The organism is Streptomyces sp. NPDC030991, from assembly GCF_055571235.1.
The window spans coordinates 240,189-296,782 of sequence record NZ_JBVIFR010000003.1 but is presented as its reverse complement, the minus strand read 5'-3'; the positions used below and the strand labels follow the sequence as shown (position 1 = coordinate 296,782).

The following is a 56,594-nucleotide window of genomic DNA, read 5'->3' as shown; positions in this document are numbered from 1 at the left end:
CTGCGGCGGGCTGTGCCGACGATCGGGTTCGGGCGTTCGGCGTAGTCGCGCGCCGGGAAGGGAGGGTGGCCGTCCTGTGTGCGTTGGCGGCTCTCCCGTTCGTTCCGATCGGTGTGTGGGTGGGTACGGTGCCGCCCGGGGTATGTGCGTGCTCGCCATCTTGATGGCCTCGCTGCTTGCTTCGGCTGCCGCTACCGCGTGTTGCTGTGCTGCGCGCGCACATACCCCGGCCGGCCCCTCCCGTCTCGTATCCGTCTGATCGCCGGATCATCCTGCCGGTCTCCGCCCGACACCTGTCGCCCGCCGGTTACGGGCCGCCGCCCGCCGTCATTTGCCGTCTGCCGTCCGGCGGCTGATCGCCGGTGACGATTGCGGTTCGTCGCTTGGCCGCTCCGATCGGTCCCTCCCGTCTCGTCCCGTCTGGTCGCCGGATCACCTTTGCGGCCTGCCGTTCGATCCGATCGGCCCCTGCTCCGTCTCGTACGCGGGTGAGCGCCGGTCTCTTTCAGCCCCTCCGGCGTTTGAGGAGCGGGGTCTGGGGCGGCGCCCCAGGGCTGGGATTCAGGGCCGGGGGAGGTGTGGTCGGATCCAGCCCCTCCGGCGATTGAGGAGCGGGGGTCGGGGCGGCGCCCCAGGGGGTGAGGGCCGTGCTGGGTGCCGGGGCGGCGGGCGTGCGGGAGGTACCCGCTGCACCCGCGGCGCGAAAAGGCTTCGGCGTTGTCAGTGGGGCGTCGTACGCTGGAAACCGTCAGACACCGGCTGTCACAAGGAGAATGCGGCCCTCAGAGCCCGCCCATGACGCAGACACCATCCAGCGCCCGCAGCGCAGGGCAGGAACAGGCACGTGCGCGGTTCACCGTCCCGGCCAAGCACCCCATGGTCGAGGTGCTGGGCTCCGGCGACGCCCTGTTGCGTGTGATCGAGGAGGCCTTCCCGGAGGCCGATATCCATGTCCGGGGCAATGAGATCAGCGCGACCGGGGAGCCCAGGGAAGTCGCCCTGGTCCAGCGCCTGTTCGACGAGATGATGCTGGTTGTGAGGACAGGGGCACCGATGACAGAGGACGCCGTCGAGCGCTCCATCGCCATGCTCAAGGCGACCCAGAACGGCGAGGGTGACGGGACGGAGACCCCCGCCCAGGTGCTCACGCAGAACATTCTGTCGTCGCGTGGGCGCACCATCCGGCCCAAGACGCTCAACCAGAAGCGGTACGTCGACGCGATCGACAAGCACACCATCGTCTTCGGGATCGGCCCCGCCGGTACCGGCAAGACCTACCTGGCCATGGCCAAGGCCGTGCAGGCCCTCCAGTCCAAGCAGGTCAACCGGATCATCCTGACCCGCCCCGCGGTCGAGGCGGGCGAGCGCCTCGGGTTCCTGCCGGGCACCCTGTACGAGAAGATCGACCCGTATCTGCGCCCGCTCTACGACGCCCTGCACGACATGCTCGACCCGGACTCGATCCCGCGGCTGATGGCGGCCGGGACCATCGAGGTGGCGCCGCTGGCGTACATGCGTGGCCGCGCGCAGCCCGTCTTCACGAACGTGCTGACCCCGGACGGCTGGCGTCCCATCGGCGACCTGCAGGTCGGTGACCTGGTCATGGGGTCGAACGGTGAGCCGACCCCGGTCCTCGGCGTCTACCCGCAGGGGGAGAAGGACATCTACCGCGTCAGCGCCCAGGACGGCTCCTGGACCCTGGCCTGCGGCGAGCACCTGTGGACGGTCAGGACCCGTGACGACGCGCGTCGCGACGGGCCGTGGCGGGTCCTCGAGACCCAGGACATGATCGGCGACCTGCGGGCGGCGCCCGCACACCGCTACGAACTGCCGCTGCTCACCGCCCCCGTCGAGTTCCCCGAGCGTGAGGTCCCGATGGACCCGTACGCCTTGGGGCTGCTGCTGGGAGACGGCTGCCTGAGTTCGGTGAAAGCAGCCGTCGCACGCGGGAACGACGTCAAGGACGGTGCGGAGCGCGTACTGAACCGTGTGCGATCGGCCGGTGACGTGGTCACGTTGGAGAACCCGCTGACCGGGATACTGCCCGACGACTACCTGTACAACTCCTCCGAGGTCCGCCTCGCGGTCCTCCAGGGACTCCTCGACTCCGCTGGTGGCCCGGTCGCCCAGCAGGACCGCACCTGCCGGATCGAGTTCTCGACGCCATCGATCCTCCTGCGTGACGACATCATCGCTCTGGTCCAGTCGCTGGGCGGCGTCGCCGAGGACCGGAAGCAGGGCACGGCTCTCGCGGCCCACCGCGACGACAGCCACGTCGTCGACATCCGCCTCCCGGAAGGCGTCGAGCCCTTCCGTCTCGCCCATAAGGCGAAGAAGTACCGCGAGGCCGGAGGCGGCGGACGCCCCGTGCGGTTCATCGACTCGATCGAACCCGCGGGCCGCGAGGAGACCGTCTGCATCCAGGTGGCGGCCGAGGACTCCCTCTACGTCACGCAGGACTACCTGCTCACGCACAACACCCTGAACGACGCGTTCATCATTCTCGACGAGGCGCAGAACACCAGCCCCGAGCAGATGAAGATGTTCCTCACCCGGCTCGGGTTCGAGTCGAAGATCGTGATCACCGGTGACGTGACGCAGGTCGACCTGCCGAACGGCACGAAGAGCGGATTGCGTCAGGTGCAGGACATCCTGGAGGGCCTCGACGACGTCCACTTCTCGCGGCTGTCGTCCCAGGATGTCGTCAGGCACAAGCTGGTCGGCCGTATCGTCGACGCGTACGAGAAGTACGACACCGAGAACGGTACGGAGAACGGCTCCCACAAGGGCCGTCCCAGAGGGACCCAAGGAAAGTAGTCCGAGAGCGCCATGTCGATCGACGTCAACAACGAGTCCGGAACCGAGGTCGACGAGCAGGCGATCCTCGACATCGCCCGCTACGCGCTCGCGCGGATGCGTATCCACCCGCTCTCCGAGCTGTCGGTGATCGTCGTGGACGCCGACGCCATGGAGCAGCTGCACGTCCAGTGGATGGACCTGCCGGGGCCGACGGACGTCATGTCCTTCCCGATGGACGAGCTGCGGCCGCCGATGAAGGACGACGACGAGCCGCCGCAGGGGCTCCTCGGGGACATCGTGCTCTGCCCCGAGGTCGCCAAGCAGCAGGGCGAGGACGCTCCCACGCAGCACTCCATGGACGAGGAGCTTCAGTTGCTCACCGTGCACGGGGTGCTGCATCTGCTCGGGTACGACCATGAGGAGCCCGACGAGAAGGCCGAGATGTTCGGCCTCCAGGCGGCCATCGTGGACGGGTGGCGTACGGAGAAGGGGCTGAGCGGGCCGTCCCCGGCGCCGACCGTGTCATGAGTCCTTCGCTGATCGCGGGCGCCGTCGCACTGGTCGTCGTCGCCTGGCTCGCCGCCTGTGCCGAGGCCGGTATCGCCCGGACGTCCAGCTTCCGCGCCGAGGAGGCCGTCAGGTCCGGGCGGCGCGGCAGCGCCAAGCTCGCCCAGGTCGCCGCGGACCCGACCCGGTATCTGAACGTGGCACTGCTGGTGCGCGTCGCCTGTGAGATGGCCGCCGCCGCTCTCGTCACGTACGCGTGCCTGGAGGAGTTCACGGCGACCTGGCAGGCGCTGCTCGTCGCCATCGGTGTCATGGTGCTCGTCTCGTATGTGGCCGTGGGTGTCTCGCCGCGGACCATCGGGCGCCAGCATCCGCTGAACACCGCCACGGCCGCCTCGTACGTGCTGCTGCCGCTGGCCCGGATCATGGGGCCGATCCCGCCGCTGCTCATCCTCATTGGCAACGCGCTGACCCCGGGCAAGGGGTTCAGGCGCGGGCCGTTCGCCTCCGAGGCCGAGCTGCGCGCCATGGTCGACCTCGCCGAGAAGGAGTCCCTCATCGAGGACGAGGAGCGCCGCATGGTGCACTCCGTCTTCGAGCTCGGCGACACCCTCGTGCGCGAGGTCATGGTGCCGCGTACCGATCTGGTCGTCATCGAGCGGTACAAGACCATCCGGCAGGCCCTCACCCTCGCGCTGCGGTCCGGGTTCTCGCGCATCCCGGTGGTGGGAGAGAGCGAGGACGACGTCGTCGGCATCGTCTATCTGAAGGACCTCGTCCGTAAGACCCACATCAACCGGGACTCCGAGGCCGAGCTGGTCTCGTCGGCCATGCGGCCCGCCACGTTCGTGCCGGACACCAAGAACGCCGGTGACCTGCTGCGCGAGATGCAGCAGCTGCGCAACCATGTGGCCGTCGTCATCGACGAGTACGGCGGCACGGCGGGCATCGTCACCATCGAGGACATCCTCGAGGAGATCGTCGGCGAGATCACCGACGAGTACGACCGTGAACTGCCGCCCGTGGAGGAGCTCGGCGACGACCGCTTCCGGATCACCGCGCGGCTCGACATCGGCGACCTCGGTGAGCTGTACGGCATCGAGGAGTACGACGACGAGGACGTGGAGACCGTCGGCGGGCTGCTCGCCAAGGCGCTCGGGCGGGTGCCGATCGCCGGCGCCTCGTCGGCGGTGACCCTGCCGGACGGCCGGGAGCTGCGGCTCACCGCCGAGGCCGCCGCCGGCCGCCGGAACAAGATCGTGACGGTGCTCGTGGAGCCGGTCGAACCGGTGCGGGAGGTGAAGGCCGGGTGACGCCGGGGGAGTTGCGCGCACTGTGCCTGTCGTTCAACGCGGCGGTGGAGGACTTCCCGTTCAGCCCGGAGATCTCCGTCTTCAAGGTGCTGGGCAAGATGTTCGCGCTCAGCACGCTCGACGGGCCGCCGCCGCTCTCCGTCAACCTCAAGTGCGACCCCGAGGACGCGATACGGCTGCGCGCCGAGCACGAGGGCGTCATCCTGCCCGGCTGGCACATGAACAAGCGGCACTGGAACACCGTGCGGGTGGGCGGGCTCCCCGACCGGATCGTCCGGGAGCTCGTCGAGGACTCGTACGACCTGGTGGTGGCGGGGCTGCCGCGCGCCGAGCGGCTCCGCCTCGACCGGCCCTGAGGCGCCGGGGGTCCGACGCCCGGCCGCCCGCGGGGGCGCGGGGCGGGGCTCTTATGCTCGCCCCATGACTGAGAGCACCGACCTCGGCCCCGAGGACCGCAAGATCGTCACCCTGGCCCGCTCCGCGCGGGCTCGCAACGGTGTGCCCGAGGGCGCGGCCGTCCGCGACGAGACCGGGCGTACGTACGTCGCGGGCACCGTCGCCCTGGACTCCCTGAAGCTGAGCGCGTTGCGGACGGCCGTCGCCATGGCCGTGGCCTCCGGAGCGCAGTCCCTGGAGGCGGCGGCCGTCGTCTCCGCGGCGGACGAGCTGCCCGACGAGGACGTGGCCGCCGTGCGCGATCTGGGCGGCGCGGGCACGCCGGTCTTCCTGGCGGGCGCCGACGGGACGGTGCGGGCCACCGTGGAGACGGGCGCGCACTGACCCGGCGGAGCGACGGCATGCGCCCGAGCGGATGTGACGACCCTCACTTCCGCGTCCGGCCGGGGCCTTGGCCTCGGCCGGCCGGGTGCCCGCCGATGGCGTGAAGACGGTGTCGGGCGGCGACCGCGGGACCTTCGGCCCGGGGCCTGGGACCCGGGGGACCGGCCGGCGCAGGAGGGGGCGGACGTCCCGTCCGAGTGGCCTATGCCCCATGGGCCGGGCCGGGTCCGGTGGGCGATGGTGGAGCAGTTGCCCGGCGCCGAACGCGCTCGTCAGCGTCCCGTTCACGGGAGGTGCCGCGGCGGCCGACCTTGCCCCCGAACGAAGGTTCCCTACGTGTTCTCCTCCGCCAGCAAGACCGCCGACCGCATGACCGCCGACCGCATGAACGACGACCACACCACCGCCGATCACCTCGCCGCCGACCGTGCGTCCGCTTCCCGCGCGACCGGGCGCCGGACCTCCCGGGTCCGCCGGTTCGCCGCCCTCGGCGCGCTCACCGGCGCCGCGGGCGTCATGGTGATCGCCGGCACCGGTTCCGCCTCCGCGGCGAGCTCCGCCGCCGCGTCGGGCGGCTGGGACGCCGTCGCCCAGTGCGAGGCCGGCGGCAACTGGTCGGCCAACACCGGCAACGGGTTCTACGGCGGCCTTCAGTTCACGTCGTCCACCTGGGCCGCGTACGGCGGCAAGCAGTACGCCCCCAACGCCCACCTCGCGTCCAAGAGCGAGCAGATCGCCGTGGCGAACAAGGTCCTGGCCGCGCAGGGCGCGAACGCCTGGCCGCACTGTGGCGTCAAGCTGTGAGGGCCCGCCCTTGAGCGACGGCTCAGATCGCGTCCGGGCCGCGCTCGCCCGTCCGGACCCGCACCACGTCCTCCACCGGCACCGCCCACACCTTGCCGTCGCCGATCTTCCCGGTGCGGGCGGCGCGGACGATCGCCTCCATCGCCGGTTCGGCGTCCGCGTCGCCCACGACGACCTCGATCCGCACCTTGGGCACGAGGTCGACCTGGTACTCGGCGCCCCGGTACACCTCGGTGTGGCCGCGCTGACGCCCGTACCCGCTGGCCTCCGTCACCGTCAGGCCGTGCACGCCCAGTTCCTGGAGCGCCGTCTTGACCTCGTCGAGGCGGTACGGCTTGACGACCGCGGTGATCAGCTTCATGGCGCGACCTTTCGGACGACGGGGGCGGGCGCCGGGTGGACCGTGGCGCCCAGGACGCCGTGATCGTACGCACTCTCCGCGTGCACCGTCTGGTCAAGGCCCGTCAGTTCGTCCTCGGCCGAGGCCCGGAAGCCCAGCAGCCTGTCGAGGGCCTTCCCGATCCCGTACGTCACGAGGAACGTGTACGCGGCCACGACGACGACAGCCAGCAGCTGCTTCCCCAGCTGCTCGAACCCGCCCCCGTAGAACAGGCCCCGCTTCGCGGCTGAACCGGTCATCGCCGACGTGGCGAACAGACCGATCAGGACCGTGCCGACGACACCGCCGACGAAGTGGACGCCCACGACGTCCAGCGAGTCGTCGTAGTCGAACCTGAACTTCCAGGCGACGGCGTACGAGCAGACGACACCGGCCGCGAGCCCGACCACGGCCGCGCCCACCACCCCCACGACCCCGCATGCCGGGGTGATCGCGACGAGCCCCGCCACGGCGCCCGAAGCGGCGCCGAACGTCGTCGGGTGCCCGTCCCGCCGCTGCTCCACGAAGAGCCAGCCGAGCAACCCCGTGCAACCCGCGATCAGCGTGTTGAACAGGGAGGCCGCGGCGAGCCCGTTCGCGCCGAGCGCCGAGCCGCCGTTGAAACCGAGCCAGCCGAACCAGAGCAGGCCCGCGCCCATGACCACCATCGGCAGGTTGTGCGGGCGCATCGCGTCCTTCTTGAAACCGGCGCGCGGGCCGAGGACCAGGCACAGGGCCAGCCCCGACGCGCCGGAGGCGATCTCGACGACCAGCCCGCCCGCGAAGTCCAGGGCGCCCAGCCGCTGACTGATCCAGCCGCCGGGCCCCCACACCCAGTGCGCCACGGGAACGTATACGAGCAGCGCCCAGACGGGCACGAAGACCAGCCACGCCGCGAACTTCGTGCGGTCCGCGACGGCTCCGCTGATCAGCGCCGCGGTGATGATCGCGAAGGTCAGCTGGAACGTCGTGAAGAGGAAGGTGGGGACCGTGCCGGTGAGCGAGTCCGGGCCGACACCCGCCATCCCGGCGTGCTCCAGGCCGCCGACCAGCCCGGCGAAGGTGTCGTCGCCGAAGGCGAGCGAGTACCCCGCGACCAGCCACACCACCGTCACGAGCGCGATCGAGACGAAGCTCATCATCAGCATGTTCAGGACACTCTTGGAGCGGACCATGCCGCCGTAGAACAGGGCGAGGCCGGGCGTCATCAGCAGGACGAGGGCGGTCGCGGCGAGCAGCCAGGCGGTGTCTCCGGTGTCCAGGGCGGGGGCCGGGCCTGCGGCGAGGGTGGCGGTCACGGGTCTCCTCCGGTGGGGGCTGCCGTAGAGCGTCACCGGTCCGGGTTTCCGAATTCGTACCCAGGCGTTTCCGCCGTGTTTCGTGTTGCCGAGGGGTTACCGGAACCTCACGGTGCTCGGGGACTTCCCGGATCAGGGACAATAGGCGCCATGAGCGTTCACACCCCCGCTGCCGGATCCGCCCACCGCGCCGGCTTCGCCTGCTTCGTCGGCCGCCCCAACGCGGGCAAGTCCACCCTGACGAACGCTCTGGTCGGCAAGAAGGTGGCGATCACCGCCGACCAGCCGCAGACCACGCGGCACACCGTGCGCGGCATCGTGCACCGCGACGACGCGCAGCTGATCCTCGTGGACACCCCCGGCCTGCACAAGCCGCGCACCTTGCTGGGGGAGCGCCTGAACGACGTCGTGCGCACCACCTGGGCCGAGGTCGACGTCATCGGCTTCTGCCTGCCGGCCAACGAGAAGCTCGGCCCCGGCGACCGGTTCATCGCCAAGGAACTGGCGTCCATCAAGAAGACGCCGAAGATCGCGATCGTCACCAAGACCGACCTCGTCGACAGCAAGACCCTCGCCGAGCAGCTCATCGCGATCGACCAGCTCGGCAAGGAGCTCGGCTTCGAGTGGGCCGAGATCATCCCGGTCTCGGCCGTCGGTGACCAGCAGATCGGCCTCCTCGCCGACCTCATCGTGCCGCTGCTCCCCGAGGGGCCCGCGCTCTACCCCGAGGGCGACCTCACCGACGAGCCCGAGCAGGTCATGGTCGCCGAGCTGATCCGCGAGGCCGCGCTCGAAGGCGTCCGGGACGAGCTGCCGCACTCCATCGCCGTCGTCGTGGAGGAGATGCTGCCGCGCGAGGACCGCCCCGCCGACAAGCCGCTCCTCGACATCCACGCCTTCGTCTACATCGAGCGGCCCAGCCAGAAGGGCATCATCATCGGCCCGAAGGGCAAGCGCCTCAAGGACGTCGGCATCAAGTCCCGCAAGCAGATCGAGGCGCTCCTCGGCACGCCGGTCTACCTCGACCTGCACGTGAAGGTCGCCAAGGACTGGCAGCGCGACCCGCGCCAGCTCCGCAAGCTCGGCTTCTAGCCGCCGCCGCTCCCGCTGGGGGTCAGGTCCTGGAGGCCGATGACCCGCAGCAGGGCGAGCCGCTCGTACGTGTCCGTGCCCGGCCGCGCCGAGTGCACGACGAGTTGCTGGTCGTGGCCGTCGCTGAGCAGCACCTCGCAGTCCAGGTCCAGCGGCCCGACCAGCGGATGCAGGAACCGTTTCGTCGTGGCCCGCCGCACGGCCACCCGGTGCGACACCCACAGCTCCTCGAACTCCGCGCTCGCGCCCCGCAGCTCGGCCACGAGCGCCGCGGGCCCCGGATCGTCGGGGCGCGCCGCGACGACCGCCCGCAGGTGCGCCACGTGCGCGCGGGAGTGCGTCGCGAAGTCCTCCGGCGGGATCATGGCGCGCACCGCCGGGTCCGTGAAGCACCGGCGGACCATGTTCTCGCCGGTGTGCTCGCCCGACAGGGCCACCGCCATCGCGTTCTGCGCGAGCACCTCGCCCCAGTCGCTCAGCACCTGCGCCGGCATGTCGTGCAGCCGGTCCAGGATCAGCAGCAGCCCCGGCCGCACATGGCCCGAGGAGCCGCCCGCGCGCGGCGGCTCCTCGCCCGCCAGATGGAACAGGTGGTCGCGCTCGTCGGCCGTCAGTCGCAGCGCCCGGGCCAGCGCCGTGAGCATCTGCCGCGAGGGGTGCGAGCCGCGGCGCTGCTCCAGGCGCGCGTAGTAGTCCACGGACATCCCGGCGAGCTGTGCCACCTCCTCGCGGCGCAGCCCCGGCGTGCGGCGCCTGGCACCCGCGGTCAGACCCACGTCGCAGGGGGCCAGGCGGGCGCGGGCGCGGCGCAGGAAGTCGGCGAGTTCGGTCCGGTTCACCGTTCCAGGGTCGCTCCGTACGCCCGTCTTATCCAGGGCGTGCCGCTCCCTGGATAAGCACGTCTCTCCCGGTGCGGGGCTCTGTCGCCGACGGTGGTGGGCATGGCTACGACGACGAGGAGGCGGCCATGCTGACTTTGGTGACAGGTGCGACGGGGCAGGTAGGGCGGCGGTTCGTGCCGAGGCTGCTGCGGAGCGCGCCGCCCGGCGACGAGGTGCGGGTCCTGGTGCGGGACGCCGCCCGCGCCGAGCGGTTCACCGGGCTGGGCGCGCAGGTGGTCATCGGCGATCTCCGGGACACCGGGGTGCTGGGCAAGGCGACGGCCGGGGCGGACGCGGTGGTGAATGCCGCCGCGGCGTTCCGCGGGGTGCCGGACGAGGAGGCGCGCGCGGTCAACCGGGACGCGGCGGTCGAGCTGGGCCGCGCCGCGGTGGCCGCGGGCGTGCGACGGTTCGTGCAGGTCAGCACCGGGCTCGTGTACGGCACCGGGCGCGGCAGGCCGCTGGTGGAGGAGGACGAGACGGTGCCGGGCGGCACCATGTGGGGCGCCTACCCCGAGTCGAAGGGGGAGGCGGAGCGCGCGCTGCGGGCGCTGGACGGCCTCGACGACCTGCGTATCGGACGGCTGCCCTTCGTGTACGGCGACGGGGACCCGCATCTGGCGGACGCGATGCGCTGGGCGCCGTCCTGGCCCGCCACGCAGCGGCTGCACATGGGCCACCACGCGGACGTGGCCCAGGGGCTCCGGCGGCTGCTGTACGCGCCGGGCGCGAGCGGTGTCTACAACATCGCCGACGACGCCCCGGTCACCACGGTCGACCTCTACCAGCTCAACGGGGTGCCGGTACCGCCCGAGCTGTACGAGAAGACGGACCCGGACCCGTGGGCCGCGGTCATGTCGACGGCCCGCATCCGTCACGAACTGGGCTACCGCCCGTTCTACCCGTCCGTCTGGACCGCCCGCGACACGGGCGCCCTCTAGGGACGCGCTCAGCCGGCGGACGACTGGGCGATCAGCGCCGTTCCCACGGGCCGGAAACCCAGCCGCGCGTAGACCCGGGCCACATCGTCGTCCCCGGCCGACAGGAACACCGTGGAGACGCCGGAGGCGACCGCGTCGCGGACCAGCGCCGCCGTCACCGCCAGGCCGAGCCCCCGCCGCCGCGCGACAGGCAGCGTGCCGACCCCGGCGACCTCCGTCACGTCACCGACCGGCAGGTGCATCCCGGAGCAGAGGACCACCCCGTCCTCGACGGCCGCCGCGAGGACCGTGCGGCCCGCCACGATGCGTTCCTGGTACTCCCGCACGCTGCCGTCCGCGGCCCGTGCCGTGATCTCCGCGGTGAGTTCGGCGGCGCCCGCCGGGCCCGTCGCGGTCCCGGGGTGCGCGAACGCCACGTGCGGCAGCGCCAGCGCCCCCGCGAGGAACGGGTCCCGGGCGTCCAGGACCCGCACCAGCGGGTGCGGCCCGGGCACGGGGGCGGACGCGTCCCGCGCCATCAGCGGATGCTCGCCGACCTGGAGCCCGGCCGCCTCGACGGCCGCCCGCATCCCCGGCGTCGTCTCCGCCACCCACTCGAACGCCTCGGGCGCCCCCAGCTCCCGCTGCCGCGCGCACACGTCGCGTACGTCGGAGACGCTCGGCGGCGGGGCGTCGGGGCGCAGCGCGGGCCGCGCGTAGTACGGCCAGCCCGGCCCCTCGCGGACGAAGAGGGTGAGCGAGCCGTACTCCTCGACGCGGGCGGCGGAGCGCGGCACCGTGTCGTAGTACCGCTCGATGCGGCCGAGGAGGGGGGTGGGGGCGTCAACAGCGGTCATAGGGGCGGAGGTTACGTCATATCCGTCATTCCACCGACGCGATTTTCCGGACGAGGAGCGCCCCGAGGAGGCCCACGGCCGCCGCGACGAAGTTACGCCCCTTCCTTGAGGACCCGCGTGATGAGCCTGCGCTGTTCCTCGGTGAGCCGGGGGTCCGCGCAGTACACGCTCTTCCCGTCCACGGTGAGGGTGTAGCTGAAGCCGTCGGGCACCCCGACGGGTGGCGTGCCCCGGCCCGCGGCCATCGCCTTCTCGGCCAGGGCATGCCACTCATGGGCGTCGGCACGGCCCGCCGTGTCGACCTCCGCGTGCCGGTCGATGCCGGCGAACCCGCCCGTGCGTGTGATGTGAATACGCATGGGTCCCTGTCTACTCCATTCCGTGCCGCCGGTCAGCGGGTGCGGCCGGCCGGCGGCCGCCCGGTCACTGGGTGGGTACGCCGACCTGCTCCCACGCCTTCAGTACGGCCTGGTGCTCCTCGCCGCCGCCGAACCGGGCCTGCGCGGCCTTCACCGTCAGCTTCGCGAAGTCGGCGAAGAGGGCGTCCTGCTGGAGCTCGCCGCCGGTGAGGGTGTCGTACCAGATCTGCCCGGCCCGCTCCCACGCCTGCCCGCCGAGGGTCTCGGCGAGGATGTAGAAGGCGTGGTTGGGGATGCCGGAGTTGATGTGCACGCCGCCGTTGTCCCGGCCGGTCTTCACGAAGTGCGCCATGTCGGCGGGTTGCGGGTCCTTGCCGAGCACGTCGTCGTCGTAGGCCGTGCCCGGGGCCTTCATGGAGCGCAGGGCGACGCCCGTGACGCGGGGCGCGAGCAGGCCCGCGCCGATCAGCCAGTCGGCCTCGGCAGTGGTCTGGCCGAGCGTGTACTGCTTGATGAGCGAGCCGAAGACGTCCGACATCGACTCGTTCAGGGCGCCGGGCTGCCCGAAGTACGTCAGGTTCGCGGTGTACTGCGTCACGCCGTGGGTCAGCTCGTGGCCGATGACGTCGACGGGGATGGTGAAGTCGAGGAAGATCTCGCCGTCACCGTCGCCGAACACCATCTGCTCGCCGTTCCAGAAGGCGTTGTTGTAGTCCTCGGCGTAGTGCACCGTCGCGTTCAGCGGCAGGCCCTCGCCGTCGATGGACCAGCGGGTGAACTTCTCCAGGTAGAGCTCGAAGGTCGCGCCGAGGCCCGCGAACGCGCGGTTGACGGTCGCGTCCTTGCCGGGCTTGTCGCTCTCGCCGCGGACCTTGCGGCCCGGCAGCTCCGTGCGGTGGCGGGCGTCGTAGATGGTGCGGTGCGGCTTCTGGTCCGCGGCGCCGGCCGGGGGAGCCACGGAGGGCGCCCCGATGACCGTCGTCATCCGGCGGTGGGTGCGCTCGAAGGCGTCCCGCTCCAGGCTCTTGCGGGCCCGGGCGGCGATCGCGGAGTCCTCGGACCGGGCGACCTTGTCCTGGAGGTGGGGCGGCACGATCGTGCAGAAGACGGGCTCGAACCCGTTCGGGTTCCCCGCTCGGTTGGTGGTCATGCCTGGCAATGTGGCACTGCGTCATGCCGCTGTCACTACCTGCCACCATGATTAGTGAAATAGAGGTATTGATCACCCCTTACCCGTTACCTGGCCGCGATCCCGCATACTGATACGGCCCTCCGCGGCCGGAGTGACTCGGCTACAGTGCGATGCATCATGCGATTCGGGCTGCTTCTCCTTAGCTGCCGCGGCGAGGGTCTGTAGTCGAGGCCGACCCCCTCCCCGCGGAGTTTGGCGTTGCGCCGTCGGCCGCCTTACCGGCCACCTCCGAGGAGCCCCACGCATCATGCCGAACTTCCAGCGCCCCACGTCGATGCCGATCCACAAGTACGGCCGCTACGACCAGGTGGACATCGCCGACCGCACGTGGCCGAACAACCGGATCACGGCCGCGCCCCGCTGGCTCTCCACCGACCTGCGCGACGGCAACCAGGCGCTGATCGACCCGATGTCCCCGGCCCGCAAGCGCGAGATGTTCGACCTGCTGGTCCGCATGGGCTACAAGGAGATCGAGGTCGGTTTCCCCTCGTCGGGGCAGACGGACTTCGACTTCGTACGGTCGATCATCGAGGACCCGGACGCGATCCCGGACGATGTGACGATCTCCGTACTGACCCAGGCCCGCGAGGAGCTGATCGCGCGGACCGTGGAGTCCCTGGTCGGCGCCAAGCGCGCCACGGTCCACCTGTACAACGCCACGGCGCCGGTCTGGCGCGAGGTCGTCTTCCGCGGCTCCAAGGACGCGGTCAAGCAGATCGCCGTGGACGGCACGCGCCTGGTCATGGAGTACGCGGAGAAGCTGCTGGGCCCCGAGACGGTCTTCGGCTACCAGTACAGCCCGGAGATCTTCACCGACACCGAGCTGGACTTCGCCCTGGAGGTCTGCGAGGCCGTCTGTGACGAGTGGCAGCCGGGTCCGGACCGCGAGATCATCCTCAACCTGCCCGCCACGGTGGAGCGTTCGACGCCCTCCACGCACGCGGACCGCTTCGAGTGGATGTCCCGGAACCTGACGCGCCGCGAGTACGTGTGCCTGTCGGTCCACCCGCACAACGACCGGGGCACGGCCGTCGCCGCCGCCGAGCTGGCCATCATGGCCGGCGCCGACCGCATCGAGGGCTGCCTGTTCGGCCAGGGCGAGCGCACCGGCAACGTCGACCTGGTGACGCTGGGCATGAACCTGTTCTCGCAGGGCGTCGACCCGCAGATCGACTTCTCGGACATCGACGAGATCCGCCGCACCGCCGAGTACTGCACCCAGATGGAGGTCCACCCGCGCCACCCCTACGCGGGCGACCTGGTCTACACCGCCTTCTCCGGCTCCCACCAGGACGCCATCAAGAAGGGCTTCGAGGCGATGGAGAACCGCGCCGCGAAGGCCGGGAAGACCATCGACGACATCGAGTGGGCCGTCCCGTACCTGCCGATCGACCCGAAGGACGTCGGCCGCTCCTACGAGGCGGTCATCCGCGTCAACTCGCAGTCCGGCAAGGGCGGCATCGCCTACGTCCTGAAGAACGACCACAGCCTGGACCTGCCGCGCCGGATGCAGGTCGAGTTCTCCAAGGTCATCCAGGTGAAGACGGACGCCGAGGGCGGCGAGGTCACGCCCAAGGACATCTGGAACGTCTTCCAGGACGAGTACCTGCCGAACCCGGAGAACCCGTGGGGCCGCATCCAGGTCAGGGCGGGCCAGACCACCACCGACACCGACGGCGTCGACACCCTGACCGTCGACGCCGAGGTCGACGGCGTCGAGCAGGTCCTGGTCGGCACGGGCAACGGACCGATCTCCGCCTTCTTCCACGCGCTGCAGGGCATCGGCATCGACGCCCGCCTGCTGGACTACCAGGAGCACACGATGAGCGAGGGAGCCTCCGCCGTGGCCGCCTCGTACATCGAGGTCGCGATCGGCGACAAGGTTCTGTGGGGAATCGGCATCGACGCGAATACGACACGTGCGTCGCTGAAGGCGGTCGTCTCCGCGGTCAACCGCGCCGCCCGCTGACCCGGCTGAGCTGCACCTTCGCGGCCCCGTACACCTTTTGTCGGTGTGCGGGGCCGCGTCATGTCTCAGCCACCGGGGAGGGTCTTCGTGACCTCGGCGTGACCAGGGTGCTGACGCCGCGTCGTCAATGTGGCTAACATCACGCCAACGCCGCGATGTTGCGGTGCCGTTACGGAGGTGTGCGACGTGCTGCCGATCTGGGGACGTATGCGACAGGCCGGGATCTCGCGGGTTCTGGGCGTGCACACCACGTGGAGCGCCGTGGGCGACGGGGAGTTCTTCTGCCCCGACTGCGGTGGCGACCGCAACTACCAGCGGTGCACGGGCCGGCGCCGCTTCACCGTGCTCGGCGTGCCGGTGGTGCCGCGCGGTGAGACCGGGCCCGTCGTCCGGTGCGCCGCCTGCGAGGGCCGGTTCGGCACGGACGCGCTCGACCACCCGACCACGCGCCGCTTCTCCGGGATGCTGCGGGACGCCGTGCACACCGTGGTGCTCGCGGTGCTCTCGGCGGGCGGCTCCTCCTCCCGTACGTCGCTGGAGTGCGCCGTCGGCACCCTGCGGGCGGCCGGCTTCGAGGACTGCTCCGAAGTGCAACTGGCCGCGCTGGTCGAAGCGTTGATGGTGGACGCGGGCCGGCTGCCCGAGCACTGCGGGGCCACCACCGGGCTCGCCATAGAGCTGCACGAGGCGCTCGACCCGCTCGCCCAGCACCTCGCCCCGGCCGGCCGGGAGTCGATCCTGTTGCAGGGCGCGCGGATCGCCCTGGCCGACGGGCCGTACTCGGCGGCCGAGCGGGACGTGCTCGGCACCGTCGGCGCCGCCCTGACCATGTGCACGGACGAGGTGAACCGCCTGCTGGCCGTGGCCGCGCGGACGCCCAGCTGAGATCCGGAGGCAGACGGGACTCTCGAAACACGCTCTAGGCTGAGCCCGTGTCCCTTCCCCCGCACCGGCCCGTCCTGCTCGTCATCGACATGCAGAACGACATGCTGCCGATCATGCACCGCCCCGCCGAGACCATCGGCGTCATCGCGGAGCTGCGCTCCCGGGCGCGGGCGGCGGGCGTCCCCGTCGTCACGGTCCGGCAGGGCGGAGCCGGCCCCGTGGTGGCCGAACTGGATCCGTTCCCCGGCGAGCCGACGGTGACCAAGACGACGGCGGACGCGTTCCTGCGGACCGAACTCGACGCCGTCCTGCGCGAGTTGGGCGCGACGGAGCTGCTGGTCACCGGGTTCGCCACGGAGAACTGCGTGGAGACGACCGCCCGCCAGGCCCTCAGCCGCGGCTACGACCTGGTGCTCGTGGCGGACGGGCACACGACGTCCGTACGCCCCGGGACGACGGACTTCGTCCCGCCCGACCGGTCGATCGCCCACCACAACGAGATCTACCGGCACATCGACTTCCCCGACCGGCACATCCGCGTACGGCCCGCGGCAGCGGTGGACTTCTCCGCGCCCTGAGCGCCGAGCGGCCGGACCCCGCCCGGCCGGACCCCGCCCGGCCGGGTCCCGGGGGTCAATCGCACCGGCCGCCCCGTGTCCATCGGTCGAACCGTGGCGTTGTCCGGTTGACGCGGCGACCCACCGGCCGCCGCACCCCGCGCAGCAGGACGCACTACCCGACAGGAGCGCCCCCCGATGAAGCCAGCGATCGGTTCGTACGCGGTCGACATGAGCACCGGTCGGGTGGGACGCGTGATGGGGCACGAGGGCCCGTACGTACAACTGCGTCCCTTCGGCGGCGGCCGGGAGTGGGACTGTGTGCCCGACATAGTGCGCGAAGCGACCACCACGGAGCGCCTGCGAGCGGCGACGGCCTACGCGAACAGGAGAAGCCGCGGCGAGGTCCCCTGACCGTACCGGTGTGGTGAAGGCCACGTCCGGGCCGCGTCCGGGCCGCGCGCGTCGACCCGTGCCGGGCAGGGGGCAGAATGGAAGGCATGACCCTGCCCCGTGAAGACGACGACGCCGCCCGTAGGGGAGTGCGATGAGTCTCTTCCGCGATGACGGGATCGTCCTGCGGACCCAGAAACTCGGCGAGGCCGACCGCATCATCACCCTCCTCACGCGCGGCCACGGCCGGGTCCGCGCCGTCGCCCGCGGCGTGCGGCGCACCAAGTCCAAGTTCGGCGCGCGGCTCGAACCGTTCTCCCACGTCGACGTGCAGTTCTTCGCCCGCAACAGCGAGCTGGTCGGGCGTGGCCTGCCGCTGTGCACGCAGAGCGAGACCATCGCCGCGTACGGCGGTCCGATCGTCACCGACTACGCCCGGTACACCGCCGGAACCGCCATGCTGGAGACGGCGGAACGGTTCACCGCCCATGAGGGCGAGCCGGCCGTCCAGCAGTACCTGCTGCTCGTCGGCGCCCTGCGCACCCTCGCCCGCGGCGAGCACGAGGCGCACCTCGTCCTCGACGCGTTCCTGCTCCGCTCCCTCGCCGTGAACGGGTACGCGCCCACCTTCGGCGACTGCGCCAAGTGCGGAATGCCCGGCCCCAACCGCTTCTTCTCGGTCGGCGCGGGCGGCTCGGTTTGCGTGGACTGCCGGGTACCGGGCAGCGTCGTACCCTCACCGCAGGCCCTCACCCTGCTCGGCGCGCTGCTGACCGGCGACTGGGCGACGGCCGACGCGAGCGAGGCGCGCTTCGTGCGGGAGGGCAGCGGGCTGGTCTCGGCCTATCTGCACTGGCACCTGGAGCGCGGACTGCGCTCGTTGCGCTACGTAGAGAAAAGCTAGCGAGAGCTAGAAGTCAGTACTGAGCTAGGGGAGAGGCCGGAACATGGCACGTCGCGGAATCCTCGGACGGTCCCGCCGTGAGTACAGCACGCCCGAACCGCACCCGTCGGGCGCGCGGCCGCCGAAGATCCCGGGCGAGCTGGTGCCGGGACACGTCGCCATCGTCATGGACGGCAACGGGCGGTGGGCCAAGGAGCGCGGGCTGCCCCGCACGGAAGGGCACAAGGTCGGCGCCGAGCGCGTCCTCGACGTGCTCCAGGGCGCCGTCGAGATGGGTGTGGGCGCCATCTCGCTGTACGCGTTCTCGACGGAGAACTGGAAGCGCTCGCCCGACGAGGTCCGCTTCCTCATGAACTTCAACCGGGACTTCATCCGCAAGACCCGCGACCAGCTCGACGACCTGGGGATCAGGGTGCGCTGGGTCGGGCGCATGCCCAAGCTGTGGAAGTCGGTCGCCAAGGAGCTGGAGATCTCCCAGGAGCAGACCAAGGACAACGACAGGCTGACCCTCTACTTCTGCATGAACTACGGCGGCCGGGCCGAGATCGCCGACGCCGCGCAGGCCATCGCCGAGGACGTGAAGGCCGGCCGCCTCGACCCGTCGAAGGTCGGCGAGAAGACCTTCGCCAAGTACCTGTACTACCCGGACATGCCGGATGTCGACCTGTTCCTGCGGCCCAGCGGCGAGCAGCGCACCTCCAACTACCTGCTCTGGCAGAGCGCTTACGCCGAGATGGTCTTCCAGGACGTGCTGTGGCCCGACTTCGACCGGCGCGATCTGTGGCGGGCGTGCGTGGAGTACGCCTCCCGTGACCGGCGCTTCGGGGGTGCGACGCCGAACGAGGTTCTTCTGCAGTTGGAGGCAGAGGGGTAGTCGTCGGCCGCGGGTCCGGTGGGGGCTGGTCGCACAGTTCCCCGCGCCCCTCCAGGGGCGCGGGGCCGTGTCGTCATGCGGCTCCGCTGCGTGGGCGCGAGAAGCCCCCACCGGCCCGCACCCGGCAACGAGACCGGGACCGGGGCCTCACCCAGCGGCAGCGCACTCCGCACAGGTGCCGAAGATCTCCACCGTGTGCGCCACGTTGACGTAACCGTGCTCGGAGGCGATCGCCTCGGCCCACTTCTCGACCGCGGGCCCCTCGACCTCGACGGCCTTGCCGCACATCCGGCAGACCAGGTGGTGGTGGTGGTCGCCGGACGAGCACCGCCGGTACACCGCCTCGCCCTCCGACGTGCGCAGGACGTCCACCTCGCCCGCGTCGGCGAGGGACTGCAGCGTGCGGTAGACCGTGGTCAGACCGACCGAGTCGCCCTTGTGCTTGAGGACGTCGTGCAGCTCCTGGGCGCTGCGGAACTCGTCCACCTCGTCGAGCGCCGCCGCCACGGCCGCGCGCTGGCGGGTCGACCTGCCTCGAACCGGGGCTGCCACGGGTTTCTCCTCACATCCCTGCCACGTACGTACCGCCGCCATTGTGCCAGCCGGCGCCAGGAGCGGGTCAGACCTCGGCGACGGCCTGCCCGGGGATCGAGCACTCCGCCGGGTCGACGGGACCGGCCGCCGCCGCCCGCGCCCGGCGCCGGGCCAGTGGCGTGGCGAGCAGCGTCAGGGCGATGAAGACGCCGATGGTCAGGAGCACGATCGTCGCGCCGGGCGGTACGTCCTGGTAGTACGACGTGACGGTGCCGCCCAGGGTCACCACGACGCCGATGGCGACCGCGATCACGAAGGTCGCCTTGAAGCTGCGGGTCAGCTGCTGGGCGGCGGCCACCGGGACGACCATCAGGGCCGACACCAGAAGCAGGCCCACGACGCGCATCGCCACGGTCACGGTGACCGCCGCGGTGACCGCGATCAGCAGGTTCAGGACGCGTACCGGCAACCCCGTGACCCGGGCGAACTCCTCGTCCTGGCTGACCGCGAACAGCTGCCGGCGCAGGCCCACCGTCACCAGGACCACGAAGGCCGCGAGCAGACAGATCGTCACGACGTCCTGCTCCGACACCGTGGTGAGCGAACCGAAGAGGTACGAGGTGAGGTTGGCGGTCGAGCCGCCCGGCGCCAGGTTGATGAACATCACGCCCGCGGCCATGCCGCCGTAGAAGAGCATGGCGAGCGCGATGTCGCCGCGGGTCCTGCCGTACCAGCGGATCAGCTCCATGAGCAGCGCGCCGAGCACGGAGACGAGCATCGCCATCCACACCGGGGACATGGAGAAGAGGAAGCCGAGGCCGACGCCGGTCATCGCCACGTGGCCGATGCCGTCGCCCATCAACGCCTGGCGGCGCTGCACCAGGTAGATGCCGATGGCCGGGGCGGTGATGCCGATGAGGACGGCGGCGAGCAGGGCCCGCTGCATGAAGGCGTAGTCGAGGAATTCCATGATCGTGTGCCCTCTAGCTCAGCAGTCCGGTACGGATGGGTCCGGCGTCCGACGCGGCGTGCGGGTGGACGTGGTCGTGGCCCGGCAGCGCGTGCTGCCCGACCGCCTTCGGGGGTGGCCCGTCGTGCAGGACGCAGCCGTCGCGCAGGACCACCGCGCGGTCGATCAGCGGCTCCAGCGGGCCGAGTTCGTGCAGGACGAGGAGGACGGAGGCGCCCGCCGCGACCTGTTCGCGCAGGGTCGCGGCGAGGATCTCCTGGCTGGCCAGGTCGACGCCGGCCATCGGCTCGTCCATGATCAGCAGCTCGGGTTCGGCGGCCAGGGCGCGGGCGATGAGCACGCGCTGGTGCTGTCCGCCGGAGAGGGCGTCGACCGAGTCCTTGGCGCGGTCGGCGAGACCGACCAGCTCCAGGGCGCGGCGCACCGCCTCCTTGTCGGCCGCCCGCAGGATGCCGAAGCGGGCCCGGGAGAGCCGTCCCGCGGAGACGACCTCGGTGACCGTCGCGGGCACGCCGCCCGCGGCCGTGGTGCGCTGCGGTACGTAACCGACGCGCGCCCACTGCTTGAAGCCGCGGCGCGGGGTGCCGAACAGTTCGATCTCGCCGCCGGTGAGCGGCACTTGGCCGATGATGCTGCGCACGGCGGTCGACTTGCCGGAGCCGTTGGCGCCGAGCAGGGCGACGACCTCGCCGCGGCCCACGGTCAGGTCGATGCCGCGCAACACCGGGCGCGAGCCCAGCTCGGCCGTCACCCTCCGCAGGGCGATGACGGGTTCTGCGGGGTCGCTCATCTCGGAGCCGCCCTTCAAGTCGCTCGATCGGTACGTCACTTGGCGCCGAGAGCCTTCCGCAGCGCCGCCAGGTTCGACTCCATGACCTGGAGGTAGTCCTCGCCCTCGGACTTCTCCGTGATGCCCTCGATCGGGTCGAGTACATCAGTCCTGAGCTTCGCGTCGTCCGCCAGGGTCCTGGCCGTCTTGTCGCTGACGAGGGTCTCGTAGAAGACGGTGGTGACGCCATCGGCCTCCGCCGTCTTCTGGAGGTTCTTGACGCGGGCGGCGCTGGGCTCGCTCTCCGGGTCGAGGCCGCTGATGGCCTCCTCGGTGAGGCCGTACCGCTCGGCGAGGTAGCCGAAGGCGGCGTGCGTGGTGATGAACACGTCGGAGTCGGTGTTCTTCAGGCCGTCCTCGAACTTCGTGTCGAGCGCGTCCAGCTTCTTCAGCAGGGCCGTGGTGTTCTTCCTGTAGTCCGCCGCGTGGTCCGGGTCGGCCTTCTCCAGGGCCTTGCCGACGCCCCCGGCGACCTCGGCGTACTTCACCGGGTCGAGCCAGATGTGCGGGTCGGCGCCCTCGCTGTCGTGGTCGTGCCCGTCGCCGTGTTCGTCGGCGTGCTCCTCGGCGTGGCCGCCGACCTCGGTGCCGTGCTTCTCCAGGCTGGTCAGGGACGCCGCGTCGATCTTCGTCTCCGTGCCGGACTGGTCGATCGCCTCGTCGACGGCGGGCTGGAGCCCCTTCAGGTAGAGGGCGACGTCGGACTCCTCGATCTGGGCCCGCTGCCGGGCGCTGACCTCCAGGTCGTGCGGTTCCTGGCCGGGCTCGGTGAGGTTGGTGACGTCGACGTGGGCGCCGCCGATCTGCTCGGCGAGGTACTGCATCGGGTAGAACGACGCCACCACGTCCAGCTTGCCGTCGTTCTTGCCGTCCGCGCCCGACGAGGAGCAGGCGGTCAGCGCCGTCAGGCCGAGCACCGTGGTGGCGGTGACGGCGGCGGTGGATATGAGGCGGCGGCGGGGGCGGCGAGCGAGGCGTACGTTCATGACAGTCATTTTCAACAAAACTGGAAACGATTGTCAACAAGGCGTTCGTCATGCTCGGTCCCGCTCTGTACCCCGGAACCGATTTGGTTGCGGGGGTGGGCCCGCCGGTAACCTGAGGTATTCGCTCCCGGAGCGCGTATCCAGCGTGCTTCATCGCCGTCGTAATGAAGAGAGCACCGTGGCCGCCGACAAGATCGACACCATCGTCAGCCTCAGCAAGCGCCGTGGCTTCGTCTACCCCTGCAGCGAGATCTACGGTGGTCAGCGCGCTGCCTGGGACTACGGGCCGCTGGGTGTGGAGCTGAAGGAGAACCTCAAGCGTCAGTGGTGGCGCTACATGGTCACCTCGCGCGAGGACGTCGTCGGTATCGACTCCTCCGTGATCCTGGCCACCGAGGTCTGGCAGGCGTCGGGCCACGTCGCCACGTTCAGCGACCCGCTGACCGAGTGCACCTCCTGCCACAAGCGGTACCGCGCGGACCACCTCGAAGAGGCGTACGAGGAGAAGAAGGGCCGGGCGCCCGAGAACGGCCTCGCCGACCTCACCTGCCCGAACTGCGGCAACAAGGGCACGTTCACCGAGCCCAAGCAGTTCTCGGGACTGCTCGCCACGCACCTCGGCCCGACCCAGGACAGCGGCTCCGTCGCCTACCTGCGTCCCGAGACCGCGCAGGGCATCTTCACCAACTTCAGCCAGGTCCAGACGACTTCGCGGCGCAAGCCCCCGTTCGGCATCGCCCAGATGGGCAAGAGCTTCCGCAACGAGATCACGCCCGGCAACTTCATCTTCCGCACCCGCGAGTTCGAGCAGATGGAGATGGAGTTCTTCGTCAAGCCGGGCGAGGACGAGAAGTGGCAGGAGTACTGGATGGAGCAGCGCTGGAACTGGTACACCGGCCTGGGCCTGCGCGAGGAGAACATGCGCTGGTTCGAGCACCCGGCGGAGAAGCTCTCCCACTACTCCAAGCGCACCGCCGACATCGAGTACCGCTTCCGCTTCGGCGGCAGCGAGTGGGGTGAGCTGGAGGGCGTCGCCAACCGCACCGACTACGACCTGTCGGCGCACGCCAAGGCCTCCGGCCAGGACCTCTCCTACTTCGACCAGGAGAAGGGCGAGCGCTACACGCCGTACGTCATCGAGCCCGCGGCCGGTGTCGGCCGCACCATGCTCGCCTTCATGCTCGACTCGTACTTCGAGGACGAGGCGCCCAACGCCAAGGGCAAGATGGAGAAGCGCACGGTCATGCGCTTCGACCCGCGCATCGCCCCGGTGAAGGTCGCGGTGCTCCCGCTCTCCCGCAACCCCGAGCTCTCCCCGAAGGCCAAGGGGCTCGCCCAGGCGCTGCGCCAGCACTGGAACATCGACTTCGACGACGCCGGTGCCATCGGCCGCCGCTACCGCCGCCAGGACGAGATCGGCACGCCGTTCTGTGTCACCGTCGACTTCGACACCCTCGACGACAACGCGGTGACGGTGCGCGAGCGCGACACCATGAAGCAGGAGCGCGTCTCCCTCGACCAGATCGAGGGTTACCTGGCCAGCCGCCTGATCGGCTGCTGACACCGGCAGACAGGTCCTGAGGCCCCGGTCCGCCGTTTCGAGGGCGGGCCGGGGCCTTTTGCTGCACACTGCCCTCGGAGCCTGGGAGGCGAGATGCCGCAGATCACGCGCAGCAAAGTGAGCCGGTGGGACCAGCACGGCCGCGGCCACGTCGTACGGGTCGAGAAGGCGGGTCTGCAACGGCAGTTGACGTGCGAGACGTGCGGATGGCGGAGATCGGCGCAGTTCCTGCCCTGGCTCAAGGCGCAGGAGCATCTGGAACGGGAGCACCAGGCGACGGTGGACCCGGGCGGCCGCTGACCCGGCGCGGGGACGACAGGCTCTCAGCGCGCCGCGAGGCCGCGCCCCTCTCCCCGGACCGGGCACGGGCCGTCCTCAGATCACCGCCCGCGGCAGCCGCAGGCTCAGTCCCACGGTCAGCGCCACCACCGCGAGTTGCACGAGCAGCGTCGTCACCAGGGCGTCCCGCATACCCAGGGTGGGAGCGAGGGAGAGGAAGAGCGTGCCGAGCGTGGCCACGCCCAGCGCGAGCGCCGCCTGCTGGATCGTCGTCATCACACCGCCGCCGACGCCGGCCCGCGCCGCGGGCACCTCGGAGAGGATGATCCGGAAGAGGATGGGGAGCTGGAGCGCCTGCCCCGCACCGGCCAGCGCCGCGCCCGGCAGCAGTTGGAGCACCCCGAGCCCCGGCCAGGTCCGCCAGGCCGCCAGCGCGATCAGCGCCACCCCGGCGCCCTGGAGCAGGCCGCCCGCTGTGACGACGCGCGTACCCCAGCGGGCCACCAGACGCGGCCCGGCGAGCGACACCGCGAAGAAGACCGCCGCCATCGGGGCGAGGGCCAGGCCCGCCGCGGTCGCGCTCAGCCGCTCCCCCTGCTGCAACGCCACCGCGATCACGAACATGAACCCGCTGAAGCCGACGGAGAACGGCAGCACGAGCGCCAGCCCCCGGCGCAGCGGCACGATCCGGAAGAGCGACGGCGGGATCAGCGGCGTGCCGCCCGCCCGGTCCGCCCGGCGCTCCACCGCGTAGAAGGCGTACGACAGGACCGGGAACGCGGCGAGCGACAGCCACGTCCACAGCGGCCAGCCCGCCGCCCGGCCCTCGGTCAGCGGCGCGAGGAGCGCGAGCAGGGCGAGGGCGAGCAGGAGGGTGCCGGGCACGTCGACCGGCTCGGGGCGCGCCGAACGGGTCTCCGGGACGGCTCGGACCGCGAGGACCAGGGCCACGACGACCACCGGCACGTTCACCAGGAACACCGAGCGCCAGCCCGAGCCGAACAGGTCCGCCGAGACGAGCACGCCGCCCAGGACCTGCCCCGCCACCATCGACAGGCCCGCCGTCGCCCCGTACATGCTCATCGCCTTGGCCCGGCGCTGCCCCGCCGTCGTCGCCTGGATCGTGGCCAGCACCTGCGGCAGCATCGCGGCCGCCGCCGCGCCCTGCGCGACCCGCGCCGCGACCAGCGTCCCGGCCGTCGGGGCGAGACCGCAGGCCAGCGAGGTGAGGCCGAACGCGGCCATGCCGCCGATGAACAGCCGACGGCGGCCCAGCTGATCGCCGAGCCGGCCGCCCAGGACGAGCAGCACGGCGTACGCGATGCCGTACCCGGCGACGACGAGTTCGAGGACCGGCTCGCTCGCCGACAGATCACGGTCGATGGTGGGCAGGGCGACGTTGACGATGAAGAAGTCGATGAGGGGCAGGGCCGCGCCGAGCAGCACGGTGAACAGACCCGGGCCGCCGAGCGAGATGCCGGGCGCCGCGGCGGGCGCGACCGGCGGGGACTGCGTGTGGGTGGTCATGGCACCGAGCGTCCGCCGCCGCCCAGGCTGGTACCAGAGTCTCCTTATCCTGGTAGAACCTCTACCCGGAAACAGGATGGCCGCCGGCCCGGCACCGGTACAGGCTGGGAGGCATGAGCATCATGGAGCAGGAGGCGCGGCCCACCGAGATCCGGCGGCACGAACTGGCCGGGTTCCTGCGCAGCCGCCGCGAGCGCATCCCGCCCGAGGACGTCGGTCTGCCGCGCGGGCCGCGCCGCCGCACCCCGGGCCTGCGCCGCGAGGAGGTCGCGCAGCTGTCCGCGGTCGGCGTCACCTGGTACACGTGGCTCGAGCAGGGCCGCGACATCCAGGTCTCGGCGCAGGTCCTCGACGCGCTGGCCCGCACCCTGCGCCTCGACCGCAGCGAGCGCGCCCACCTCTTCGGCCTGGCCGGCGCCATCGACCCCGCCCCGGCCGCGAGCTGCGCCACGCTCACCCCCGAGATCCGGCAGATGCTCACCCAGCTGGAGCCGATGCCGGCCTGCGTGCAGAACAGCCGCTACGACATCCTCGCCTACAACCGCACGTACGGGCGGCTGCTGTGCGACCTGGACGCGATCCCGCCCGAGGACCGCAACTGGCTGCTCCTCGCGTTCACGCACGAGGGGTGGCGCTCCGCGGTCGTCCACCTCGACGACGTGCTGCGCACCCTGGCCGCCAAGTTCCGCGCGGGCATGGCCGACCACCTCGCCGAGCCCGCCTGGAAGCTGGTCCTGAACCGGCTGCTGGAGGAGTCCGCCGAGTTCCGCGAGCTGTGGGGGCGCCACGAAGTGGTGCGGTCGGTGTCCAGCAAGGTCAAGCACTTCCACAATCCGCACGTCGGCCCGCTCGCCGTCGTGCACACCGATCTGTGGCTCGGCCGGGACTGCGGGGCGCGCCTGGTGACGTACACCCCGGCGGACGACGCGACCCGCGAGCGCCTGGACCGGCTCCAGGAGTGGGCGCTCTCGGGTTCCCTCGCGCCGTCATGACCCGGCGGCCGCCCGCGCCGCCGCCGCGTCCTCCGGCTCCTCGAGACGCTCCGCGGTGTGCCGCGCCGTCTCCCGCGCCCACCGTCCGCTGGTCAGCGCGCCGAGCACCAGCACCGCGAGACCGCACCCGGCGATGATCCACCAGCAGGCCCGGCTCGCCCCGACGAAGGCGTGGGCGTACGAGGACCCGGCGACGCCCGACGCGAGGACGGCGCCGATGACGGCGACACCCAGGGTCTGCCCGATCTGCCGGCTGGTGGAGGCGACGGCCGCCGCGACCCCGGCCTGGGCGCGCGGCATGCCGGAGACGGCGGTGTTGGTGATGGGCGCGTTCACGAAGCCGAAGCCGATGCCGAACAGGACGTAGCCCGCGAACAGCGTCACGTTCGACGTCTCGGCGTCGAACGCCGCGAACAGGACGCCGCTCGCCGTCATCATCACGCCCGCGACGAGCAGCGGCAGCCGCGGCCCCCGGGCCCCGACGAGCCGCCCGGACAGCGGCGCGCAGACCAGGGTCATCGCCGCCATCGGCAGCATCCACAGGCCCGCGTGGAGCGCGTCCAGGCCGCGCACGTCCTGGAGGTAGAGCGTGGACAGGAAGAGGAAACCGCCGAGCGCGGCGAACCCGCAGACCGCGATGACCGTGGCCCCGCTGAACGGCGCCGAACGGAAGAACCGCAGGTCGATGAGGGGCTCGGCGCGGCGCGGCTCGTACCGCAGGATCCCGGCCAGCGCGGCGACTGCGACCAGCGCGCAGGCGATGATCCGCGCCGACGTCCAGCCGGCCGAGGGCGCCTCGATGATCGCGTACGTCAGCGAACCGAGCAGCGCGATGACCAGGAGCTGACCGACCGGGTCGGGGCGGCGGGCCTTGGGGGCGCGGGACTCGGGGACGTAGCGGAGGGTGAGCAGGAGCGCGGCGACGCCGACGGGCAGATTGACCCAGAAGATCGAACGCCAGCCGACCGAGTCCACCAGCACGCCGCCCACCAGCGGGCCCGCGGCCATCGAGATGCCGACCACGCCGCCCCACACCCCGATGGCGCGGGCCCGCTCGCGCGGGTCGGTGAACGTGTTGGTGATGATCGACATCGCGACGGGGTTGAGCATCGAGCCGCCGACGGCCTGCACCGTCCGGAACGCCACGAGGGTCCCGAGGTCCGGCGCGAGCGAGCACGCCACCGAGGCCGCCGTGAACACGATGAGCCCGACCTGGAAGACCTTGCGCCGCCCGATCCGGTCGGCGGTCGAACCGGCCAGCATCAGCAGCGCGGCGAGGACCAGGGTGTAGGCGTCGATCGTCCACTGCATGCCCGAGAGCGTGGCGTCGAAGTCCTTCGCCATGGAGGGCAGGGCGACGTTCAGGACGGTGTTGTCGAGGCTGACGATCAGCAGGCTCATGCAGCAGATCGCCAGGATGAGCATGCGCCTGCGGTGCGTGGGTGCGGGTGGTGCGTCGGGCATGCTTTCGACGGTAACCGGAGCGGTGAGGGGACGGGCACGTGAGGTCATGTCCCCAGGGTCGTCGCCCGCTCAGACGGGTACCAGAGTCTCCTTATCGTGTTACAGGCAGTACCTGGCAACAGGATGAGCGGCCGGGCATCCTGGTGGCATGACGACTGCGACGAGGGACGGGACCACCGGCGGATCCGCCCCCGCCTCCCCGGCCGCGCTGCGCCGCGCCGAGCTGGCCGCGTTCCTGCGCAGCCGCCGCGAGCGCATCACCCCGGACCAGGTCGGCCTGGCGGGCACCGCGCGCCGCCGCACCCCGGGCCTGCGCCGCGAGGAGGTCGCCCACCTCGCCTCCGTCGGCATCACCTGGTACACGTGGCTGGAGCAGGGCCGCGCCATCAACGTCTCGGCCGGCGTCCTCGACGCCGTCGCCCGCGCGCTGCTCATGGACCCCACCGAGCGCGCCCACGCCTTCGCCCTCGCCGGGAGCGTCGACCCGCGCGCCGAGACCGTGTGCCCGGCCGTCACGCCCACGGTGCTGCGCCTGCTGCGGCGCCTGGAGCCCTACCCGGCCGAGGTGAAGAACGCCCGGTACGACGTCCTCGCGCACAACCGCGCCTACGCCGAGGTCTTCGGCGACCCCACCGAGATCGAGCCGGCGCACCGCAACGCCCTGTGGATGATGTTCATGAACGAACGCTGGCGCGTGCAGTTCCTGGACCGCGACGTGATGCTGCCCGAACTCCTCGCCAAGTACCGCAAGGCGATGGCCGAGCACATCGCCGACGCCGCCTGGAAGGCGCCCGTCGACGAGCTCCTCGCGGTCTCGCCCGAGTTCCGCGAACTGTGGGAGCGGCGCGAGGTCGCGCCGATGGTCTCGCACGTCAAGCGGTACCGGCACCCGGACCCGGAGATCGGTCTGCTGCGCCTGGAGCACCGCCACATGTGGCTGTCGCCGGACGCCGGTGCCTACCGCGTCGTCGCGTACCTGCCGGCGGACGACGAGACAGAGGAGCGGCTTGAGCGGCTGGAGCGGCTGGAGCGGGCGGCGGCCGCACCGCGCTGACCGCACCGCGCTGACCGCACCGCGTTGACCGGGCGGCGGGCGCCCGGGCCGCGGCGTGACCCGTGCCGACCCCCGTTCGGCGTACGCGACAATGGGGGCATGACCGCTACGACCACGCCCCTCGCCATCGGACCGCACACCGTCGTCCCGCCCGTGGTCCTCGCGCCCATGGCCGGGATCACGAACGCGCCCTTCCGCACCCTGTGCAGGGAGTTCTCCGGCGGCAAGGGTCTCTTCGTCAGCGAGATGATCACGACGCGGGCGCTGGTCGAGCGCAACGAGAAGACCATGCAGCTGATCCACTTCGACGCGAGCGAGAAGCCCCGCTCGATCCAGCTGTACGGGGTCGACCCGGCCATCGTCGGCAAGGCCGTCCGCATGATCGCGGAGGAGGACCTCGCCGACCACATCGACCTGAACTTCGGCTGCCCCGTCCCGAAGGTCACCCGCAAGGGCGGCGGCTCGGCGCTCCCCTACAAGCGCCCCCTGCTGCGGGCGATCCTGCGCGAGGCCGTGGCCGGGGCCGGCGACCTCCCGGTCACCATGAAGATGCGCAAGGGCATCGACGACGACCACATCACATTCCTCGACGCCGGCCGGATCGCGGTCGAGGAGGGCGTCACGGCGATCGCCCTGCACGGGCGCACGGCGGCCCAGCACTACGGGGGCACGGCCGACTGGGACGCCATCGCCCGGCTGAAGGAGCACGTCCCCGAGATCCCCGTCCTCGGCAACGGGGACATCTGGTCGGCGGACGACGCGCTGCGCATGGTCCGCGAGACCGGGTGCGACGGCGTCGTCGTGGGCCGCGGCTGCCTCGGTCGGCCGTGGCTCTTCGCCGATCTGGTCGCGGCGTTCGAGGGCCGGCCCGAGCGGGCCCGGCCCACGCTGCGGGTCGTGGCCGACGCGATGGTGCGGCACGCGACGCTGCTCGGTGAGTGGATCGGCGACGAGGCGCGCGGTGTCATCGACTTCCGCAAGCACGTGGCCTGGTACCTGAAGGGGTTCGCGGTAGGCTCCGAGATGCGCAAGCGCCTCGCGGTCACCTCCTCGCTGGCCGAACTCCGCGGTGGCCTCGACGAGCTGGACCTGGACCAGGAGTGGCCGACGGGCGCGGACGGCCCCCGGGGCCGCACGTCCGGCAACAACCGGGTGGTGCTGCCCGACGGCTGGCTGCGGGACCCCTACGACTGCGCGGGCCTCTCCGAGGACGCGGAGTCGGACACGTCCGGCGGCTGACCGGCCCACCAGCTCCGGTGACGAGGCGGACGCTCCCGCCGACCGGCGCGGACGTTCCATGATCGGCGCGGATCTGGCCGGAACTCCGTTCCTGACGGCCGCGCGCGGCCGTCCCCGTCGCCGCGCCCTTCCCCGGCGTGACATGCCCGTTCGACCTCGCACGGTGTCCGCATGGTGACACCGCGCCCGCCGAAGCGTGCCGCAAACGGCGTGATTCTCGCCACCTCTGATCGGCCTTACGCTCAGATGAGCGCGAATACGCTGGCTGCACTTCTCCAAGCCGTGGCACTCAGTGCCAATGTTCGATCATTTATGACTTGAACGCACATGAGAGCGAAGCCTGCTCATCTGAGCGAAAAGCCCAGTCCGCGAGGGTTGCTGGTTCATGAAGTGAACGCAGAGGGGTCGCTGCGGGTACCGGTCAGTCACTTTCGATCTCCTGGCGGACGAGCGGTTACGGCCGCATGACGGCAAAGTGGACGTACCCAGGGGCCTTGGATCTGGGTATGTTCCTCGCCGTCAGGGCAGCCACCGAGCCTCGAGGAGTCGAGACCCGTGTCGGAAAACAAAGATCCTCAGGTAACCGATCAAGGCGCGAAGTTCGTCTACGACTTCACCGAGGGGAACAAGGACCTCAAGGACCTTCTCGGCGGCAAGGGTGCCAACCTCGCCGAGATGACCAACCTGGGGCTTCCCGTCCCTCCGGGGTTCACCATCACCACCGAGGCCTGCAAGGTCTACCTCGACAGTGGCGAGGAGCCGGTGGCACTGCGTGACGAGGTCGGTGCGCACCTCGACGCCCTCGAGCAGAAGATGGGCAAGAAGCTCGGCCAGGCCGACGACCCCCTTCTGGTGTCGGTCCGTTCGGGCGCGAAGTTCTCCATGCCCGGCATGATGGACACCGTCCTCAACATCGGCCTCTCCGACAAGTCCGTGCAGGGTCTCGCCAAGCAGTCCGGCGACGAGCGCTTCGCCTGGGACTCCTACCGCCGCCTCATCCAGATGTTCGGCAAGACCGTGCTCGACGTCGACGGCGACCTCTTCGAGGACGCGCTGGAGAAGGCCAAGCACGCCAAGAAGGTCACGGTCGACACCGACCTCGACGCGGCCGACCTGAAGAAGCTCGTCACGCGCTTCAAGAAGATCGTCAAGACCGAGGCCGGACGCGACTTCCCGCAGGACCCGCGCGAGCAGATGGACCTCGCCATCCACGCGGTCTTCGACTCGTGGAACACCGACCGCGCCAAGCTGTACCGCCGCCAGGAGCGCATCCCGGGCGACCTCGGCACCGCCGTCAACGTCTGTTCCATGGTCTTCGGCAACCTCGGCCCCGACTCCGGCACCGGCGTCGCCTTCACCCGCGACCCCGCCTCCGGCCACCAGGGCGTCTACGGCGACTACCTGCAGAACGCGCAGGGCGAGGACGTCGTCGCCGGCATCCGCAACACGGTGCCGCTCGCCGAGCTCGAGCAGATCGACAAGCAGTCGTACGACCAGCTCATGCAGATCATGGCGACCTTGGAGAGCCACTACAAGGACCTCTGCGACATCGAGTTCACCATCGAGCGCGGCCAGTTGTGGATGCTGCAGACCCGCGTCGGCAAGCGGACCGCGGGAGCGGCCTTCCGCATCGCGACCCAGCTCGTCGACCAGGGGCTGATCGACGAGGCCGAGGCCCTCCAGCGGGTCACGGGCGCCCAGCTGGCGCAGCTGATGTTCCCGCGCTTCGACGACGAGGCCAAGGTCGAGCTGCTCGGCCGGGGCATCGCCGCGTCGCCGGGCGCGGCGGTCGGCAAGGCGGTCTTCGACTCGTACACCGCGATCAAGTGGTCGCGCTCCGGCGAGAAGGTCATCCTGATCCGCCGCGAGACCAACCCCGACGACCTCGACGGCATGATCTCCGCCGAGGGCATCCTGACCTCGCGCGGCGGCAAGACCTCGCACGCGGCCGTCGTGGCCCGCGGCATGGGCAAGACCTGCGTCTGCGGCGCCGAGGAGCTGGAGGTCGACACCAAGCGGCGGCGGCTGACCGTCGGCGACGTGGTGGTCGAGGAGGGCGACGTCGTCTCCGTCGACGGCTCCACCGGCAAGGTCTACCTCGGTGAGGTGCCCGTCGTGCCGTCCCCGGTCGTCGAGTACTTCGAGGGCCGCATGCACGCCGGCGCCGACGACGCCGACGAACTGGTCGGCGCCGTGCACCGGATCATGGCCTACGCGGACCGGGTACGCCGCCTGCGCGTACGGGCCAACGCCGACAACGCCGAGGACGCGCTGCGCGCCCGCCGGTTCGGCGCCCAGGGCATCGGCCTGTGCCGCACCGAGCACATGTTCCTCGGCGAGCGCCGCGAGATGGTCGAGAAGCTGATCCTCGCCGACACGGACGCCGAGCGCGAGGAGTCCCTCAAGCAGCTCCTGCCGCTCCAGAAGCAGGACTTCGTCGAGCTGTTCGAGGCGATGGACGGACTGCCCGTCACCGTCCGCCTGCTCGACCCGCCGCTGCACGAGTTCCTGCCCGACATCACCGAACTGTCGGTGCGTGTCGCCCTCGCCGAGTCCCGCCAGGACAACAACGAGAACGACCTGCGCCTCCTCCAGGCCGTCCACCGGCTGCACGAGCAGAACCCGATGCTCGGCCTGCGCGGCGTACGCCTCGGCCTCGTCATCCCCGGCCTGTTCGCCATGCAGGTACGCGCCATCGCCGAGGCCGCCGCCGCCCGCAAGAACGCCAAGGGCGACCCGCGCGCCGAGATCATGATTCCGCTCGTCGGCACCGTCCAGGAGCTGGAGATCGTCCGCGAGGAGGCCGACCGGGTCATCGCCGAGGTCCAGGAGCAGACCGGCGTCACGCTGAAGCTCGCCATCGGCACCATGATCGAGCTGCCCCGCGCCGCCCTCACGGCCGGGCAGATCGCCGAGGCCGCGCAGTTCTTCTCCTTCGGCACGAACGACCTGACGCAGACCGTCTGGGGCTTCAGCCGCGACGACGTGGAGGCCTCGTTCTTCACCGCATACCTGGAGAAGGGCATCTTCGGGGTGTCGCCGTTCGAGACGATCGACAAGGACGGCGTGGGCTCGCTGGTCCGCAACGCCGTCGAGGCGGGCCGGGCCACGCGCCCCGACCTGAAGCTCGGCGTCTGCGGTGAGCACGGCGGCGACCCTGAGTCGGTCCACTTCTTCCACGAGGTCGGCCTCGACTACGTCTCCTGCTCCCCGTTCCGGATCCCGGTCGCCCGTCTGGAGGCGGGCCGCGCCGCCTCCTCTTCGGCGGGCAGCGACCACCGGTAGGCCCGCCGGGCACGGTCTCCGGAGCCGCCGTCGGTCCCCGACCCTCACCGATCGGCGGCGGCTCCGGTGCGAAGCGAGAGGGCGGCACCCCTGTGCGGGGGGTCCGCCCTCTCGGCATGTCCCCGCACCGACGCGGGGTTGAGCGGAACCGGGGCGGTCACTTTACTGTCGGGCGAGCCACCCGAACCCCTAGGGCCCTAGGGGAGCAGCCCACCGGCACGACCGACCGCATCCAGGGAGCACAGCCATGAGCGGCTGGAACGTCAGCGACATCCCCGATCTGAGCGGCCGCACGGCCCTGGTCACCGGCGCCAACAGCGGTATCGGCCACGTCACCGCCCGTGAGCTGGCCCGCGCGGGCGCCCACACCGTGCTCGCCTGCCGCAGCGCGGAACGGGGGAACGCCGCGCTGGAGCGGCTGCGCGCCGAAGTGCCGGGCGCCCGGGCCGAGTTCGCCCGGCTCGACCTCGCGAGCCTCGACTCCGTACGGGAATTCGCCACCGGGTGGCGGGAGCGGCGCCTGGACCTGCTCGTCAACAACGCCGGGGTCATGGCGCTGCCGTACGGGCGCACGGCCGACGGGTTCGAGACACAGTTCGGCGTCAACCACCTCGGCCACTTCGCGCTGACCGGGCTGCTGCTGCCGAACCTGCTCGCCGCGCCCGCCGCCCGGGTCGTCTCCGTCTCCAGCGGCATGCACGTCCTGTCCAACATCGACATCGGCGACCTCAACAGCGAGAAGCGGTACCGGCGTTGGGTGGCCTACGGCCGCTCCAAGACGGCCAACCTGCTGTTCGTGCACGAACTGGCGCGCCGCGCCGCCACCGTCGGTGCCGGCCTCGTCGCGGCCGCCGCGCACCCCGGGTACGCCGCCACGTCCCTGCAGACGCGGGGCGTCCGGATGGAGGGACGCAGGGGCGCCGAGCGCTTCGTGGAGGTGGGCAACCGGGTCTTCGCGCAGTCCGCGGAGGACGGGGCGCTGCCGACGCTGTACGCGGCGACCGCCCCCGGTGTGCGCCCCGACGACTTCTACGGGCCGCGCGTGCTGATGTGGCGCGGGGCGCCCGCCCGGTCGTGGCGTGCGTCGTGGACACGCAATGACGTGGCGGGGGAGCGGCTCTGGGTGGCGTCGGAGCAGCTGACCGGCGTGGAGTTCAGCGCCCTCCGCGGGTGAGGCGGCGACGGTGCGGGACGGGTCGGCTCAGGCCGATGCCCCGCTGTCGAGCGCGACGGCCCGGCCCAGCCCCGAGCCCGCGCCGTGACGAGCGCGGTGGTGCCGGTGAAGCGGTGGCGGCATGGAGGCTCCTTTTTTGACCGTACGATCCAATATGTGGGCGCGCGGGCGTGCGGGCCCGCAGGAGCGCGCTGTGCAGCACGGTCTCGACCTGCTCCCAGCTGCGCTCCACCCGGCGGGCGGCCTGCGGGTCGTGCGGGCCGAGCTCCGCCGCCGTGTTCGTCACGAGGCAGCCGAGCAGGCGCCCGTCGTCGTCGGACGCCTCGGCGGCGAACCGGCGGACCAGCGCGCGCACGGCGGGCAGCGCGGGCCCGCCGGCCGACAGCTCGGCGAGGACCCGGAGATCGGCGGAGTCGGTGTAGCGGTCGAGCGCCTTGAGGTACAGCTCGTGCTTGTTGCCGAACGTCGCGTAGATGCTGGCGCGCCCGATGCCGAGGTGCTCGACGAGGTCCGCCATCGAGGTCGCCTCGTAACCGCGCCGGTGGAACAGCTCAAGGGCTGCTTGCAGCGCGGTGTCCGGATCGAATTCCTTGGTCCTGGCCACGCGGTGAATCCACGCCGTTCCAGAACCGATCGGTCAACGTGGGCTTCAGGCGGTGCGCACCTCGTAGGCCCGGACGGCGACCGTCTCGTCGTCGAGGCAGCGCCCCGTCTCCAGGTCGAAGCGCTGCTTCAGCAGGGGCGAGGCCACGAACGGGCGCCCCAGCGCCGAGCCGAGCAGCCCGCGCGAGAGCACCGCCGCTCCGGTGAACGGGTCCGTGTTGTCGACCGCGTACAGGCGGCCCGCCCGGTCGAGGAAGACCGCCGCCTGCCGGTCGCCCGGGAGCAGGGCCCCGACCCCGCGCCCCGGCGTCAGCCGGTCCAGGCCGCAGACCGTGAACCACTCGCCGTCCAGCGCGAGTTGGACCAGGAGGGAAGTCTTCTCGGGGGCGATCGTCGTCATAGTCATCGGACAGCCAGTCCTTCCAGGGGGATCAACGGCAGTTCGGGCTTGATCTGGTCGCGCTCGGGCACGAAGCGGACCGTCGGGTCGGGGGTGCCGGGGGCGTTGACGAAGGAGACGAAGCGGGCCAGGCGCTCCGGGTCCTCGATGGTCTCCGACCACTCGTCGCGGTAGTGCGCGACGTGCGCGGCCATCTGGGCCTCCAGCTCGTCGCAGAGGCCGAGCGAGTCCCGTACGACGACGTCCCGCACGTGGTCGAGGCCGCCTTCGATCCGGTCCAGCCAGGTTGCCGTGCGCTCCAGACGGTCGCCGGTGCGGATGTAGAACATCAGGAACCGGTCGATCAGCCGGATCAGCTCGGCGTCGCTCAAGTCCTGCGCCAGCAGGTCGGCATGACGGGGTGTCATGCCGCCGTTGCCGCCTACGTACAGGTTCCAGCCGTTGGCGGTGGCGATGACGCCGAAGTCCTTCGACTGGGCCTCGGCGCACTCACGGGCGCACCCGGAGACCGCCGACTTCAGCTTGTGGGGCGCCCTCAGACCGCGGTAGCGCAGCTCCAGATCGATCGCCATCCGCACCGAGTCCTGCACGCCGTACCGGCACCAGGTCTGCCCGACGCACGACTTCACCGTCCGCAGCGACTTGCCGTACGCGTGCCCCGACTCGAAGCCCGCGTCCACCAGGCGGGCCCAGATCATGGGGAGTTGGTCGACGCGCGCGCCGAACAGGTCGATGCGCTGACCGCCCGTGATCTTCGTGTAGAGGTTGAAGTCCCGCGCCACCTCGCCGATGACGATGAGCTTGTCCGGCGTGATCTCGCCGCCCGGGATGCGCGGCACCACCGAGTACGAGCCGTTCTTCTGCAAGTTGGCGAGGAAGTGGTCGTTGGTGTCCTGGAGCGCCGACTGCTCACCCTCCAGGACGTAACCGTCCGCGCCGATCGTCGGCGCGAGCGAGGCGATGATCGAACCGACGGTCGGCTTGCACACCTCACAGCCCTCACCGCCGCGCGCCTCCTCACGCCCGTGCTCGTCGAGCAGCCGCGCGTAGGTCGTGATCCGCTTGACGCGCACGACCTCGTACAGCTCCTGGCGCGTCAGCCCGAAGCAGTCGCAGAGGCCCGCGTCGCCGGTCTTCGGCAGGAGCTGCCCGATGAGCTTGACGCAACTGCCGCAGCCCGTACCGGCCTTGGTGCACTTCTTCACTTCCGGCAGCGAGGTGTGCGCGCAGATCTCACCCTTGGTGACGTTGTGGCAGGAACAGACGACGGCGGAGTCCGGCAGCGCCTCCGGGCCGAGCTGCGCCGGGGCGCCCGCGCCCGCCGGCAGCACCAGCTGCTCCGGAGCGAGCGGCGGCACGGTACCGGTCAGCGCGCGCAGCGTCCCGTACGCCTCGGCGTCGCCGACGAGGATGCCGCCGAGCAGCTCCCCCTCACCGCCGATGACCAGCTTCTTGTACGTGCCCGAACGCGAGTCGGAGTAGACGACGTCCAGGCAGCCCTCGGTCGCGCCGTGCGCGTCGCCGAAGGACGCCACGTCCACCCCGAGCAGCTTCAGCTTGGTGGACAGGTCGGCCCCGGTGAAGCCCGGCCGCTGTGCCCCCTCCTCCTCGTCCGCGGCGATGGCGGCGGCGGCCGTCAGCGCCATCTCGTACCCGGGCGCCACCAGCCCGTACACCCGGCCGTCGGCGGCCAGCGCGCACTCGCCGATCGCGAACACCGCGGGGTCGCTGGTACGGCACCGCTCGTCGACGGCGATACCGCCGCGCTCGCCCACCGACAGGCCCATGTCACGGGCGAGCTGGTCGCGCGGCCTGACACCCGCCGAGAAGACGACGAGGTCGGTCGCGAGCTCCGAGCCGTCCGACAGCTTCATGCCGCACACCGCGTCGCCGCGCTCCGGATCGGCCACGATCTCCTGCGTGCCGACCCCGGTGTGGACGGACAAGCCCATGCCGGTGATGGTCCGCAGCAGCGCCGCGCCACCGCCCTCGTCGACCTGGACGGGCATCAGGCGGGGCGCGAACTCCACGATGTGGGTCGTCAGCCCGAGCCCCTGGAGTGCGCCCGCCGCCTCCAGGCCGAGCAGGCCGCCGCCGACCACGGCACCGACCGTCGCGTGCTTCTTCGCGTACTCCTCGATCGCGTACAGGTCCTCGATCGTGCGGTACACGAAGCAGCCCGTCGTGTCCTTGCCCGGCACCGGCGGCACGAACGGGTACGAGCCCGTGGCCAGCACCAGCGCGTCGTAGCCCACCGTGAGACCCGAGCGGGCGGTCACGGTGCGGGCCGTGCGGTCGACGGCCACCGCCGGGTCGCCCAGGTGCAGCTCGATACCGTGCTTCTCGATGAACTCCGGGTCCGTCATGGAGAGTTCCTCGGGCGTCGTGCCCGAGAAGTACGAGGTGAGATGGACGCGGTCGTACGCCGGCCGCGGCTCCTCGCACAGGACGACCACGCGGTGCGTCTGCGTGAGGCCGCGCTCGGCCGCCGCTTCGAGGAAGCGCTGGCCGACCATGCCGTGGCCGACGAGGACGAGAGTGGGAGTTGAGGTCGCCGTGGTCGCCATGTCAGAGGCCTCCGTCGTTGGTGAGCAGGTGGAGCAGCGGCGCGCCGTCGTCGGCGGGCAGCGATTCGTTCGATTCCCAGGCGTGCGCCAGCGCGCCGACGCCGCCGAGCGCGCCGACCAGTACCCCGCCCACCAGCCGGTCGCCGCGCACGACGACCCTGCGGTACGTGCCCCGCGTCGCGTCCGTGAGCTGGACGACGTCGTCCCCGGGCAGCGGCTCGGTCTCGCCGAACGCGGCGAGGTCCAGCGGGTCCGCGGTGTGCGGCAGCGTGAGCCGGGTCAGGACGCGGGTGCCGGTGTACTTCTTTGTGGGGCTGGTGGGAGTGGTGTGAGTGGTGTGAGTGGTGGGGTTGGTGGTGGTGGGCGTGGGGGTGGTTGGGCTCGTGGGGCTGGTGAGGATGGTCGGGTTCGTGGTGAGGCTCGTGAGTTCCGTGCCCGTGAGCAGGTCGGCCAGGGCATCGGCCTGCTCCATCGCCGGCGTGGCGAGCCCGTAGACCGTGCCGCGGTGCTGGGCGCAGTCGCCGACCGCGTGGATGTGCGGGTCACTCGTGCGCAACTCGTCGTCGACGACGATCCCTTGCCGCACCTCGAGACCGGCCGCGCCCGCCAGCCCGGTCCTGGGCCGGGCGCCGCACGCGAGCACGGTGACGTCGGTGCCGAGCACGTACCCGTCGTGGAGCTCCACCCGCCGTACGTGTCCGTCGACCACGCCGACGGCCCGCACCCGGCACTCCGTGTGGATCTCCACCCCGAGCGAGGTGAGGTGCCGGTGCACCAGCTCCGACGACGCGGGGTCGAGCTGGCGCTCCATGAGGCGCTCGGCCTGCTGGACGAGCACCACCTGGGCGCCGCGGCGGGCGAGCGCTCGGGCCGCCGAGACACCCAGCAGGCCGCCCCCGACGACCACCGCGCGGGTCCCCTCCCGCACCGCCCCCGACAGCGCCAGGCAGTCGTCCATCGTGCGGAACGCGTGCACCCCGCCCGGCAGTTCGGTGGCCCCCGGCTCGAACAGACCGCGCAGCGGCGGCAGCACCGGGTTCGAACCCGTGGCCAGGACCAGCGTGTCGTACCCCACCTCTGCGCCGCTCTCGCACTGCACCACCCGCCGGGCGCGGTCGAGGCGGACCGCCCGGGTACGGAGCCGGGTCCCCGGGGTGGCGGGCAGCTCGATGACGTCGGGGCCGTAACTGCCGGCCAGGACCTCGGCCAGCAGCACCCGGTTGTACGGGGCGTGCGGCTCCTCCCCGATCAGCACCGCCCGCTCGCCGAGACGGCGGGCCAGGCGGGTGCCGGCCAGGCCGGTTCCGATGACGACGACACGATTCATGCTTCGTAGCCTGAGGGGCGGGTGTTTCTCGGTGGCGTCCCGTCGGTTTCCCGGGGGGAACGGTGGGCTCAGCGAAGAGGGTGGGCCTGTGTGAGGGCGTCCGTGAGGTGGCGTGGGGCGGTGGAGCGGGTGGTGGATTGGGCGGTGGAGCGGGCGGTGGAGTGGGCGTGGAGTGGGGTGGTTGGGCGGGGGCGCAAGCTCAGAAGAAACTCAACTCTCCCGGCATTCGTGGACGGCACACATATCCCGTCCATAGGGTCGTGTATATGCCTGACATCTCCCTGACCACCGTCGTCGTGCTGTGCCTCGCCGCGCTCGCGGCCGGCTGGGTCGACGCGGTGGTCGGCGGCGGCGGTCTCCTCCTGCTGCCCGCGCTCCTGCTCGGCCTGCCGAACTCCGCCGCGGCCGGACCGTACGCGCTCGGCACCAACAAGGCCGTCGCCATCGTCGGCACCACAGGCGCCGCCGTCACCTTCGCCCGCAAAGCGCCCGTCGACGTACGCCTGGCCGTCCGCATCGGGGTCGCCGCCCTCGCGGGATCGACGGGCGGGGCCCTGCTCGCCGCCGGCCTGAGCACCGACGTCCTCAAGCCGATCGTCATGGTGGTGCTCGTCGCCGTCGGCGCCTTCGTCATCTTCCGGCCGTCCTTCGGCACCGCCCCGTCGGCCGAACCCGCCTCACCTCGGCGGATCCTCGCCGCGATCGGCCTCGCCGGCCTCGGTATCGGCTTCTACGACGGTCTCATCGGCCCCGGCACCGGCACCTTCCTGGTCCTCGCGCTGACCGCCCTCCTCCATCTCGACCTCGTCGCCGCCTCCGCCACCGCCAAGATCGTCAACTGCTGCACCAACGCCGGCGCCCTCGCGATGTTCGCCGTCAAGGGCACCGTCTACTGGCAGCTCGCCGCCCTCATGGCCGTCTTCAACCTGGCCGGCGGGATGGTTGGCGCGCACACCGCCCTCAAGCGGGGGGCCGGGTTCGTGCGGGTCGTCCTGCTCACCGTGGTGTGCGCGCTGGTGCTGAAGATGGCCTACGAGCAGTGGGTGGCCTGAGGGGTTGGGTGGGGGGTGCGTGGTCAGGGTGCGTGGAGTTCAGCGGCTTTTCGTCAGGTGTGCGAAGACCACCACGTTGCCCTGGTATCCGGTCCGCCGTGAATACGGTCCCCCGCACGTGATCACCCGCAGCTCCGCCCGCGCCGCCGCCCCGTACACCCTTTCATCCGGAAAGTCCTTCGCCGCGTACGCCCGCACGGCGTCGACCGTGAACACCGCCACCGAACCGTCCCGCCGGTCGATCTCCACCGTCCTGCCCCGCGTCAGCGAGCCCAGGCCGTAGAAGACCGCGGGGCCCACCGCGTTGTCGACATGGCCCGCGACCACCGCCGTGCCCCGCTCGCCCGGCCTCGTCCCCTCCTCGTACCAACCCGCCAGGTTCTTCTTCTCCGGCGGCGGCACGTCCAGGCTGCCGTTCGCCGCCAGACCCAGCCCCGTCAGCGGCGCGTCCACGCCCAGGGACGGGATGCGGATGCGGTCCGGCGGCGCGGGGGACATCGGTGCCGCCGCCTCCGGGACGGCGGGGGCCTTGCCCGGGTGGGCCTGTGCGGCGGGGGGCTGGGGTGGAGGGCTGCCCTCCGAGCCGATGGCCAGCAGCCAGGTGCCCGTCGTCAGGGCCAGCACCGTGATCGTCCCTATCACCGCGTTGAGGGGGTTGATCGTGGTGGCCGGACTGGTCGGGGGCTTGCTCACGGGCCTGTTCTGCACGTGCCTAGATCCCGCCGCCCCTCGCCCTGCGGTGCAGCAGCCAGGTACCGCCCGCCGCCGCCACCGCCAGAGCCGCCACGCCCGCCGCGATCTGTACCGGGTCGGGGCCCAGCGCACCCCCCATCCCCGTCTTCACATGCCCACGCGGCATCTGCGGGCCCGGCGCGCCCGCCTGCGCGAACGACACGATCAAATCTCCCGTCACCTCGGCGCCGCCGTTGCAGCGGGCGACGATCTCGTACGTACCCGGCTGCGCCGACGCCGGCACCGCGAACCGGCCCTCCGCCCGGGGCGTGTCCGGGTCGGGGGCCAGGGTGAAGGGGTCCGGGCCGACCGCCCCGGCGTCCACCGAAGCGGTGCCCTGCGCGCCGCAGGCGGTCGTGCTGACCGTGACCGAGCTGCCGGGCACCGCCGTCGCGGGGTACACCTCCAGCCCGCCCTGTGCCGCCAGGGCGGGGGCTGTCGTGGAAGCGGCGACCGCCACGGTGAACGCGGCGGCGGTCAGGGATCGGCCTGTGCGCATCGTGCTTGCTCCTTCGCGGACGCCGGGTGCGGCCTGCAAGCACGAGATAAGACCCCCTCGCGTCGGAGCGCATGCTGATGGGGTGTCAGAAACCGGTCTATTGCTGGGTCTCTGACGCTCCGTCCGGAAACGTTCGGGCAGGTCAGTGCGCGTGTCGCGGCGGGGTGGGTGTCCGGGGCCGCCCGGGGGCGTTCGGGGCGCGACCGGGTGAATGTGGCCATGCGCCAGGAAGGGAGGGTGGCCGTCCTGTGTGCGTTGGCGGGTTTCCCGTTCGTTCCGATCGGTGTGGGGGTGGGGGCGGGGCCGCCCGGGGTATGTGCGTGCTCGCCATCTTGATGGGATCGCCGGTTGCTTCGGGGGGCGTTACCGCGTGTGCTGTGCTGCGCGCGCACATACCCCGGTCGGCCCCTCCCGTCTCGTGTCCGTCTGATCGCCGGATCATCCTGCGGTTCGCCGGTCGTCGTTCGCTCGTCCGACCTCCCCGCCCTTACGTGGCTGATCGCCGGGGGGCTAAGCGATCGCCGGATCCTCCGCGGTTCGCCGGTCGTCGTTCGCTCGTCCGACCTTCCGGCCCTTACGTGGCTGATCGCCGGGGGGGCTAAGCGATCATCCTCCGCGGTTTGCCATTCGTCGTTCGCTCGTCCGACCTTCCGGCCCTTACGTGGCTGATCGCCGGGGGGACTGCGTGGTGCGGGTCAGGCGGACCGCGCACACCTTGAATTCCGGCATACGCGATGTCGGGTCCAGCGCCGGGTTCGTCAGGGTGTTGGCGCGGCCCCGGCCGGGCCAGTGGAAAGGCATGAAGACCGTGTCCGGGCGGATCGTGGGCGTGACCCGGGCCGGGGCCTCCGCCTGGCCGCGGCGGGACGTGATCGTCACCGCGTCGCCGTCCGCGATGCCCAGACGTGCCGCCAGGCGCGGGTGGAGCTCCACGAACGCGCCCGGCGCCGCCTTGTTCAGCTCGGCGACCCGGCGGGTCTGCGCCCCCGACTGGTACTGCGCCACCACCCGGCCCGTCGTCAGGTGCAGCGGGTACTCCGCGTCCGGTTCCTCGGCCGCGGGCCGGTGCGTCACCGGGACGAAACGGGCCCTGCCGTCCTCCGTCTCGAAACGGTCGAGAAAGAGCCGGGGCGTGCCCGGGTGCTCCGCGTCAGGGCACGGCCAGTGCAGCGCCTCGTCCCGGGCCAGACGCGTGTAGGAGATCCCCGCATAGTCGGCCGGGCCGCCCGCCGAGGCGCGGCGAAGTTCGTCGAAGACCTCCTCCGGGGCCGTGGGAAAACCCTTCTCCAGTTCCGGTGCCAGACGGACCGTCAGGTCGTGCAGGACAACCAGATCGGAGTGGACCCCGGCAGGCGGGTCAAGCGCTCGTCGGCGCAGCAGGACACGGCCTTCCAGACTCGTCGTCGTCCCCGTCTCCTCCGCCCACTGGGTGACGGGCAGCACCACGTCGGCCAGCTCCGCCGTTTCGGAGAGCACCACATCCGCCACCGCCAGAAAGTCGAGCGAACGCAGGCGTTCCTCTATGTGAGCGGCCCGGGGGGCCGACACCACCGGGTTCGAACCCATGACGAGCAGGGAGTGGATGTCGTCGCCGAGCGCGTCCAGCAGTTCGTAGGCCGAGCGGCCGGGGCCGGGGAGGGAGTCCGGGTCCACGCCCCAGACCTCGGCCACGTGGGCGCGGGCCGCCGGGTCCGTCAGCTTGCGGTAGCCGGGGAGCTGGTCCGCCTTCTGGCCGTGCTCCCGGCCGCCCTGCCCATTGCCCTGGCCGGTCAGACAGCCGTAGCCGGACAGGGGGCGGCCGGGGCGGCCGGTGGCCAGCGCCAGGTTGATCCAGGCGCCCACCGTGTCCGTGCCCTTGGACTGCTGCTCGGGGCCCCGGGCCGTCAGCACCATCGCATGCTCGGGTTCCGTGAACAGCCTTACCGCTTCCCGGAGTTGAGGGAGCGGGACGCCGGTGACCCGTTCGACGTACTCCGGCCAGTGCGCCATCGCCGCGGCCCGCGCCTCCTGCCAGCCCCGGGTGCGTTCGCTCACGTACTCCTCGTCGACCCTGCCCTCCGCCACCACCAGGTGCAGCATGCCCAGCGCGAGGGCCAGATCGGTGCCCGGGCGCGGCGCCAGGTGCAGGTCCGCCTGGTCCGCGGTGCGGGTGCGGCGGGGGTCGATGACGATCAGCTTGCCGCCGTTGGCCTTCAGCTCCGTGAGATAGCGCAGCGCCGGCGGCATCGTCTCGGCCAGGTTCGAGCCGACCAGGATGACGCAGCCCGTGCGCGGGATGTCCTCCAGCGGGAAGGGTAGCCCCCGGTCCAGGCCGAACGCCTTCTGGCCCGCGGCCGCCGCCGACGACATGCAGAAACGGCCGTTGTAGTCGATCTGCGACGTACGCAGGACCGTGCGGGCGAACTTGCCGAGGGCGTACGCCTTCTCGTTGGTGAGTCCGCCGCCGCCGAACAACGCGCACGCGTCCTCGCCATGGTCGGCCCGGGTGCGCGCCAGACCCTCGGCGATCGCGTCGAGCGCCGCGTCCCAGGTGGCCGGCTCCAGCGCCCCGGCGGCCGAGCGGATCAGCGGCGTGGTCAGGCGGGCCCCGGAGGAGAGCACGGCCGCCGCGCTCTGGCCCTTTCCGCACAGCGCCCCCCGGTTCACCGGGAAGTCCGCCCGGCCCGTGACCGCCACGCCCTCGGCCGACGCGTCCGGCGTGAGCGTCATGCCGCACTGCAACGCGCAGTACGGGCAGTGCGTGGGCGTGGCCGCCGGGGGCGTGGGGTGCGTGTGCATGCCCGCCAGAGTGCGGGACCTCTGTTACGCGGCGCGGACAGGCGTGGTTACGCGGGCGGTACGCACACCTCGCAGTGCCGCTCCGGCCGGTGTGAGGTCAGGAGGACTCCTTCAGCGCCCGCCGTACACCGTCCTCCCGGGCACCCAGGAAGTGGGGATCGGGGCGGACCAGCGCGTCGAGCGCCGCCTTGCCCGCGGCGAACACCTCCCGGGCCCCGCCCGCGTACCAGGTCGCGTCATGCCGCTCGTCCACCCCGACGCCGTACGACGACACCCCGGCGGCCTCGCACAGCGCCACCGCCCGCCGGATGTGGAAGCCCTGGCTGAGCAGCACCGCCCGGTCCACCCCGAAGATCTTCTTGGCGCGTACGCACGAGTCCCAGGTGTCGAACCCGGCGTAGTCGCTCACCACCGCCCGGGCCGGTACCCCGTGCCTGGTCAGATAGGTCCGCATCGCGTCCGGCTCGTCGTAGTCGGCGCGGCTGTTGTCGCCGGTCACCAGCACGGCGCGGACCCGGCCCTCGCGGTAAAGACCGGCCGCCGCGTCGAGGCGGTGCGCCAGGTACGGGGAGGGTTCGCCCTGCCACAGGCCCGCCCCGAACACCATCGCCACCTCCGTACGGGGCACGTCGGCCGTCGAACGCAGCCGGTCCCCGGTCGAGACGAACAGCCACGTCGCGGGCAGCAGCGCCAGCACACAGGCCGCCATGAACCCCTGCGACGCACGCCTTCGCGCCTTACGGGTACGCGGCAGACGCGGACGGGACAGATGCATGGGACCCCCGGGTGGACGACGATGTGCGGTGTGCTCCTGAGAGGGGAGACGCCGCGCCCGCCCGGACGGTTCGGTGCTCACCGGAGCCGGGGCCGGCCCGTGAAGCGTCCGCAACGACTCGTCACCGCGGCGCAACAGGACGGCAACCCCCGCCCGGCAGGATCGCTCCATGACGGACGAGTCGGCACACCTGGACGACACGGCAAGCACGGCGGGACTCTTCACCATGATCAGCGATCAGCTCGGCAGTCAGCTCAGCCATGTGGCCCGGCCCGGCCACCGCCGCGCTCCGGCGCTGGTCCTCGTGGCGCACGGCAGCCGCGACCCGCGCGCCCGCGCCACCGTCGGCGCTCTCGTCGAGCGGATACGGGAGCAGCGGCCCGGTCTGACGGTCCGCCTCGGCCACATCGAGCTCAACGAACCGCTCCTCCCGGACGTCCTGGCCGGGCTGCCGGACGGCGGCCGGGCCGTTCTGGTGCCGCTTCTGCTCTCCCGCGGCTACCACGTCAAGCGTGACCTGCCCCGCGCCGCCGAGGCCGCCGGGCACCTCCTCACCCGCGTCGCCGACCCGCTCGGCCCGCACCCCCTGCTGGTGGACGTAGTGCACGAGCGGCTGCTCGAAGCGGGCTGGCCGGGGCCGCTCGGCGAGCGCGAGCGGCGGCGCGCCGGGGTCGTCCTCGCCGCGTCCGGGTCCCGCGACCCGGAGGCCGCCGTCGACACCCGCCGCACCGCCGCACACCTCGCCCTGCGCCTCGGCGTCCCGGTCGTCCCCGCCTACGCCTCCGGGTCCACGCCCGACGTGGCCACGGCGGTCCGCGCCCTCGCCGCCCGGGGCCGTCACCGGACCGCGCTCGCCTCGTACTTCACGGCGCCGGGCCGGTTCGCCACCGAGTCGGCGGCGGCCTTCACCGACGGCCCCGGCATCGTCGCGGCCCCGCTCGGCGCGCACCCCGCCCTCGTCCGCCTCGCCCTGCACCGCTACGACAGCGCCCTGCTCACCCCCTTCCGTACCGTCCGGCACCTGGCGTCCGCCTGACCCCGGCGGCCCCGCCCCCGCTGTCGGTGCCTGGCCTTACTGTCGGTGCATGAACACCACGGACGAAGGCTCCGGCACGTACGACGACGCGGACGTCGAGCGGTGGGCCCCCGAGCCCGACAAGCGCCCCGGCCGCACCGCGTTCCAGCGTGACCGGGCCCGCGTCCTGCACTCCTCGGCGCTGCGCAGGCTCGCCGGCAAGACCCAGGTCGTCACCCCGGGCACGCGCAGCCGGCACTGGGACGCCAGCCCCCGCACCCGGCTGACGCATTCGTTGGAGTGCGCCCAGGTCGGGCGCGAGCTGGGCGCGGCCCTCGGCTGCGACCCCGATCTCGTCGAGACGGCCTGCCTCTCGCACGACATGGGACACCCGCCGTTCGGTCACAACGGCGAGCAGGCGCTCAACGAAGTGGCTGGGGACTGCGGCGGTTTCGAGGGGAACGCGCAGTCCCTGCGGCTCCTCACCCGTATCGAGCCCAAGCGGTTCGTGCGGTCCGCGGAGAGCGGTGAGCTGGTCAGCGTCGGGCTCAATCTGACCCGGGCCGCCCTCGACGCCGCCACCAAGTACCCGTGGCCGCTCGGCGAGCACCCGAGCGATCCGCTCTCCGCCAAGTTCGGTGTCTACGAGGACGACCGGCCCGTCTTCGACTGGGTCCGCAAAGAGGCCCCGGAGCGCGGCATCTGCTTCGAGGCCCGGGTGATGGACTGGGCGGACGACGTCGCGTACTCCGTGCACGACCTGGAGGACGGCCTGCACGCGGGCCACCTCGATCCGAACGTGCTGCACGCCGAGCCCGAGCGCGCCGACGTCTTCGCCGTGGCCGTCGGGCGGTACGTGCCCGCGGACACCGATCCGGCCGAGCTCGCCGCCGCCCTCGACCGCCTCCTCGACCAGGAGTGGTGGCCGCACGGCTACGACGGCACGGCGGTCGCCCAGGCCCGCCTCAAGGACGCCACCAGCCAGCTCATCGGCCGCTTCTGCCTGGCCGCGGAGAGCGCGACCCGCGAGCGGTACGGCACGGGCCGCCTCACCCGGTACGCGGCGGAGCTCGTCGTCCCGCGCGCCGCCCGCCTGGAGTGCGCCGTCCTCAAGGCCGTCGCCGACCGGTACGTGATGCAGCGCCCGCAGCAGGAGCGGCTCCGCGCCGACCAGCGGATCGTCGTCGCCGAGCTGGCGCAGGCGCTGACGGCCCGCGCCCCGGACGGCCTCGACCCCCAGTTCCGGGCATTGTTCGACGCCGCGCCCGACGACCGTACGAGGAAGCGTGTCATCGTCGACCAGATCGCCTCGCTGACCGATGCCTCGGCCCGTTCCCTGCACGCGCACCTCTCGGCCGACCACTCGGCGTGACGGGAGGAGTGTGAAAGGACGGGGAAGACGCAGGGGAAAGGTGCCCTGTTCGGGCCATGCCCCCTTCCCCCATCACGCTGCGTGCGGGACGCTCGCAGATGACGGCAGCGCAACGAGGAGGCATCAAGTGGTCGACGCGGACCAGACGTTCGTCATCGTCGGAGGAGGGCTCGCCGGCGCGAAGGCCGCCGAGACGCTCCGCGAGGAGGGCTTCACCGGGCGGGTGATCCTCATCGGTGACGAACGGGACCACCCGTACGAGCGCCCGCCCCTGTCGAAGGGGTACCTCCAGGGCAAGGAGGAACGGGACAGCGTCTTCGTCCACGAACCGGCCTGGTACGCGAGCAACGACATCGAGCTGCACCTGGGCCAGACGGTGACCGTGATCGACCGGACCGCGAGGACGGTGCGGCTCGGCGACTCCACCACCATCAGCTACGACAAGCTCCTGCTGGCCACCGGCGCCGAACCGCGCCGCCTCGACATCCCCGGCACCGACCTCGTCGGCGTCCACCACCTGCGCCGCCTGGCCCACGCCGACCGGCTGAAGAACGTGCTGGCCGCGCTCGGCCGGGACAACGGCCACCTGGTCATCGCCGGCGCCGGCTGGATCGGCCTGGAGATCGCCGCCACCGCCCGCCAGTACGGGGCCGAGGTCACCGTCGTCGAGCCGGAGGCGACACCCCTGCACGCCGTGCTCGGCCCCGAGGTCGGCCAGATCTTCACCGAGCTCCACAGCGACCACGGTGTCCGCTTCCACTTCGGCGCCCGGCTCACCGAGATCTCGGGCCAGGACGGCATGGTCCTCGCCGCCCACACCGACGACGGCGAGGAGCACCCGGCGCACGACGTGCTCGCCGCGATCGGCGCCGCCCCGCGCACCGGGCTCGCCGAGGCCGCGGGGCTGACCCTGGCCGGGCAGGAGCACGGCGGCGGCATCGCCGTCGACGAGGCGCTCAGGACGTCCGACCCCGACATCCACGCCGCCGGGGACGTCGCCTCCCTCCAGCACCCGCTGTTCTCGCCGGCCCTCGGCGGCCTGCGCGTCGAGCACTGGGCCAACGCGCTGAACGGCGGCCCGGCGGCGGCCCGCGCCATGCTCGGCAAGGACATCACGTACGACCGCGTGCCCTACTTCTTCTCCGACCAGTACGACCTGGGCCTGGAGTACTCGGGCTGGGCGCCGCCGGGCAGCTACGACCAGGTGGTGCTCCGCGGCAATGTGGGCAAGCGCGAGTTCATCGCCTTCTGGCTGAAGGACGGGCGGGTGCTCGCCGGGATGAACGTGAATGTGTGGGACGTCACGGAGCAGATCCAGCAATTGATCCGCTCGGGGGCGCGGCCCGGCATGGAGCGCCTGTCGGATCCGACCGTTCCGCTCGGTGAGCTCCTGGAGGAGTGACGGGAGTGTCGGTGCGTCACCGTAGAATTGCCGCGTGGCTGGCAGGATCAACGACGAGGACGTGAAGGCTGTTCGGGACGCGGTCCCGATCGACGCCGTGGTCTCGGAGTACCTGCAACTGCGCAACGCGGGCGGCGGGAACCTGAAGGGCCTCTGCCCGTTCCACGACGAGAAGTCCCCGTCCTTCCAGGTCAGCCCGAGCAAGGGGTTCTTCCACTGCTTCGGCTGCCAGGAGGGCGGCGACACCATCACGTTCGTGATGAAGGTCGACCACCTCACGTTCTCCGAGGCGGTGGAGCGCCTCGCCGGCCAGGCCGGCATCACCCTGCGCTACGAGGAGGGCGGGTACAACCCCTCCCACCAGCGCGGCGAGCGCATCCGGCTCGTCGAGGCGCACCAGGCCGCCACGCAGTTCTACATCGAGCAGCTGGAGTCCCCGGAAGCGGAGATCGGCCGCAAGTTCCTCGCCGAGCGCGGCTTCGACCAGGCCGCCGCCGCCCACTTCGGCGTCGGCTACAGCCCGGCGGGCTGGGACCATCTGACCCGCTTCCTGCGCGGCAAGGGCTTCAGCGACAAGGAGCTCACCCTCTCCGGACTCTCCCAGGAGGGCCGCCGCGGGCCCATCGACCGGTTCCGCGGGCGCCTCATGTGGCCCATCCGTGACATCGGCGGCGAGGTCGTCGGCTTCGGCGCCCGCCGGCTGCGCGAGGACGACAACGGGCCGAAGTACCTGAACACGCCCGAGACGCCGATCTACAAGAAGTCGCAGGTCCTCTACGGCATCGACCTCGCCAAGAAGGACATCGCGAAGGCCAGCCGTGCCGTCGTGGTCGAGGGGTACACCGACGTCATGGCCTGCCATCTGGCCGGGATCACCACCGCCATCGCGACCTGCGGCACCGCCTTCGGCAGCGACCACATCAAGATCCTGCGCCGCCTCCTCATGGACAACGGCTCGGCCCGGGTGATCTTCACCTTCGACGGTGACGCGGCCGGCCAGAAGGCGGCCCTGCGCGCCTTCGAGGACGACCAGAAGTTCGCCGCCGAGACGTACATCGCCATCGCGCCGGACAACATGGACCCGTGCGACCTGCGCCTCGCCAAGGGGGACGAGGCCGTCGCCGACCTCGTCGAACCCCGCACGCCGCTCTTCGAGTTCGCGCTCCGCCAGATCGTCGGGCGCTACGACCTGGAGACCCCGGCGGGCCGCGCCGCCGCCCTCGACGAGGCCGCGCCCATCGTCGCCCGCATCAAGAACAGCGCCTCCCAGCACGAGGTCGCCGTCCAGCTCGCGGGCATGCTCGGCATCCTCGACACCCAGTTCGTCGTCAAGCGCGTCGCACAGCTCGCCCGCTGGGCCAGGGACCGCGGCGGCAAGGGCCCGGCCCCCGCCGCGGGCCGCGGCCGCCAGAATCCCGAAGCCGCAGCGCCCGCCCGCCCGTTCGGCGGCCCCGCACTGACGCTGCGCAACCCGGTCTACGCCACCGAGCGCGAACTGCTCAAGCTCGCCCTCCAGCACCCGCACCTGGTCTCCCCGGCCTTCGACGCGTACGGGATCGACGAGTTCACGGCCGCGCCCTACGCCGCGGTGCGCCAGGCGATCCTGGAGGCGGGCGGCGCCGAGCAGGGCCTGCACGACCCGCACGAGTACCTGGTCCGGGTCCGCGACGCGGCGCCGGACGACGCGGTGCGCGCGATGGTGACCGAGCTGGCCGTCGAGGCGATCCACCGCAAGACGGTCGACGAGGTGTACGCGGGTGACCAGCTCGTCACCGTGCGCCGAAGGGCCGTGGAGCGCCGCATCCGCGACGTCCAGGGCACCTTCACCCGCCTCGGCTCGGTCGGCGACCCGGCCCGACTGACGGCCGTGCAGAACGAGTTGTGGGTGCTCCAGCAGTACGACCAGGCGCTGCGCGAGAGGGGTGCGGGCGCACTGTAGGCGCCGCGCCGCACTGCCACGCGCCGTTTCGGCCCGTTCGAGGACGGGAAGAGAGGGCACCCGTACAGCACGGTAACCGTGCGGTCACGCACCGGACTCAGAAAGTCATCGCACGCCCCTCGTGGCGGCACTGTGTCGTACTCCACACTGGGTTGCGGTGCCTGAGTCCTCGGAGCGCGGCCGGAGCCCGGACACCGGGCCCGACACCCCCGCGGTTCCGCTCATCGCGTACGGGACGGACAGCGGCGCGGCCGCCGCTCCCGCCCATCTGCCGCACGTCTCAGCAGCGATCACCTTGGAGGTCGCCCTCGTGCAGACCCAGACCCTCAGTCAGAGCGACAGCACAGCGCAGGCCCTCGCCGATCCCGAAGCTTCCACGGACAGCGAGGCTCTTCCCACGGTGCCGCCGCAGAGCCGCGCGGCGCACCATCCAGAGGCGCCCACCGAGACAGCCGACGAACCCGAGACGGTCGAGCCGCCCGAGCGGGTGCGCAGTGCTCGCGCGGACACCGGCAGCCCGTCCTCCGACCTCTTCCGCCAGTACCTGCGCGAGATCGGCCGCATCTCGCTGCTCACCGCGGTCGAGGAGGTGGACCTGGCCCGGCGCGTCGAAGCCGGCCTGTTCGCCGAGGAGAAGCTCGCCCACGCCCCCGACCTGGACTCCCAGCTCGCCCTTGACCTGGACAAGCTGGTGGTCATGGGCCGGATGGCCAAGCGCCGCCTGATCGAGGCGAACCTGCGCCTGGTGGTGTCGGTGGCCAAGCGGTACGTGGGCCGCGGCCTGACCATGCTCGACCTGGTCCAGGAGGGAAACCTGGGCCTGATCCGGGCGGTCGAGAAGTTCGACTACGCCCGCGGCTACAAGTTCTCGACGTACGCGACCTGGTGGATCCGGCAGGCCATGAGCCGTGCCCTCGCCGACCAGGCCCGCACCATCCGGGTCCCCGTCCACGTGGTCGAACTGATCAACCGCGTCGTCCGCGTGCAGCGCCGGATGCTCCAGGAGCGCGGCTACGAGCCGACGCCGCAGGAGGTGGCGGCCCACCTGGATCTGCCGCACGAGCGCGTCAGCGAGGTCCTGAGGCTCGCTCAGGAGCCCGTCTCGCTGCACGCCCCGGTCGGCGAGGAGGACGACGTGGCGCTCGGCGACCTCATCGAGGACGGCGACGCCACGAGCCCCGTCGAATCGGCTGCGTTCCTCCTGCTCAGGGAACACCTGGAGGTCGTGCTCTCCACCCTCGGCGAACGCGAACGCAAGGTGGTCCAGCTCCGCTACGGGCTCGCCGACGGCCGCCCCCGCACGCTGGAGGAGATCGGCCGCATCTTCGGCGTCACACGCGAACGCATCCGCCAGATCGAGTCGAAGACCCTCAACAAACTGCGCGACCACGCCTTCGCCGACCAGCTGCGTGGCTATTTGGACTGAGGAACGGCCTGCGCCGCGCGTACGCCGTCCGGAGCGCGGGAAACCGCGCGCCCGGCCCCGAAGGGCCGGCACCCACAGCTCCCCGCGCTCACGCCCGGCTAGTCGACCTCGGCCACCGCCTGCGCGAACTGCGCCTCGTACAGCCGCTGGTACGCACCGCCCGCGTCGACCAGGTCGTCGTGCGAGCCCTGCTCCACGATGGCCCCGTTCTCCATGACCAGGATCGTGTCGGCATCGCGGATCGTCGAGAGACGGTGCGCGATGACGAACGAGGTCCGGCCGGCGGCCAGCCGTGCCATCGCCTGCTGGATGAACACCTCGGTCCGGGTGTCGACGGAGCTGGTCGCCTCGTCGAGCACCAGGATCACCGGGTCGGAGAGGAAGGCCCGCGCGATGGTGATGAGCTGCTTCTCACCGGCGCTGACCCCCGTGCCCTCGTCGTCGAGCACGGTGTCGTACCCGTCGGGCAGCGTCCGGATGAACCGGTCCGCGTGCGCGGCCTTCGCCGCGGCCTCCACCTCCTCGCGGTTCACGTCCTTCGCGGCGCCGTAGGCGATGTTCTCCGCGATGGTCCCGCCGAACAGCCAGGTGTCCTGGAGGACCATGCCGATGCCGGCCCGCAGCTCGTCCCGCTCCATCCGCGCGATGTCGACCCCGTCGAGCGTGATCCGCCCGCCGGTGACCTCGTAGAACCGCAGCAGCAGGTTGACGAGCGTGGTCTTGCCCGCGCCCGTCGGCCCGACGATGGCGACCGTGTGGCCCGGCTCCGCGGTGAGCGACAGGTCCTCGATGAGCGGCTTGTCCTTCTCGTAGCGGAAGGCGACATGCTCGAACTCGACGTGCCCGCGCAGATCGGCCGGCTTCACCCCGGGCGTGGGGTCGGCCGACTGCTCCTCGGCGTCGAGCAGTTCGAAGATCCGCTCGGCCGAGGCGACGCCCGACTGCACCAGGTTCGCCATCGACGCGACCTGCGTCAACGGCATCGAGAACTGCCGCGAGTACTGGATGAACGCCTGCACGTCCCCGATGGAGAGCGTCCCGGACGCCACCCGCAGCCCGCCGACCACGGCCACCAGCACATAGTTCAGGTTCGAGATGAAGAACATCAGCGGCTGCATGACGCCGCTGTTGAACTGGGCCCTGAACGACGCCTCGTACAGCGCGTCGTTCTGCTCGGCGAACTGCTCCGCCGACTCCTGCTGCCGCCCGAACACCTTCACCAGGTTGTGGCCGGTGTACATCTCCTCGATGTGCGCGTTCAGTTTGCCGGTGGTCCGCCACTGCTGCACGAACTGCGGCTGCGAGCGCTTGCCGACCTTCGCCGCGACGAGCACCGACAGCGGCACCGTCACCAGCGCGACCAGCGCGAGCAGCCAGGAGATCCAGAACATCATCACGAGGACGCCGACGATGGTCAGCAGCGAGTTGAGCATCTGCCCCATCGTCTGCTGCAGCGTCTGCCCGATGTTGTCGATGTCGTTGGTCGCCCGGCTCAGCACCTCGCCGCGCTTCTGCTTGTCGAAGTACGACAGCGGCAGCCGCGCCAGCTTCGCCTGCATCTCCTTGCGCAACTGGGCCACCGCCAGGTTGATGACCCGGTTGGCGAGACGGGTGCCGACCATCATCGCGAAGCCCGCCACCGCGAACACCGCGAGCGCGATCAGCAGCACCTGCCCGATCGCGTCGAAGTCCACACCCCGGCCGGGGGTGAAGTCGACGCTGCCGAGCATGTCGGCCATGCCGCCGTCGCCCTTGGCCCGCAGGCCCGCGATGACCTGCTCCTTGGTCCGACCGGCAGGCAGCCGCCCGCCGATGATCCCGCCGAACAGCAGGTCGGTCGCGTGGCCGAGGATCTTCGGCCCGACCACCGAGAGACCCACGCTGACCAGGACCGCGCCCAGCACGGCGCCGACCGCCGAGCGGTGCACCGCCATCCGTGTGAGCAGCCGTTTGCCGGAGCCCTTGAAATCCATCGACCGCGAACCGGGCGCACCGGCCGCCATCCGTGCCGCCATCGGCCCGCTCATCAGGCGGCCTCCGCTTCCGTCAGCTGGGAGAGGACGATCTCCCGGTAGGTCTCGTTGCCGGCCATCAGCTCGTGATGGACCCCCTCGCCGACGACCCGGCCCTCGTCGAGGACGACGATCCGGTCGGCGTCCCTGATCGTCGAGACCCGCTGGGCCACGATCACCACGGTCGCCTCCGCCGTCTCGGCGCCGAGCGCCCGGCGCAGCGCGGCGTCGGTGGCGTAGTCGAGCGCCGAGAAGGAGTCGTCGAAGAGGTAGATCTCCGGCCGCTGCACGAGCGTGCGCGCGATGGCCAGACGCTGGCGCTGACCACCGGAGACGTTCGTCCCGCCCTGCGCGACGGCCGCTTCGAGGCCGCCTTCGAGCTTGCTGACGAACTCCTTGGCCTGCGCCACCTCGAGCGCGTGCCACAGCTCCTCGTCGGTCGCGTCGGGCCGCCCGTAGCGCAGGTTCGACGCGACGGTCCCGGAGAACAGGTACGGCTTCTGCGGCACCAGCCCCACGGTCCGCGCCATGAGGACGGGATCGATCTCGCGGACGTCCTCCCCGTCGACGTACACGACGCCCGCGGTGGTGTCGTACAGCCGCGGCACAAGGCCGAGCAGCGTCGACTTGCCGCTGCCCGTCGAGCCGATGATGGCCGTGGTCTCACCGGGGCGCGCGACCAGGTCGATCCCGCGCAGCACCGGCTCCTCTGCGCCCGGGTAGCCGAAGTCCGCGCCGCGGATCTCCAGGTGCCCGTGGCGCCGCAGCGCGCGTACGGAAGCCTCCGGGGCGGGCGGTACGACGCTCGACTCGGTGTCGAGCACTTCCTGGATGCGCTCGGCGCAGACCTCGGCGCGCGGCACCTGCATGAACATGAAGGTGGCCATCATCACGCTCATCACGATCTGCATGAGGTACGCGAGGAAGGCCGTCAGGTCGCCGATCTGCATGGCCCCGCCGTCGATGCGGTGGGCGCCGAACCAGACGACGGCGATCGACGCGATGTTCACGATCGTCATGACGAACGGGAACATCAGTGCCATGATCCGCCCGGTCGCGAGCGACGTCTCGGTCAGATCGCGGTTCGCCTCACCGAACCGGCCCTTCTCGAAGTCGTCGCGCACGAAGGCGCGGATGACGCGGTTGCCGGTGATCTGCTCGCGCAGCACCCGGTTCACGGTGTCCAACTTGACCTGCATGGACCGGAAGAGCGGCCGCATCTTCCGGATGATCAGCGACAGCACGATCGCCATGACGGGCAGCACGGCGAGGAGCACGCCCGACAGCGGCACGTCGAGCCCGAGGGCCATCACGACACCGCCGACGCACATGATCGGCGCCGACACCATCAGCGTGAAGGAGAGCAGGGCCAGCATCTGGACCTGCTGCACGTCGTTGGTGGTCCGGGTGATCAGCGAGGGCGCCCCGAAGTGGCCGACCTCGCGCGCGGAGAAGGACTGCACGCGGTCGAAGACGGTGGCGCGCAGGTCGCGCCCGAGGGCCGCCGCCGTCCGGGCACCGAAGTACACGGCGCCGGTGTTGCAGACGACCTGGACGACCGTGACGGCCAGCATCAGGGCGCCGAACTCGAGAATGTAGCCGGTGTCGCCGTTGACGACGCCGTTGTCGATGATGTCCGCGTTCAGGGTGGGCAGGTACAGCGCGGCGCAGGTCTGGAGGAACTGCAGCAGCACCAGTAGCCCGATGGGTTTCTTGTACGGACCCAGACAGGTCCGCAGGAGTCGTATGAGCACGCTCGGTCTCTCGGTCGACGGTCTTGAGGACGCATGGATCCCTATCGTCGGACACTCCACCCGCGTTACCTCAACCGATTGACCCAAGAGCGCTCAAAGATCGGCCCATGCCGGCTCTGCGCCCCCCGGGTGGGCCGGTCCTAGGAGAACGCCCCGGGGTGGATCTGCTCCCGCACGGACCGGTACTGCTGGCGCACTGCCTGCCCCACGGCCGCCTCCTCGCCCGGCTCGAAGACCTGCGCCGCCGCGCCCTGCCACAGCGGCAACTGCCCGCTCAGCGCCCA

Annotated in this window: 51 protein-coding genes (2 of these 51 cut by a window edge); 28 read left to right on the top strand and 23 right to left on the bottom strand. The window is 71.5% G+C overall.

Features of this window, described 5'->3' with window-relative positions; translation table 11 throughout:
* The 7 genes from ACZ45E_RS07530 to ACZ45E_RS07500 all read left to right on the top strand — a co-directional run.
* Positions 1 to 45 carry the 3' portion of a carbohydrate kinase family protein gene (locus tag ACZ45E_RS07530; protein WP_468217727.1) on the top strand. The gene continues 1,071 nt to the left of window position 1, outside the view, so 45 of the gene's 1,116 nt are visible here — the last part of the coding sequence; its start codon lies beyond the left edge, outside the window; the stop codon is at positions 43 to 45.
* A 750-nt stretch (positions 46 to 795) separates the two neighbouring features.
* Positions 796 to 2,817 carry a PhoH family protein gene (locus ACZ45E_RS07525; RefSeq protein ID WP_468217724.1) on the top strand — a complete coding sequence of 674 codons (2,022 nt, stop codon included), beginning with the start codon at positions 796 to 798 and terminating at the stop codon, positions 2,815 to 2,817.
* A gap of 12 nt (positions 2,818 to 2,829) precedes the next feature.
* A complete protein-coding gene (gene ybeY / locus ACZ45E_RS07520; RefSeq protein WP_468217721.1) occupies positions 2,830 to 3,327 on the top strand; it encodes an rRNA maturation RNase YbeY in 498 nt (165 codons plus the stop codon).
* Positions 3,324 to 4,619: a hemolysin family protein gene (locus tag ACZ45E_RS07515; protein WP_468217718.1), complete on the top strand. Its 1,296-nt coding sequence runs from the start codon at positions 3,324 to 3,326 to the stop codon at positions 4,617 to 4,619. Before ybeY ends, ACZ45E_RS07515 begins: the two co-directional genes overlap by 4 nt.
* Positions 4,616 to 4,975, top strand: a complete 360-nt coding sequence (locus ACZ45E_RS07510; protein WP_468217716.1) for an MmcQ/YjbR family DNA-binding protein — start codon at positions 4,616 to 4,618, stop codon at positions 4,973 to 4,975. Before ACZ45E_RS07515 ends, ACZ45E_RS07510 begins: the two co-directional genes overlap by 4 nt.
* Positions 4,976 to 5,039: 64 nt before the next feature.
* Positions 5,040 to 5,399 carry a cytidine deaminase gene (locus ACZ45E_RS07505; RefSeq protein WP_468217714.1) on the top strand — a complete coding sequence of 120 codons (360 nt, stop codon included), beginning with the start codon at positions 5,040 to 5,042 and terminating at the stop codon, positions 5,397 to 5,399.
* 336 nt (positions 5,400 to 5,735) lie between these two features.
* Positions 5,736 to 6,203, top strand: coding sequence for a transglycosylase family protein (locus ACZ45E_RS07500; RefSeq protein ID WP_468217711.1), 468 nt, complete (start codon positions 5,736 to 5,738; stop codon positions 6,201 to 6,203).
* Positions 6,204 to 6,225: 22 nt separating this feature from the next.
* On the opposite strand, the gene ACZ45E_RS07495 is transcribed toward ACZ45E_RS07500, so the two are convergent.
* Positions 6,226 to 6,564: a P-II family nitrogen regulator gene (locus ACZ45E_RS07495; RefSeq protein WP_468217709.1), complete on the bottom strand. Its 339-nt coding sequence runs from the start codon at positions 6,562 to 6,564 to the stop codon at positions 6,226 to 6,228.
* Positions 6,561 to 7,880, bottom strand: coding sequence for an ammonium transporter (locus ACZ45E_RS07490; protein WP_468217706.1), 1,320 nt, complete (start codon positions 7,878 to 7,880; stop codon positions 6,561 to 6,563). Before ACZ45E_RS07490 ends, ACZ45E_RS07495 begins: the two co-directional genes overlap by 4 nt.
* A 150-nt stretch (positions 7,881 to 8,030) precedes the next feature.
* Between ACZ45E_RS07490 and era the strand changes: the two genes are divergently transcribed.
* On the top strand, positions 8,031 to 8,972 hold the full coding sequence (gene era / locus ACZ45E_RS07485; RefSeq protein WP_468217703.1) for a GTPase Era: 942 nt from the start codon (positions 8,031 to 8,033) through the stop codon (positions 8,970 to 8,972).
* On the opposite strand, the gene ACZ45E_RS07480 is transcribed toward era, so the two are convergent.
* On the bottom strand, positions 8,969 to 9,811 hold the full coding sequence (locus ACZ45E_RS07480; RefSeq protein WP_468217701.1) for a helix-turn-helix transcriptional regulator: 843 nt from the start codon (positions 9,809 to 9,811) through the stop codon (positions 8,969 to 8,971). The two genes, era and ACZ45E_RS07480, sit on opposite strands and share 4 nt — an antisense overlap.
* A 128-nt stretch (positions 9,812 to 9,939) precedes the next feature.
* Here ACZ45E_RS07480 and ACZ45E_RS07475 point away from each other — a divergent pair, with 128 nt between their 5' ends.
* A complete protein-coding gene (locus ACZ45E_RS07475; RefSeq protein WP_468217698.1) occupies positions 9,940 to 10,794 on the top strand; it encodes an NAD-dependent epimerase/dehydratase family protein in 855 nt (284 codons plus the stop codon).
* An 8-nt stretch (positions 10,795 to 10,802) separates the two neighbouring features.
* Here ACZ45E_RS07475 and ACZ45E_RS07470 read toward each other — a convergent pair whose 3' ends face one another.
* The 3 genes from ACZ45E_RS07470 to ACZ45E_RS07460 form a co-directional block, all read right to left on the bottom strand.
* The gene (locus ACZ45E_RS07470; RefSeq protein WP_468217696.1) at positions 10,803 to 11,630 is read right to left on the bottom strand and encodes a GNAT family N-acetyltransferase; all 828 of its coding nucleotides are present in this window, start codon (positions 11,628 to 11,630) and stop codon (positions 10,803 to 10,805) included.
* A 92-nt stretch (positions 11,631 to 11,722) separates the two neighbouring features.
* Positions 11,723 to 11,989, bottom strand: a complete 267-nt coding sequence (locus ACZ45E_RS07465; protein ID WP_468217693.1) for a protealysin inhibitor emfourin — start codon at positions 11,987 to 11,989, stop codon at positions 11,723 to 11,725.
* A gap of 64 nt (positions 11,990 to 12,053) precedes the next feature.
* Positions 12,054 to 13,139 carry a M4 family metallopeptidase gene (locus tag ACZ45E_RS07460; RefSeq protein WP_468217690.1) on the bottom strand — a complete coding sequence of 362 codons (1,086 nt, stop codon included), beginning with the start codon at positions 13,137 to 13,139 and terminating at the stop codon, positions 12,054 to 12,056.
* A gap of 289 nt (positions 13,140 to 13,428) precedes the next feature.
* Here ACZ45E_RS07460 and leuA point away from each other — a divergent pair, with 289 nt between their 5' ends.
* The 6 genes from leuA (at position 13,429) to ACZ45E_RS07430 (ending at position 18,763) form a co-directional block, all read left to right on the top strand.
* Positions 13,429 to 15,150, top strand: coding sequence for a 2-isopropylmalate synthase (gene leuA, locus ACZ45E_RS07455; RefSeq protein ID WP_468217687.1), 1,722 nt, complete (start codon positions 13,429 to 13,431; stop codon positions 15,148 to 15,150).
* 207 nt (positions 15,151 to 15,357) lie between these two features.
* Positions 15,358 to 16,035, top strand: coding sequence for a tellurite resistance TerB family protein (locus ACZ45E_RS07450; RefSeq protein WP_468218261.1), 678 nt, complete (start codon positions 15,358 to 15,360; stop codon positions 16,033 to 16,035).
* 47 nt (positions 16,036 to 16,082) lie between these two features.
* Positions 16,083 to 16,613, top strand: coding sequence for a cysteine hydrolase family protein (locus ACZ45E_RS07445; RefSeq protein ID WP_468217685.1), 531 nt, complete (start codon positions 16,083 to 16,085; stop codon positions 16,611 to 16,613).
* Between the two features lie 177 nt (positions 16,614 to 16,790).
* The gene (locus ACZ45E_RS07440; protein ID WP_468217683.1) at positions 16,791 to 17,006 is read left to right on the top strand and encodes a hypothetical protein; all 216 of its coding nucleotides are present in this window, start codon (positions 16,791 to 16,793) and stop codon (positions 17,004 to 17,006) included.
* A gap of 133 nt (positions 17,007 to 17,139) precedes the next feature.
* Positions 17,140 to 17,889 (top strand): DNA repair protein RecO, encoded by a 750-nt coding sequence (gene recO / locus ACZ45E_RS07435; protein WP_468217681.1) that lies wholly within the window; start codon positions 17,140 to 17,142, stop codon positions 17,887 to 17,889.
* A 43-nt stretch (positions 17,890 to 17,932) separates the two neighbouring features.
* Positions 17,933 to 18,763: an isoprenyl transferase gene (locus tag ACZ45E_RS07430; protein WP_468217679.1), complete on the top strand. Its 831-nt coding sequence runs from the start codon at positions 17,933 to 17,935 to the stop codon at positions 18,761 to 18,763.
* Between the two features lie 147 nt (positions 18,764 to 18,910).
* On the opposite strand, the gene ACZ45E_RS07425 is transcribed toward ACZ45E_RS07430, so the two are convergent.
* From ACZ45E_RS07425 to ACZ45E_RS07410, 4 genes are all read right to left on the bottom strand, one after another.
* Entirely contained in the window at positions 18,911 to 19,315 is a 405-nt protein-coding gene (locus ACZ45E_RS07425; RefSeq protein WP_468217676.1) for a Fur family transcriptional regulator, read from the bottom strand.
* Between the two features lie 67 nt (positions 19,316 to 19,382).
* Positions 19,383 to 20,267 carry a metal ABC transporter permease gene (locus tag ACZ45E_RS07420; protein ID WP_468217674.1) on the bottom strand — a complete coding sequence of 295 codons (885 nt, stop codon included), beginning with the start codon at positions 20,265 to 20,267 and terminating at the stop codon, positions 19,383 to 19,385.
* 13 nt (positions 20,268 to 20,280) lie between these two features.
* Positions 20,281 to 21,057 carry a metal ABC transporter ATP-binding protein gene (locus ACZ45E_RS07415; protein ID WP_468217671.1) on the bottom strand — a complete coding sequence of 259 codons (777 nt, stop codon included), beginning with the start codon at positions 21,055 to 21,057 and terminating at the stop codon, positions 20,281 to 20,283.
* Positions 21,058 to 21,092: 35 nt separating this feature from the next.
* Positions 21,093 to 22,082 (bottom strand): metal ABC transporter substrate-binding protein, encoded by a 990-nt coding sequence (locus ACZ45E_RS07410; protein ID WP_468217668.1) that lies wholly within the window; start codon positions 22,080 to 22,082, stop codon positions 21,093 to 21,095.
* A gap of 178 nt (positions 22,083 to 22,260) precedes the next feature.
* Here ACZ45E_RS07410 and ACZ45E_RS07405 point away from each other — a divergent pair, with 178 nt between their 5' ends.
* Together ACZ45E_RS07405 and ACZ45E_RS07400 are read left to right on the top strand one after the other, a co-directional pair.
* Entirely contained in the window at positions 22,261 to 23,643 is a 1,383-nt protein-coding gene (locus ACZ45E_RS07405; RefSeq protein WP_468217665.1) for a glycine--tRNA ligase, read from the top strand.
* 93 nt (positions 23,644 to 23,736) lie between these two features.
* Positions 23,737 to 23,943: a hypothetical protein gene (locus ACZ45E_RS07400; RefSeq protein ID WP_468217663.1), complete on the top strand. Its 207-nt coding sequence runs from the start codon at positions 23,737 to 23,739 to the stop codon at positions 23,941 to 23,943.
* Between the two features lie 75 nt (positions 23,944 to 24,018).
* Here the strand turns inward: ACZ45E_RS07400 and ACZ45E_RS07395 are convergent, their stop codons facing one another.
* Entirely contained in the window at positions 24,019 to 25,449 is a 1,431-nt protein-coding gene (locus ACZ45E_RS07395) for an MFS transporter (protein WP_468217660.1), read from the bottom strand.
* Between the two features lie 113 nt (positions 25,450 to 25,562).
* Between ACZ45E_RS07395 and ACZ45E_RS07390 the strand changes: the two genes are divergently transcribed.
* Positions 25,563 to 26,441: a helix-turn-helix transcriptional regulator gene (locus tag ACZ45E_RS07390; RefSeq protein ID WP_468217657.1), complete on the top strand. Its 879-nt coding sequence runs from the start codon at positions 25,563 to 25,565 to the stop codon at positions 26,439 to 26,441.
* On the opposite strand, the gene ACZ45E_RS07385 is transcribed toward ACZ45E_RS07390, so the two are convergent.
* The gene (locus ACZ45E_RS07385) at positions 26,436 to 27,905 is read right to left on the bottom strand and encodes an MFS transporter (protein ID WP_468217654.1); all 1,470 of its coding nucleotides are present in this window, start codon (positions 27,903 to 27,905) and stop codon (positions 26,436 to 26,438) included. The genes ACZ45E_RS07390 and ACZ45E_RS07385 overlap by 6 nt on opposite strands.
* Before the next feature lie 148 nt (positions 27,906 to 28,053).
* On the opposite strand from ACZ45E_RS07385, the gene ACZ45E_RS07380 reads away from it, so the two are divergent.
* From ACZ45E_RS07380 to ACZ45E_RS07365, 4 genes are all read left to right on the top strand, one after another.
* Positions 28,054 to 28,959 (top strand): helix-turn-helix transcriptional regulator, encoded by a 906-nt coding sequence (locus ACZ45E_RS07380; RefSeq protein ID WP_468217651.1) that lies wholly within the window; start codon positions 28,054 to 28,056, stop codon positions 28,957 to 28,959.
* A gap of 99 nt (positions 28,960 to 29,058) precedes the next feature.
* The gene (gene dusB, locus ACZ45E_RS07375; RefSeq protein ID WP_468217648.1) at positions 29,059 to 30,198 is read left to right on the top strand and encodes a tRNA dihydrouridine synthase DusB; all 1,140 of its coding nucleotides are present in this window, start codon (positions 29,059 to 29,061) and stop codon (positions 30,196 to 30,198) included.
* 555 nt (positions 30,199 to 30,753) lie between these two features.
* Positions 30,754 to 33,483, top strand: a complete 2,730-nt coding sequence (gene ppdK, locus ACZ45E_RS07370; RefSeq protein ID WP_468217646.1) for a pyruvate, phosphate dikinase — start codon at positions 30,754 to 30,756, stop codon at positions 33,481 to 33,483.
* A gap of 247 nt (positions 33,484 to 33,730) precedes the next feature.
* Positions 33,731 to 34,657, top strand: coding sequence for an oxidoreductase (locus tag ACZ45E_RS07365; protein WP_468217644.1), 927 nt, complete (start codon positions 33,731 to 33,733; stop codon positions 34,655 to 34,657).
* Here ACZ45E_RS07365 and ACZ45E_RS07360 read toward each other — a convergent pair.
* From ACZ45E_RS07360 to ACZ45E_RS07345, 4 genes are read right to left on the bottom strand one after another with little or no spacing between them, the layout of a single operon-like run.
* Positions 34,638 to 35,261, bottom strand: a complete 624-nt coding sequence (locus tag ACZ45E_RS07360) for a TetR/AcrR family transcriptional regulator (RefSeq protein WP_468217641.1) — start codon at positions 35,259 to 35,261, stop codon at positions 34,638 to 34,640. The genes ACZ45E_RS07365 and ACZ45E_RS07360 overlap by 20 nt on opposite strands.
* A 45-nt stretch (positions 35,262 to 35,306) precedes the next feature.
* Positions 35,307 to 35,666 (bottom strand): nitrite reductase small subunit NirD, encoded by a 360-nt coding sequence (gene nirD, locus ACZ45E_RS07355; protein WP_468217639.1) that lies wholly within the window; start codon positions 35,664 to 35,666, stop codon positions 35,307 to 35,309.
* A complete protein-coding gene (gene nirB / locus ACZ45E_RS07350) occupies positions 35,663 to 38,227 on the bottom strand; it encodes a nitrite reductase large subunit NirB (protein ID WP_468217637.1) in 2,565 nt (854 codons plus the stop codon). The genes nirD and nirB overlap by 4 nt, the downstream gene beginning before the upstream one ends.
* Before the next feature lies 1 nt (position 38,228).
* The gene (locus ACZ45E_RS07345) at positions 38,229 to 39,554 is read right to left on the bottom strand and encodes an NAD(P)/FAD-dependent oxidoreductase (RefSeq protein WP_468217634.1); all 1,326 of its coding nucleotides are present in this window, start codon (positions 39,552 to 39,554) and stop codon (positions 38,229 to 38,231) included.
* 266 nt (positions 39,555 to 39,820) lie between these two features.
* On the opposite strand from ACZ45E_RS07345, the gene ACZ45E_RS07340 reads away from it, so the two are divergent.
* Positions 39,821 to 40,606 carry a sulfite exporter TauE/SafE family protein gene (locus ACZ45E_RS07340; RefSeq protein WP_468217632.1) on the top strand — a complete coding sequence of 262 codons (786 nt, stop codon included), beginning with the start codon at positions 39,821 to 39,823 and terminating at the stop codon, positions 40,604 to 40,606.
* 39 nt (positions 40,607 to 40,645) lie between these two features.
* Here the strand turns inward: ACZ45E_RS07340 and ACZ45E_RS07335 are convergent, their stop codons facing one another.
* From ACZ45E_RS07335 to ACZ45E_RS07320, 4 genes are all read right to left on the bottom strand, one after another.
* On the bottom strand, positions 40,646 to 41,299 hold the full coding sequence (locus ACZ45E_RS07335; RefSeq protein ID WP_468217629.1) for a class F sortase: 654 nt from the start codon (positions 41,297 to 41,299) through the stop codon (positions 40,646 to 40,648).
* A 19-nt stretch (positions 41,300 to 41,318) separates the two neighbouring features.
* Complete coding sequence (locus ACZ45E_RS07330; protein WP_468217628.1) at positions 41,319 to 41,837, bottom strand: hypothetical protein; 519 nt, start codon at positions 41,835 to 41,837, stop codon at positions 41,319 to 41,321.
* Positions 41,838 to 42,494: 657 nt separating this feature from the next.
* Positions 42,495 to 44,615 carry a molybdopterin oxidoreductase family protein gene (locus ACZ45E_RS07325; protein ID WP_468217625.1) on the bottom strand — a complete coding sequence of 707 codons (2,121 nt, stop codon included), beginning with the start codon at positions 44,613 to 44,615 and terminating at the stop codon, positions 42,495 to 42,497.
* Between the two features lie 97 nt (positions 44,616 to 44,712).
* Positions 44,713 to 45,390: a SanA/YdcF family protein gene (locus tag ACZ45E_RS07320; protein WP_468217623.1), complete on the bottom strand. Its 678-nt coding sequence runs from the start codon at positions 45,388 to 45,390 to the stop codon at positions 44,713 to 44,715.
* A 169-nt stretch (positions 45,391 to 45,559) separates the two neighbouring features.
* Between ACZ45E_RS07320 and ACZ45E_RS07315 the strand changes: the two genes are divergently transcribed.
* From ACZ45E_RS07315 to ACZ45E_RS07295, 5 genes are all read left to right on the top strand, one after another.
* Complete coding sequence (locus tag ACZ45E_RS07315) at positions 45,560 to 46,426, top strand: sirohydrochlorin chelatase (RefSeq protein ID WP_468217621.1); 867 nt, start codon at positions 45,560 to 45,562, stop codon at positions 46,424 to 46,426.
* 49 nt (positions 46,427 to 46,475) lie between these two features.
* Positions 46,476 to 47,777, top strand: a complete 1,302-nt coding sequence (locus ACZ45E_RS07310; RefSeq protein ID WP_468217619.1) for a deoxyguanosinetriphosphate triphosphohydrolase — start codon at positions 46,476 to 46,478, stop codon at positions 47,775 to 47,777.
* Positions 47,778 to 47,904: 127 nt separating this feature from the next.
* Positions 47,905 to 49,179, top strand: a complete 1,275-nt coding sequence (locus ACZ45E_RS07305; RefSeq protein WP_468217617.1) for an NAD(P)/FAD-dependent oxidoreductase — start codon at positions 47,905 to 47,907, stop codon at positions 49,177 to 49,179.
* 34 nt (positions 49,180 to 49,213) lie between these two features.
* Complete coding sequence (dnaG, locus tag ACZ45E_RS07300) at positions 49,214 to 51,118, top strand: DNA primase (RefSeq protein ID WP_468217615.1); 1,905 nt, start codon at positions 49,214 to 49,216, stop codon at positions 51,116 to 51,118.
* Positions 51,119 to 51,275: 157 nt separating this feature from the next.
* Positions 51,276 to 52,544, top strand: coding sequence for an RNA polymerase sigma factor (locus ACZ45E_RS07295; protein ID WP_468217612.1), 1,269 nt, complete (start codon positions 51,276 to 51,278; stop codon positions 52,542 to 52,544).
* Between the two features lie 98 nt (positions 52,545 to 52,642).
* On the opposite strand, the gene ACZ45E_RS07290 is transcribed toward ACZ45E_RS07295, so the two are convergent.
* The 3 genes from ACZ45E_RS07290 to ACZ45E_RS07280 form a co-directional block, all read right to left on the bottom strand.
* The gene (locus ACZ45E_RS07290; RefSeq protein WP_468217610.1) at positions 52,643 to 54,571 is read right to left on the bottom strand and encodes an ABC transporter ATP-binding protein; all 1,929 of its coding nucleotides are present in this window, start codon (positions 54,569 to 54,571) and stop codon (positions 52,643 to 52,645) included.
* The gene (locus ACZ45E_RS07285; RefSeq protein WP_468217607.1) at positions 54,571 to 56,310 is read right to left on the bottom strand and encodes an ABC transporter ATP-binding protein; all 1,740 of its coding nucleotides are present in this window, start codon (positions 56,308 to 56,310) and stop codon (positions 54,571 to 54,573) included. Before ACZ45E_RS07285 ends, ACZ45E_RS07290 begins: the two co-directional genes overlap by 1 nt.
* 140 nt (positions 56,311 to 56,450) lie before the next feature.
* Positions 56,451 to 56,594, bottom strand: partial view of an FGGY family carbohydrate kinase gene (locus tag ACZ45E_RS07280; RefSeq protein WP_468217605.1) — the final stretch only. 1,287 nt of this gene lie beyond the right edge of the window; 144 of the gene's 1,431 nt are visible here — the last part of the coding sequence; its start codon lies beyond the right edge, outside the window — the gene reads right to left on this strand; it ends in the stop codon at positions 56,451 to 56,453.

Excerpts from the sequence above, each read along its gene's own strand:
- nirD (WP_468217639.1), bottom strand. The coding sequence starts at position 35,666 with ATGACTATGACGACGATCGCCCCCGAGAAGACTTCCCTCCTGGTCCAA.
- ACZ45E_RS07505 (WP_468217714.1), top strand. The coding sequence starts at position 5,040 with ATGACTGAGAGCACCGACCTCGGCCCCGAGGACCGCAAGATCGTCACC.
- ACZ45E_RS07470 (WP_468217696.1), bottom strand. The coding sequence starts at position 11,630 with ATGACCGCTGTTGACGCCCCCACCCCCCTCCTCGGCCGCATCGAGCGG.
- ACZ45E_RS07400 (WP_468217663.1), top strand. The coding sequence starts at position 23,737 with ATGCCGCAGATCACGCGCAGCAAAGTGAGCCGGTGGGACCAGCACGGC.
- recO (WP_468217681.1), top strand. The coding sequence starts at position 17,140 with ATGAGTCTCTTCCGCGATGACGGGATCGTCCTGCGGACCCAGAAACTC.
- dusB (WP_468217648.1), top strand. The coding sequence starts at position 29,059 with ATGACCGCTACGACCACGCCCCTCGCCATCGGACCGCACACCGTCGTC.
- ACZ45E_RS07460 (WP_468217690.1), bottom strand. The coding sequence starts at position 13,139 with ATGACCACCAACCGAGCGGGGAACCCGAACGGGTTCGAGCCCGTCTTC.
- ACZ45E_RS07330 (WP_468217628.1), bottom strand. The coding sequence starts at position 41,837 with ATGCGCACAGGCCGATCCCTGACCGCCGCCGCGTTCACCGTGGCGGTC.
- ACZ45E_RS07415 (WP_468217671.1), bottom strand. The coding sequence starts at position 21,057 with ATGAGCGACCCCGCAGAACCCGTCATCGCCCTGCGGAGGGTGACGGCC.
- ACZ45E_RS07345 (WP_468217634.1), bottom strand. The coding sequence starts at position 39,554 with ATGAATCGTGTCGTCGTCATCGGAACCGGCCTGGCCGGCACCCGCCTG.
- ACZ45E_RS07315 (WP_468217621.1), top strand. The coding sequence starts at position 45,560 with ATGACGGACGAGTCGGCACACCTGGACGACACGGCAAGCACGGCGGGA.
- ACZ45E_RS07390 (WP_468217657.1), top strand. The coding sequence starts at position 25,563 with ATGAGCATCATGGAGCAGGAGGCGCGGCCCACCGAGATCCGGCGGCAC.
- ACZ45E_RS07365 (WP_468217644.1), top strand. The coding sequence starts at position 33,731 with ATGAGCGGCTGGAACGTCAGCGACATCCCCGATCTGAGCGGCCGCACG.
- ACZ45E_RS07410 (WP_468217668.1), bottom strand. The coding sequence starts at position 22,082 with ATGAACGTACGCCTCGCTCGCCGCCCCCGCCGCCGCCTCATATCCACC.
- ACZ45E_RS07515 (WP_468217718.1), top strand. The coding sequence starts at position 3,324 with ATGAGTCCTTCGCTGATCGCGGGCGCCGTCGCACTGGTCGTCGTCGCC.
- nirB (WP_468217637.1), bottom strand. The coding sequence starts at position 38,227 with ATGGCGACCACGGCGACCTCAACTCCCACTCTCGTCCTCGTCGGCCAC.
- ACZ45E_RS07310 (WP_468217619.1), top strand. The coding sequence starts at position 46,476 with ATGAACACCACGGACGAAGGCTCCGGCACGTACGACGACGCGGACGTC.
- ACZ45E_RS07385 (WP_468217654.1), bottom strand. The coding sequence starts at position 27,905 with ATGCCCGACGCACCACCCGCACCCACGCACCGCAGGCGCATGCTCATC.
- ACZ45E_RS07450 (WP_468218261.1), top strand. The coding sequence starts at position 15,358 with ATGCGACAGGCCGGGATCTCGCGGGTTCTGGGCGTGCACACCACGTGG.
- ACZ45E_RS07525 (WP_468217724.1), top strand. The coding sequence starts at position 796 with ATGACGCAGACACCATCCAGCGCCCGCAGCGCAGGGCAGGAACAGGCA.
- ACZ45E_RS07420 (WP_468217674.1), bottom strand. The coding sequence starts at position 20,267 with ATGGAATTCCTCGACTACGCCTTCATGCAGCGGGCCCTGCTCGCCGCC.
- ybeY (WP_468217721.1), top strand. The coding sequence starts at position 2,830 with ATGTCGATCGACGTCAACAACGAGTCCGGAACCGAGGTCGACGAGCAG.
- ACZ45E_RS07430 (WP_468217679.1), top strand. The coding sequence starts at position 17,933 with ATGGCACGTCGCGGAATCCTCGGACGGTCCCGCCGTGAGTACAGCACG.
- ACZ45E_RS07495 (WP_468217709.1), bottom strand. The coding sequence starts at position 6,564 with ATGAAGCTGATCACCGCGGTCGTCAAGCCGTACCGCCTCGACGAGGTC.
- ACZ45E_RS07340 (WP_468217632.1), top strand. The coding sequence starts at position 39,821 with ATGCCTGACATCTCCCTGACCACCGTCGTCGTGCTGTGCCTCGCCGCG.
- ACZ45E_RS07395 (WP_468217660.1), bottom strand. The coding sequence starts at position 25,449 with ATGACCACCCACACGCAGTCCCCGCCGGTCGCGCCCGCCGCGGCGCCC.
- ACZ45E_RS07320 (WP_468217623.1), bottom strand. The coding sequence starts at position 45,390 with ATGCATCTGTCCCGTCCGCGTCTGCCGCGTACCCGTAAGGCGCGAAGG.
- ACZ45E_RS07325 (WP_468217625.1), bottom strand. The coding sequence starts at position 44,615 with ATGCACACGCACCCCACGCCCCCGGCGGCCACGCCCACGCACTGCCCG.
- ACZ45E_RS07290 (WP_468217610.1), bottom strand. The coding sequence starts at position 54,571 with ATGAGCGGGCCGATGGCGGCACGGATGGCGGCCGGTGCGCCCGGTTCG.
- ACZ45E_RS07380 (WP_468217651.1), top strand. The coding sequence starts at position 28,054 with ATGACGACTGCGACGAGGGACGGGACCACCGGCGGATCCGCCCCCGCC.
- ACZ45E_RS07440 (WP_468217683.1), top strand. The coding sequence starts at position 16,791 with ATGAAGCCAGCGATCGGTTCGTACGCGGTCGACATGAGCACCGGTCGG.
- era (WP_468217703.1), top strand. The coding sequence starts at position 8,031 with ATGAGCGTTCACACCCCCGCTGCCGGATCCGCCCACCGCGCCGGCTTC.
- ACZ45E_RS07465 (WP_468217693.1), bottom strand. The coding sequence starts at position 11,989 with ATGCGTATTCACATCACACGCACGGGCGGGTTCGCCGGCATCGACCGG.
- ACZ45E_RS07475 (WP_468217698.1), top strand. The coding sequence starts at position 9,940 with ATGCTGACTTTGGTGACAGGTGCGACGGGGCAGGTAGGGCGGCGGTTC.
- leuA (WP_468217687.1), top strand. The coding sequence starts at position 13,429 with ATGCCGAACTTCCAGCGCCCCACGTCGATGCCGATCCACAAGTACGGC.